Below are 56811 nucleotides of genomic sequence, written 5' to 3' on the forward strand. Positions count from 1 at the left end.
GTATCGGTCGGGTGGTTCGCCGACGCAGGTGCGGGTGTCGCCGGATCTGGTGGCGCCGGGGTCGTTGCCGCCGGTGGGGCCGGGCACGGACATGAGCGCGGTGCGCACCACCACCCCGACGACGGATCCGGCCGGACAGTATCGAGCGCCCCGGCCGCGACCGCAGCCGACGCAGGTGATGATCACGCTCCCCGGTCTGCCGCCGATCCCGTGCGGGATCTTCTGCCCGGCTCCAGCGCCGGTGAATCCCTGTGTCGGGCAATCGGTTCCCGCTCCGATGCCGTTCCCGGACCTACCCGGAACCGCCCGCGTACCGCTCGCACCGCAGCAGCCTTACGGCGCCGCAGCGGCCGAGCCGCGCAACCCGGGTTCCACCGATCCCGCCGGGGCGGGCGAAGCCGCAGAGGCCGCTACAGCGGGACAGCCCGCTCCCGCAGGACAACCCGGCACACAGGACCAGCTCGCCGCCGGATGCGGACAGCCGGACACCACGCTCGCCACCGCCGAACCTGCCCCCATCCCGGGTGACCTACCCGCCCGCGACAACGAGTCTCGCGGCGAATCCGAACCCGCCAACACCACACCACCCGCATCGGAACCCGAATCGGCGACCGCCGCCGAACCCACACCCACGCCGTCGCCCGGAATCACCCTGCCGTTCGGCATCGTCATCCCACTTCCCGCGCCGCCCGCGCCCCAGCAATGATTCAAACCTGACATCAGATCACGAAGCAGTAACAAACAGATCTCGGATGCGGTACCCTTCCTCTTGGTTCCATAACAAACGGCTCACAGCGAGCCATGGGAGGGTCACCACACCGTGGGGCGTCATCGAAAACAACCGCCTGCCACCGTTCGACGGAGTTCCGTCATCGCGTTGACCGGATTGGTTCCCGCAGGGCTCGTATCCGTCACGGCCGCCTCCGAGGTAGGCGAGGCAGCGCCGCTCGCGACCGCCGTCCATACGCCGGAGGGCCAGGACGTTCAGGGCGCCGCGCAATCGGTGGTCGAGCCCGTCGCCGGGACCGAATTCCTCGCTCACGCAATGGCCAAGGCCGCTCCCACAGCGACACCCGTGGTGAAAACCGTTGCGCTGCCCAGTGGTCGGCAGGCCGCCGCCATGCAGGCCGGGCCGCTCGGCGTCCCCGGCATCGCCGTCGCCGCCTATCAGAACGCGGAACGGGTCCTGGCCGCCGAGAACCCGGTGTGCGGCATGCCGTGGTCGTTGCTGGCCGGTATCGGCCGGGTCGAGTCCACCCACGCGTACGGCGGCAAAGCCGACGCCGACGGCAACCCGCTCAGCCCCGTCTACGGCCCCGTGCTGGACGGTTCGCTCAACGGCAACCACGTCGTCCGGGATTCCGACGACGGCGCGCTGGACGGCTTGGACAGCTACGACCGCGCGATCGGCCCGATGCAGTTCCTGCCCGACACCTGGAAGCGCTACGGGGCCGACGGCAACGGCGACGGCATCGCCGATCCGCAGAACCTCTTCGACGCCGCGCTGACGGCGGGGAGGTACCTCTGCGACGGCGGCCTGAACATGCGCGACCTGGCGCAACAGTCCAAGGCGATCCTGCGCTACAACCACTCCATGGCCTACGTCGCGAACGTCATGGCATGGGAGACCTCCTACAGCACAGGGGTCGCACCCCGGGCCGGAGACCTGCCCAAAATTTGACACGCCTAAAATTCCGGCCATGCCAGTGGTTACGGAATCGGATGTGCGGGGTGCCCTCGCGAAGGTCGACGACCCGGAGATCCGCAAGCCGATCACCGAGCTGGGCATGGTGAAAAGCGTCGTCATCGGCGCCGATAGCGATGTCCACGTGGAGATCTATCTGACGACGGCGGGCTGCCCCCTGCGCACCGAGATCACGCAGCGGGTGAGCAAGGCCATCGCCGACGTGCCTGGTGTTGGCGCCGTCAGCGTCGACCTCGACGTGATGGACGACGAGCAGCGCACCGCACTGCGCAAGCAGCTGCGCGGCGACTCCGCCGATCCGGTCATCCCCTTCGCCCAGCCCGGCTCGCTGACCCGCGTCTACGCCGTCGCCTCCGGAAAGGGCGGCGTCGGCAAGTCCAGCGTGACGGTCAACCTCGCCGCGGCCATGGCCGCGCGTGGCCTGTCGGTCGGCGTGCTGGACGCGGACATCTACGGTCATTCCATCCCGCGCATGCTCGGCACCGACGCCAGGCCGACGCAGGTGGAGCGGATGATCATGCCGCCGGTCGCGCACGACGTGAAGATGATCTCGATCGCGCAGTTCACCCAGGGAAACACCCCCGTGGTCTGGCGCGGCCCGATGCTGCACCGTGCGTTGCAGCAGTTCCTCGCCGACGTGTTCTGGGGCGACCTCGACATCCTTTTGCTGGATCTGCCGCCGGGCACCGGCGACGTCGCGATCTCCATCGCACAGCTGATCCCGAACGCCGAGATCCTGGTCGTCACCACCCCGCAGCCCGCCGCCGCGGAGGTGGCCGAGCGGGCGGGCGCGATCGCGTTGCAGACCCGGCAGCGCATCGCGGGCGTGGTGGAGAACATGTCCTGGCTGGACCTGCCGGACGGCACGCGGATGGACCTGTACGGCTCCGGCGGCGGGCAGGCCGTCGCCGACCGGCTCACCCGCGCCGTCGGCGCGACCGTGCCGCTGCTCGGACAGATCCCCATCGAACAGGCGCTGCGCGAAGCGGGCGACGAAGGCACTCCGATCGTGCTGCGCGATCCGGAGAACTCGGCCGCCAAGGCCCTGTTGGAGGTCGCCGACAAGCTCGCCGTCCGCCGCCGCGGCCTCGCGGGCATGTCGCTCGGCATCGACACCACCCGGCATTTGTAGGGCCACGCGCGAGCCCGACTGTCAGTGCTCGCGAATAAGCTCGGTCCCATGCTCACCATGCTGTTGTACGTGCTGATCGTCGGCTTGGTCGCCGCGGTGCTGTTCCTACTGGCCAGTGCGGTGTTCGGGCGGGCGGAGGAACTCGGGCCGCTGCCGGAGGGTACGACGGCCACCGTGCTGCCGGTGGAGGGGATCACCGGGGCGGACGTGCGCGCGTTGCGATTCCAGCAGGTGGTGCGCGGCTACAAAGCCGGAGAGGTGGATTGGGCGCTGGCCCGGCTGGCCGCGCGGATCGATGAGCTCCAGCACCAGCTGGCCGAGGCGCAGGCCGCGCGATGGCAGACGCCGATCGCGCCGGAGTCGAAATGAGCGCCCTCGCCGACGACGGACTGATCCGCTGCGCGTGGCCGTTGGATTCCCAGCTCTACCGGGACTATCACGACTACGAGTGGGGCAAGCCCCTGCACGGCGACGACGCGTTGTTCGAACGGCTCTGCTTGGAGGCGTTCCAATCCGGGTTGTCCTGGCTGACCATCCTGCGCAAACGCCCGGCCTTCCGCGCGGCGTTCGCCGATTTCTCGATCGCGCGAGTCGCGGAGTTCGGTGACGACGACGTCGCCCGGCTGATGGCCGACGCCGGCATCGTCCGCAACCGCCTCAAGATCGACGCGGCCATCGCCAACGCACGCGTCGCGCGTGACCTCGACGTCGGCTTGGACGCGTTGCTCTGGTCGTTCGCCCCGCTGCCGCGCCCGCGCCCGCGCTCCGGCGCCGACGTGCCCGCCACCACGCCCGAATCCACCGCCATGGCAAAAGAATTGAAACGGCGTGGATTCCGGTTCGTCGGACCGACCACGGCGTACGCCCTGATGCAGGCGACCGGAATGGTCGATGATCATGTGGCCGACTGCTGGGTGGGCAGCGCCCGGCCCGAGACGGGCCGACCGGTCACTTTTTGAACTCAGCTATCCGTCCCTATCGGCGATAGGGAAGAATGGGACGGGTGTAGCTCGCCAAACGCCGGCGAGCTCGCTGGTTGGTGACAACTGGAGTTCCAAAAAGTGCGCAAGGACCGCGCAGATCTGGAGGGAGCAGAGGATGGCGGCCATGAAGCCCCGTACCGGGGACGGTCCCCTCGAGGCAACCAAAGAAGGGCGTGGAATCGTCATGCGGGTTCCACTCGAGGGTGGCGGGCGTCTGGTCGTCGAGCTCACGCCGGACGAAGCAGCGGCGCTCGGTGACGAACTGAAGAGCGTCACGAGCTGAGTGGCCCCGGCTGAGCACTCGGCCCTCGCCGACGCGGCCGACGTCCTGGCCTGCCCGGAATGCCTGCGGGCGCACCGGGACGCCGCGTCGCTCGCGCTCGAACCGCGGGATCGAGCACTGCGCTGCGGTCGCGGCCACAGTTTCGACGTCGCCAGGCAGGGTTACGTCAGCCTGCTGACCGGTGCGTCGACCAAGATGACCGGGGACACCGCGGCCATGCTCGACGCCCGCGCCGCCTTCCAGAGCGAGGGCCACTTCAGGCCGATCGCGGACGCTGTGGCGCGCGCCGCCACGGCGCGCCGGACGGACGGTCCGGTGCTGGAGGTCGGCGCGGGCACCGGCTACTACCTCGCTCGGGCACTCGACGCCGCTCCCCCGGCTGTCGGCATCGGGCTGGACGTGGCCAAACCCGCCGTCCGGCGGTGCGCCCGCGCGCACCCCCGCGCCGCGGCGGTGCTGGCCGACGCATGGCGCGGGTTACCGATCCGCGACGGCGCGCTCGCCTGCGTACTCTCCGTCTTCGCCCCGCGCAATCCCGGCGAGATCGCCAGGGTGCTCACCGAGGACGGTCGCTTCGTTGTCGCCACACCCACCGAGCGCCACTTGGGCGAACTGATCGAGCCGCTGGACATGGTGCGGGTCGACCCCGACAAGAACAGCAGGCTCGACGCCGCGATGACGGGACATCTCGAACCCGTGGACCGGACATTGATCGAGTATCCGATGACGCTCGCCAGAACCGATGTCGGACATGTGGTCGGCATGGGTCCGTCCGCGCATCACGCGGCCGCCGGAGCGGAGCGTCTCGCGCGGCTGCCGGAGACCGTCGAGGTCACCGCGTCGGTCGTCGTCGGCACCTACCGCCGAGCGGCCTGATCGCCCGGCTCAGCCTTTTCTGACCTCGTCGTAGACCGCGACCGTGCGCGCCGCGATGCGTGACCAGTCGAATTCGGAGATCGCGCGCTCGCGCCCCGCGGCGCCCAGCCGAGCGGACAGCTCCGGATCACCGGCCACTTCGTTCACGGCGGCGGCGAGTCCGTGCTCGTAGTCCTCGGCTGCGCCCGCGTCGTAGTGCACCAGTCGGCCGTTGCGGTCGTCGACCACCTCGGGGATGCCGCCCACGTCGGAGGCGACCACCGCGGTCGCGCAGGCCATCGCCTCCAGATTGACGATGCCCAGCGGCTCGTACACCGACGGGCACACGAACAGGGCCGCCGCGGCGAGAATCTGCCGGATCCGCTCGGTCGGCAGCATCTCGCGCACCCAGAACACCCCACCGCGCCGCTGTCGCAGCTCCTGGACGGCCGTGGCGACCTCGTGCTCCAGCTCCGGCGTGTCCGGCGCGCCCGCGCACAGCACGAGCTGGATGTCGGGGTCGAAGTCGCGGGCGGCGGCCAGCAGGTGGCCGACGCCCTTCTGGCGCGTGATGCGGCCGACGAAGGCGACGAGGGGAAGGTCGGCCCGCACGCCGAGTTCGGCGAGGACCGACGGCTCGCCGCCCGCCGGGGGGCCGGGGTGCCAGACCGCCCCGTCGATGCCGTTGTGCACCACGTGCACACGGTCCGGGTCCACCGCGGGGTAGGCGTCGAGCACGTCGTGGCGCATGCCCTCGCTCACCGCGATGACGGCGTCGGCGTGCTCGACGGCGTTGCGCTCCGACCAGGACGACAGCCGGTAGCCGCCGCCGAGCTGCTCGGCCTTCCACGGCCTGCGCGGCTCCAGGGAATGGGCGGTCAGCACGTGCGGGACGCCGTAGAGGGCCGCGGCCAGATGACCGGCCAAGCCGCTGTACCAGGTATGTGAGTGCACCACGTCCACATCGCCCACCGCGTCGGCCATCCGCAACTGGGCGGACATCATCTGCAGCGCGGCGTTGGCGGCGTAGAGCGACGGATCCGGTTGGTGGACCACGGCATCGGCGCGGTCGACACCCATGCAATGCACGGTCACCTCGCACAGTTGACGCAAATGCGCCGTCAACTGCGTGACGTGCACCCCGGCCCCGCCGTACACCTCGGGCGGATACTCGCGGGTCAGCATCGCGACGCGAAGCCGGTCCCGTTCGCCGGAATCCACCGGCGAACGTCCGCCATCCGTGCCGAAACTCACCGATCCAAACTAAACGTTCGCGCCCGCGGCGGCCACTCACGGGCGCTTCACCCGGTAGTTTGGCAGGTGTGAGGAGCCAGCCGCACGTACTCGGAATCGTGCTCGCCGGTGGTGAGGGCAAGCGACTCTTTCCACTCACGGCCGACCGCGCCAAGCCCGCCGTCCCGTTCGGCGGCGCCTACCGTCTCATCGATTTCGTACTCAGCAATCTGGTCAACGCGGGTTTCCTGCGGCTGTGCGTGCTCACCCAGTACAAGTCGCATTCGCTCGACCGGCACATCTCGCAGACCTGGCGGTTGTCCGGTTTCGCGGGCGAGTACATCACCCCCGTGCCCGCCCAGCAGCGGCTGGGACCGCGCTGGTACACCGGCAGCGCGGACGCGATCCTGCAATCACTGAACCTGATCTACGACGAGGACCCGGAATACATCGCGGTTTTCGGCGCCGATCACGTCTACCGGATGGACCCGGAGCAGATGGTGCGCCATCACATCGATTCCGGCGCCGGCGTAACCGTGGCCGGCATCCGGGTGCCGCGCAGCCAGGCGAGCGCGTTCGGCTGCATCGACAGCGACGAGTCCGGCCGCATCACGCAGTTCCTGGAGAAGCCCGCGCATCCGCCCGGCACCCCGGACGACCCGAACGTCACGTTCGCGTCCATGGGCAACTACGTCTTCACCACCAAGGTGCTGGTGGACTCGATCCGGGCGGACGCGGACAACTCCGACTCAGACCACGACATGGGCGGCGACATCATCCCGGCCCTCGTCGCGGCGGGGCAGGCCGGTGTCTACGACTTCGCCGACAACGACGTGCCGGGCGCCACCGACCGCGACCGCGGCTACTGGCGCGATGTCGGGACCATCGACGCGTTCTACGACGCGCACATGGATTTGGTCTCGGTGCATCCGGTGTTCAATCTCTACAACCGTCACTGGCCGATCCGCGGGGCGACCGAGAACCTTCCTCCCGCCAAGTTCGCCCAGGGCGGGCTGGCGCAGGAATGCATCGTGGGCGCGGGCAGCATCCTGTCGGCCGCCACCGTCCGCAATTCGGTGCTCAGCGGCAACGTCATGGTCGACGACGGCGCCACTGTCGAGGGGTGCGTGCTCATGCCCGGCGTGCGGATCGGGCGCGGCGCGGTGGTACGGCACGCCATTCTGGACAAGAACGTCGTCGTCGGCGAGGGCGAGATCATCGGAGTGGACCTGGCGCGCGACCGTAGCCGCTTCGCCGTGAGCAACGGCGGTGTCGTCACGGTCGGCAAGGGCGTCTGGGTGTAGTACCGCCTGGATCGGGCTAGGGCGCGCCCGGCTCGGGCGCGGGCGAATTGATGCAGAACGGCGCGCAAGGGCCCGGGGTGCGCGGCACGGTGGATTTCGAGGCGCCACCGAAATCGGCGGTACTCACCAAATAGACCACCAGCACGGCGAACAACAGCACCGCGGCGAAAGCGATCATGGTCCGGCCCCAATGAATCGGCTTCGGACGACGCTCGTCTTCGTCCCAGAGAAACATCATCATCACCATGCCGCACCCGCCTCCGGATCCACTCGGAACATGACTTCCACCAGTATCGGGGATCTTCGGTCTTTCGCGGCATCATGCGCCGAACCGTGCTCGTTCGGTGGCTGTTTCGCGAACGCCGCCGGGTGGTGCGGCTGCGATGAGAAACGGCACGGCGGCCAGGAATTCCGAAAAAACTTCGGCGGCAGGCCTATTCGGCCGGAGTACGCGCGCGGTCGACGGCGGGATTACGGGGCGGGCGGGGCGACGTTCTGGGTGCAGAACGGCTCACAGGGACCGGGGGTAGGCGTGGTTTTCGCCGGGCCGGTGTCGAAATCGGTGTTGCTCACCACCACCATCACCAGCACCGCTCCCAGAATCACGAGCAGCAGGGCCATCATCGTCGGCCGCAACCAGCTCGTGCGCCGTTCGGTCACGACTTCCCCCATAGCCGCTACTTCGAGGGGTGTTAGTTCACGCATAACTGTTTTCCTCACTGAGTTCTTTCTCAGCGCATACCCCGGATCCCGGGGTGGAATCAGACTGCCGCGCGAATCGCTAACCGCGTGAGGCGCAGAGCAATCCGTCGCCGACCGGAATCAGCACACAGGTGAGTTCCGGATTCTCCGCGATGGCGCGGGTGGCGGCGCGCACCGCCTGCGTGGCCGGATCACGTTGCGCCGGATCGGGTACGCGCCCGCCCAGCAGCGCGTTGTGCAGCAGGATGGCGCCGCCGTCGCGCAGCAGCCGCACGGCCTGAGCGACGTACTCCGGGTGCTCCAGCGGGGCGGCGTCGATGAAGACCAGGTCGTAGGCGCCGTCGGCCAGCCGGGGCAGCACGTCCAGCGCCCGCCCGTTGATCAGGCGGGTGCGCGCGGGCGGGATGTCGGCGGCGCGGAACGCCTCCTTGGCCGCGCGCTGGTGTTCCGGCTCCGAATCGATGGTGGTGAGCGTGCCGTCCTCGCGCATGCCGTCGAGCAGCCACAGGCCGCTGATGCCCGCGCCGGTGCCGACCTCGACCACCGCGCGCGCACCGAGCAACTGCGCGTACATGCTCAGCAGCGCACCCACCGAGGGCGGCACGGGTATCGCGCCGAGTTCGGTGGCCCGTTCCCGCGCGCTGACGAGGATTTCGTCTTCCACGACGGATTCCTCCACATAGGCGAGATTCCGCTCCAGATTCGATGCCACGGGTATGAGGCTAACGCCGGGCGGGTGATCTCGGCGTTCCGGACAACACGCGCCGCCCGCCATTTCCGCCGCCGGTTTTCTCAGGTGACCCTCAGCATCTCCATAACCCGGCCATATCAGGACCAGAAAGAGTATGGGCATCGCAAGACCACCGACCGTGCCTTAACACGGGACGCGGGAACAACGACATACCGGTTGTCGGTTGTATCCGTACGTGACGGACCGTAGACCCGGCCCCGAGCGAGTTCCCGACGTTTGCGGTCCCTAGTAGGAGGTAGCCCCATCCACATGGTCGATGCGGCGCGCGAATACGCCACCCTGCCCGAGCAGATCCTGCCGGTCGAGGCCGAGTCCGCCGAGGACGCGGTCGAGCTGACCGGGACTGCTGCCTTCGATGCCACCGGCGACCGGTCGGCGATGCCAACGTGGGACGAACTCGTCCGCGAGCACGCGGACCGGGTCTATCGCCTGGCCTACCGACTCTCCGGCGACGCACAGGACGCGGAGGACCTCACCCAGGAGACGTTCATCCGGGTGTTCCGTTCGCTGTCGAATTACCAACCGGGCACCTTCGAGGGATGGCTGCACCGCATCACCACCAACCTGTTCCTGGACATGGTGCGCCGCCGCAACCGGATCAGGATGGAAGCGCTGCCCGAGGACTACGACCGGGTGCCCGCCGAGGGCCCGGGGCCGGAACAGGCCTACCACGACGCCCGGCTGGATCCCGACCTGCAATCGGCCCTGGATTCGCTCGCGCCGGAGTTCCGCGCGGCCGTGGTCCTGTGCGATATCGAGGGGCTGTCCTACGAGGAGATCGGCGCTACGCTCGGCGTGAAACTGGGCACTGTGCGCAGTCGGATCCACCGTGGACGCCAAGCCCTGCGCGACTACCTTGCGCATAATGGAAGTGAGCAGCGGTTCGCCGCTGACGCGAACATAGGGTGATTCGTCGGAAGCCGGCATCGCCCGAACATCGGTCGATGTCGGTTGGAAGGGTGAGCACCGAATGAGTGGCGACTTCAGCACGTCCGGTCGTCGTCCGCCCCGTTTTCGCCCCACCGAGCATTTGGCGAGCGAGGCGATCGCGGCGTACGTGGACGGTGAGTTGCGGATGAACGCCTACCTGCGTGCCGCTCAGCACCTCTCGCTGTGTCCCGAATGCGCGGCCGAGGTCGATGCCCAGCAACAGGCGCGCATCGCACTGCGGCACGCAGGCCAGGTCGCTATTCCGACCGGGCTGCACGACAGCCTGACCAGGATTCCCCTCGCGGAGTTGCCCGGCGGCGCGTCCAGTGGCCGGACGCCCTCCCCGACCTCCGGTCAGTCCGGGCGTAACGACGCGGTTTTCGGGTTTCTGACCGATTCGTTCACCGCGACCCGGTGGACCACGTGGTGGCGCAAGTAGAGTTTCCCGAGTGACCACCGAATCGACGAATTCCGGATCGGCCGACACCTCGGATTCGGCGGCCAACCGCGGGAATCTCCGTCCTCCGGACGCGCCCGTGCTCGGTCCGCGCCCGGTCTACCGGCCCCATGTCGACACGCACACGGCCCGGGCCTTCCGCAGACCGTCCGGCCTGTCCGGTTCGTTCGCCGAGCCGCTGCCGCTCCGTAAGGCGGGCGCGGCGCCGCAATCCGGTCCCGAACTGCAGAACCGTCCGCCCGAGGCGGTCCTGGCCGAGGCTTTCGGCCGTCCAGAAGGCTCCAGCGAACTCCTGCAGCGCGATCCCGACGCGGCCGGTGGCCAGGCTCCCGCTGCCGGGCCGGCCGATCCATGGCGCGACCCGGAGGCGGTCGCCCGCCTCGGAGCCCCCGCGGTGCCCACACCCAAACCGCACGCGCTCCCGCAGGCCGAGAAGCTCAGCGCCCGCGAAGTGCTGTTCGGCTCCCGAGTCGCGCCCAAGGCGCTGGCCCTGCTCGCGCTCGTCGCACTCGTCATCGGCCTGCTCGGCGGGCTGGTCGGCCGCCTGACCGCGGAAACCGCCTCGACGCTCACCTCCCGCAAGGTGGCCCTCGAACAGGGCGGCGACGGAGACCGCCCGCACGGCCTGATCGCAAAGGTCGCCAACGCCGTGTTGCCCTCGGTCGTCTCCATCCGCGTGACCGTCGGTGAGAACGGCGCCACCGGCTCCGGCGTGGTGATCGACGGCGGCGGCTACGTCGTCACCAACAACCACGTCGTCTCGATGGCCGCCCAGGACAAGACCAACCGATCCGCGATCCAGGTGCAGTTCTCCGACGGCACCAGGGTGCCCGCCCAGATCGTCGGCCGCGACCCGAAGACCGACCTGGCCGTCCTGAAGGTCGATGTGAAGAATCTCACCGTCGCCCAGCTCGGCAAATCCGGCAACGTACAGGTCGGCGACGACGTGCTGGCCATCGGATCGCCGCTCGGCCTCAGCAAGACCGTCACCTCCGGCATCGTCAGCGCCTTGCACCGCCCGGTGAAACTGGAGGGCGAGGGCAGCGACACGAAGGCCGTGATCGACGCCGTGCAGACCGACGCGTCGATCAACCCGGGTAACTCCGGTGGCGCGCTGGTGGACATGGACGGCCGGGTCATCGGCATCAACACCGCCATCCGCAGCGAGACCGGCGGCTCGGTCGGCCTCGGCTTCGCCATCCCGGTGGACAAGATGACCGAGGTCGCGCAGACCTTGATCCGTGACGGTGTGGTGCACCATCCGACGATGGGTCTGTCCCTCCGCACCAAGACGGTCGCCAATGACGTCATGAGCGGAGCCGCGGTGGCCGACGTGTCGCCGAACGGCCCGGCCGCGCGGGCGGGCATCGTCGAAGGCGATGTCATCGTGCGCGTCGGCGATCGGGAGGTCACCAGCTCCGATGAGTTCACGGTGGCCGAACAGTCCAGCAAGATCGGCCAGACCGTGGTCGTCCAGCTCATCCGCGACGGCCGCCGAGTCGACGTCCCGGTGACCCTGGAATCCGACTAGCAGTTCCCCGCGCCAACTAATAACGCAGAACCCCAGTTATTTTCGCTAGACGCCGCAAAACGCGGCGGATAGAGTCACGCTGTCGAAATCCAGCAGCACGGGGAGGGCTGTGATGCGTCATCTCGCCATTTTCATTCTCGGATCCACTATGGCGGCGGTCGCCACCGTGGGGCTGTCCGCAGCACCGGCCGGTGCTACCACGAACGACACTTACGTCGACTGGTTCGACTGCCGTCCCGGTGGAGGGCACACCGCGGTCGCGACGGACGGCGTGGAGTACTGCTACGGCGGAATACACAACGGCAAGATTGTGATCTACCCCACATAGATTCCTTTTCTTGTACGTGCGGTGGGTGCTGTACGGCCTGGAAGAGCCCCGACAACACCCACCGTTCATTTCCCGGTCGGCTATCAATGGACGACCCGCTGACCGGGCCAGGTAGCCTGGTTACGTGTTCAGCAACATCGGCTGGAGCGAGATGGTCATCCTGCTCGTCGCCGCCCTCGTGATTCTCGGCCCGGAGCGCTTGCCCGGTGCCGTGCGCTGGACCACGCGCAGCCTGCGGCAGGTGCGCGATTACGCGAGTGGCGCCACGTCTCAGCTGAAAGAGGAATTGGGGCCGGAGTTCGAGGATCTGCGTAAACCGCTGGCCGACCTGAACCAGCTGCGCGGTATGACGCCGCGGGCGATGGTGACCAAACATCTTCTCAACGGCGATGATTCGCTGTTCCGGGATTTCGACAGCGCGCTGCCCGATCCCAAGGACCTGTACAGCACGAACAGCGGGATGCCGGACTATCCGATGCCCAAGTTGGATAAGCCGTTGGAGCGCAACGAACGTCCTCCGATCGACACCGACGCCACCTGAACGTCAAGAAGACTAGACACATTGAGCTGTTCAGCTGTCTAGACTTCGCACATGTCGGCCGATGACGTGGCGCGCGTGTTCGCGATCGAGGACAAGGTCGAGCGACTGAAGGCGGCCACCGACGGGGTGGCGGCGGCCCAGCAGACCATCAACGAACTGACCAGGATTCGGCGTGCCGTGATCCGGGAGCTCCATGCCGAAGGCTGGACGTTCGCCAGAATCGGTGCGGCGGCCGGGCTTTCCCGGGCCCGTATCCACCAGGTGAGCACGCAGGGACCCGCGCCGGAAGGACTGTTCTTCGGGCACGGCTCGCTCACCGTGCTCGTCCCGGAGGTGCGCGCAGGGCGGGTGATCGGCGCACCGGATCCCGCGGCGCCGCAACGATTGGCCGAGCTGCTACGCGAACTCGGTTTCAGCGTGGCGGTCGAACATTTCCTACCGGGCCGTCCGGTCGATTTGCGGCGGGACGGCTTGATCGTGCTGGGCGGGCCGGAACTGTCCCCGAGCTTGCGTCAGTTGGTCGCCGCGGACCCACGATTGCGCCGCGCCGTAGCCAGAATGGGTGACGCGCGCCGGGGCATCGAGGACCGGGCGGCCCGACGGGTCTACCGGCCGGGCGGACCCGAACCGCACGACATCGCCTACCTGGGCAGGCTTCCCAGGCCCGACGGGCGGGGCAGCGTACTGATGATCGACGGCATGCATCCGCCGGGCTCGCTCGGCGCGATCCGGCTGCTCGCCACCCGGCTGGCCACCCTGCACGAACGAGCGAGCAATCACCTCTTCTCCGTGCTGATCGCCTGTCGCTTCGACCGTGCCACCGGCGAACCGCTGGAGGCCGAGCTCCTCACGCCGGTCTACCGCCACGATCCCGAGAACAGATCGCCCGCAACGGGTCTGCGCCGCTGAGCCGCGCCCCGGGTGAAGGCGCTGCGGATCCGCCCCGAGATGCCCGGCGCGTCGGACATACTGAGACAACGGATTTCAGCAAATATCTGGTCATCATTACCGAGCGCAGAACGCGCGCAATCAGCGCAGCAGCAGAATGACTCGAGCAACCTAACGGGCACCATTGCCTCCGCTGATCACCTGGTCACAGCGACTCTCTCGACTTAAAAAGCAGCCGCACATCATGTGCCCCAGATCACCACCCCTCCCCCGAGTGTGTTCATACGCGGATGATTGAATAGCTGGACGATAACCGCTCTCCGAGAAACGGCCGCGTGAGGCGTCCGGCAAGGAGGAAATCGTGAATCCGCTATTGCTGATCGGCGGGGCCGTACTGGCGGTGGGCCTGGTCGGCCTGATCATCAGTGTGCTGCTGCGGCCGACTGGGTCGAAGGCTCATGTGACCGTCGCCGATCTCCAGGCCCGGCTCGCGCGGGAGCAGTCGGCTCCGTCGCCCGAGGCGGACGGCCCAGTGGACGGTGAACCGGAATCCGGCTCGCCGAATACCGACGCCGAGTCGGTCGATCCCGGGCGCGAGGAACGCGAGCGATCCGGCACCGAGGCCGACGAGCCCCGTGACGCAGCCGCGGATTCGGCAACCGAGGACGATGCGAACCAGGTATTGCTGGCGGATCCTCGTCGCCGCAACCAATAGCCTTCGGTTAACCAACGACCGGCGCAGCGGCAATTCACCGATTTCTCGGGCTCAACGCGCCGCGGCCGGACCCGATGCGCGAAGCGCCGGCTCCAAGCGCGCGGCACTCGGGTAATTGCTCACCCTGCTGTCACACGAGTCGGTCACGTCGGCACACGTGGTGGAACGGTCAGCCCCGGACCCCGGGGGGTCGAAGCCGCGTTGACCGGTCCAGCGTCCACGGCCACCGGCCTTCGGATACGCCGAGGCAGTCGTCCTGACGTCGGGGCACAAGTGCCGGAACAGCGACGGGGACTCGACGCGCGGATGAGACGGCCATCTCCCTCGTCGCCCAGGTTCCGGCCGAGCGCGGCGGCACTCCACTTCCCCGATGCAGCGCATCGAGGGGACCCATTCACCGGCTGATCAGCTCGAAGTTCGTACGTGTGACGGATTGGACCGCCGGTCGGCGGGAATAACCGGCCACAGAGCCGCACATACCGGTCGGCGGCGCGCCCAATCCCACTTGCACGACGCGCTCACTCGGCCCACACTTGATTTGCTGAAAATTAACTACACGTTGGTGACGGTGCGTTGCGCTTCGGCCCCGCCACGTTCTGCCCGGCCCGCCCCACCGAGAGGAGAAATGCGCCGTGACCGCCACCCAGATCGCCGTCCTCTGCTCGCTCGTCGGCGCGGCGAGCCTGCTCGCCACCATCGGGTTGCTGCACGGACCGGCGAACCGGCGGCGCCGGGTCGGCGTCACCGAGCACGTGATCGCGGAACAACTGCCCGCTCCCGCGCTCCCGGTCTGTCCGATCGGCAGGCCGCAGCGACTACCCGTCGAGCCGTTGACGGTGGCGGAGGCGCACGAACTCATGCAGCGCCACCGGATCTGCGAACCCTCCGAGTGCGTCTACAAGTACGCGGCCTTCCGGACTCTGATCGAGGCGGGATACATGCGCGACCCGCATGCGGAAGGGGCCTGACCGCATCCGCATGCGGCGCGAGAACGGATCAGGCCGCGGCGCAGGCGGGCCGGAGAGTGTTCATCGGCGGACGGTCCAGCAGGGAGACCTCGGTGCGGTGCGCGGTGAACTCGTCGCCGATCAGCGGGAACTGGGTCAGCGCGGCGCCGGAGTCCTGGATACCGCTGCGACCGAGCACGGTGCCGAGGATCTGGCGGCTCATCACCCCCAGGTCGGCCAGCGGGCGGTTGCGATGCGTGCGCACACCCAGGTTGACCTGGCCGATCGCGGACATGCCGAGCCGGTCGTAGGTGTCGAGCAACAGCCCGATCTCCACCCCGTAGCCCGGGGCGAACGGCACCGAGGTGAGCAGTTCGCGGGTGCCCGCGTACTCACCGCCGAGCGGCTGCAACACCTGCGACAGCTCCGGTCGCAGCGCGGCCAGCAGGGGCCGGGCGACCAGTTCGGTGACGCGGCCGCCGCCATGTGCGTCCACCGCGCCGCCTTGCCGCAACGGCCTGCGGTAATACGCTTTGGCCAGGTGCATGTCGTCCACCGTGAGCAGCGGACCGAGCAGCTTCGGCACGAAGGCGGGATCCGGGTCGATGAGGTCGGAGTCGACGAAGGCGATCAGATCGCCGCTGGTCACCGCCAGCGAGCGCCACAGCACTTCGCCCTTGCCCGCAACCGGCTCCAGCTCCGGAACCGCCTGCTCGCGGCTGATCACCTCGGCGCCCGCGGCGCGGGCCCGCTCCGCGGTGGCGTCGGTCGAGCCGGAGTCCAGCACGATCAGCTCGTCCACCAGCGTGCCGAGCAGCGGCCGGATGCTGGCCACCACGTCGGCCACGGTCCGTTCTTCGTTCAGCGCGGGCAGCACCACCGACACGGTGCGCCCGGCTTTCGCGGAGACGAGTTCGTCCACGCGCCAGTTCGGGGTGTCCCAGGTATTGGTCGTCGCCCAGGCGGGCTCACGGTGTTGAAATGTCATGCCAGACCTCGCAAGGTTCGTGCGGGGGGCCGGATGCCCTGGATAGCGGCGATCATGTCCACGACCCGCCGGGTCGCTGCGACTTCGTGGACACGAAAGACTCTGGCGCCTGCCGCCGCCGACCACGCTGTCGCCGCCAATGTGCCCTCCAGCCGTTCGGAAAGACCGACACCTAGAGTCTCCCCGATGAAATCCTTGTTGCTCAGCGCCATCAAGACTGGCCATCCGGTTTTTACAAGAACGTCGACTCGGCGCAACAGTTCGAGACCGTGATAAGTGTTTTTGCCGAAATCATGCGTCGGATCGATCAGGATCGAATCCCGGCGCACTCCCGCGGCGAGCGCTTCCTCGGCGGCCCGCACCACCGTTTCGGTGACCTCCTCCACCACGTCGGTGTAGCGGACGCGGTGCGGCCTGGTGCGCGGCACCGCGCCACCGGTATGGCTGCACACCACACCCGCACCGTGCGCGGCCGCCACCGGAACGAGATCGGGGTCGGCGCCGGCCCAGGTGTCGTTGATCAGATCCGCCCCCTCGCCCACCGCCGCCAACGCAACATCGGCGCGCCAGGTGTCGACGCTGATCAGTAGCTCCGGGTACTTCGCGCGAATGGCCGCGACGAACGGCACCACCCGGCGCGTCTCCTCGGCCGCGTCCACCGAATCACCCGGCCCGGCTTTCACCCCGCCTATGTCGACGAGATCGGCGCCCTCGTCCACCGCGCGCGCCACGGCATCCATGGCCGCCGCATCGGTGAACGTGGCGCCGCGGTCGTAGAACGAGTCCGGGGTGCGGTTCACGATCGCCATCACGAGCGCCCGATCCGTCGCCACCGGCCGCCCGCACAGCGTGGGAAGCGGGGCCGCGGTCGAGCTGAACATGTCGCTCTCCCGCCTCTCCGCGAATCAGGCCGTACAAATCAGGAGACAGGGATCGCGGACAGGTCGTGTCGCCGGGGCTTGGGCGTACCCCACGAGTGACCCGTGTGCTCACGAAACCAGTGGTCTCCTAATTCTCAGACCGTACCAGTCGAGTGCCACAAGATCAGCCAGCAGTCCTCTGGCGGAGGTGGAGGAACCACCGCCACCAGGCTCTTTCCGCAGATGGCCGTCAGCTCTTCGGGGCGCGGCCCGCGGCTACATCGGCGGCGTAATCGGCGTAGGCGGGGATGTATCCCTCGGTGCGGCCCGCGAGCACGTACAGCGTGCTGTCGGGATCGTCGGCGTAGCCCTGCTTGCGCAGGTCCACCTTGCGGCTCTTGAACGTCGAAGTCTGTTCCAGCTCGTGCACGATGCGAATGAACAGCGGCACGGCGTAACCGGGCAATTGGTCGTAGGCCAGCTTCGCCACCGCCGCACCGTCGAATTCCGCGCCCGGATGCAGCGTCACCGCGGCCATGCCCGCCTTGCCGTCGGTTCCGGGGATGTCCACGCCGTACACCACCGCCTGCTCGATCGACTCCGCCTTGCTCAGCGCGCCCTCCACTTCGGTGGTCGCCACGTTCTCCCCCTTCCAGCGGAACGTGTCGCCGAGCCGGTCCACGAACGCGATGTGGTGCCAGCCCTGGTCGCGCACCAGGTCGCCGGTGTCGAACCAGACGTCCCCTGATTCGAAGCCGTCGCGCACCAGCTTGGCCTCGGAGGCGGCCTTGTCGGTGTAACCGTCGAACGGGGAGCGGTCGGTGACCTTGGCCAACAGCAGGCCGACGCCACCGGTGCGGACCCGGCGCAGGCGGCCGTTATTGTCGCGCTTCGCCTTTCCGGTCTCCTCGTCGTACGCCACGACGGCATACGGCAGCGGACCGAAACCCGCCGTCCGGTCCACGCCGAACGCGTTGACGAAGGCGATGTTCGCCTCGCTCGCACCGTAGAACTCCACGATGCGCTCGATGCCGAACCGGGACTTGAACTCGTCCCACAATTCCGGACGCAATCCGTTGCCGACGGCGAGCCGGATCAGGTGCTGCCGGTCGGTCGGCTCGGCCGGCTGGTTGATCAGGTAGCGGCACAGTTCGCCGATGTAGATGAACGCCGTGGCCTGTTCGCGAACGACCTCGTCCCAGAACCGGGACGCGGAGAAACTCCGGCCGAGGGCGAACGTGCCGCCCGCGGCCAGGACCGCGGACAACGCGACCGTGAGCGCGTTGTTGTGGTACAGCGGCAGGCAGCAGTACAGGGTGTCGTTGCCGCGCAAGCGGATTCCCAGGCCGCCGAGTCCACCCATGCTCTTGGTCCAGCGCAGGTGGGTCATGACGCTGGCCTTCGGCAGTCCGGTGGTGCCGGAGGTGAAGATGAGGAAGGCCCGCTCGCGCGCGGTGACCTCCGCACAGCTCGGCGGGTCGCCGTCGTCGGCGTCGCGGGCCGCGTCGCGGAGTTCGTCGGCCGCGAGCACGTTGGCGGGCGGTTCGGGCAGCGAGTCGATCGCCTCGGCGCACTCCGCGCCCACCACGTTCAGCACGCTGTCGAGCAGGCCGAGGCTGTGCGCCAGCACCTGGTCGCGCTGATGATGGTTGAGCAATCCGACGGTGGCCCCGAGCTTGACCGTCGCCAGCACGACGAACAGGGTTTCCGGCCGGTTGGTCATCAGCACGCCCACCACGTCGCCGCGCCGCACCCCGCGCGCGGCGAGCACGCTCGCGTACCGGTTCACCTCCGCGTTGGCCTCGCCGTAGGTGTAGCTCGCGCCCTCGAACCGCAGGAACAAGCGGTCCGGATGCCGGTGGGCGTTGCGCTGGAAATACAGCCCGACCGACGACTTGGAATCCGGCGTCACGAGCATGTTCAACGCGTTGCGGAGCATGCCGGGCGCGTCCAGGGCCATCGCGGGGAGATGCCGGGCGAGGTCGACCAAACTCACCGTCGAGCGGGCATCGGTGCTCACGTCTTCAGCTCTCCTCACGGGGTAGGCGCGCCTCCAACGCCGCGAAAGCGGACGGGAGATCGGTCACCACCGTAATCCGGGACAACGCTGTCTGGGGCACGAACTTCCGCTCGTACAACTCGTCCAGCCAGGAGAACAACCCGCGGAAGAATCCATTGGGATCCAGCACGACAACGGGTTTCTCGTGCTGCCCCAGATATCCGCCGGTCCAGGTCTCGAAGAACTCCTCGAGTGTGCCGATGCCGCCGGGTAGGGTGAGGAAGGCGTCGGCGCGGTCCTCCATCACCTGCTTGCGCTGGCGCATGGTGTCGGTGACGACCAGTTCGTCGGCGTCGACGTCGGCGACCTCCCGGTGCACCAGGTGCTTGGGGATCACACCGATGGTGTTCGCGCCGCCGGCGCGCGCCGCGGTGGCGATCGCGCCCATCATCGAGACGTGACCGCCGCCGGACACCAGTTGCCAACCGCGCCGGGCGATCTCGGTGCCCACCCGGGCGGCCAGCGAAAGATAGTCCTGGTCGGTCGTGCTCGCCGAACAGTAGACACAGACGGCGAAAGGCCGCTCGCTCACCACTGATCCTCCGTCCCGATCGCGTCCTCGGCGCCGCCCGCTATCGCGGCCGCCTGAATGATGTTCACGACCTCCTCGACGCTGTCGGTCACGTGCAGCAGTCCGAGGTCGCCCGGAGAGATCTTGCCGGACCCGCCCAGCGAATCGCGCAACCAATCGACCAAGCCGGACCAATACCTGGTGCCGAACAGGATGATCGGGAACCGGGTGATCTTGTGGGTCTGCACGAGCGTCAGCGCCTCGAACAACTCGTCGAGCGTGCCGAAGCCGCCGGGCAGGCAGATGAACGCCTGCGAGTACTTCACGAACATCGTCTTGCGGACGAAGAAGTACCGGAAATTGATGCCCAGGTCGACCCAGTCGTTGAGGCTCTGCTCGAACGGCAGCTCGATGCCGAGACCGATGGAGTAGCCGCCCGCCTCGCATGCTCCTCGGTTGGCCGCCTCCATCGCGCCGGGACCGCCGCCGGTGATCACCGCGAAACCCGCCCGCGCCAGCGCGGCGCCGATGGCAAGTCCGGCCTGGTACTCCGGGTGGTCGGCGGAGGTGCGCGCCGAACCGAAGACCGTCACCGCTCGGGGCACCTCGGCGAGAGCGCCGAAGCCCTCGACGAACTCGGCCTGGATACGCAGCACGCGCCATGGATCGGTGTGCACCCAGTCCGTGTCGCCGCGCTTGTCCAGCAAATTCCGGTCGGCGGTGCTGACGCCGTCGGCACGGTCGCGGCGGAACATGATCGGCCCGCGGAACTTCGGTCTCGACTTCGGTTCGGGGGCGACCTCACGGTCCGCGGCGTCGGTGGACATGCATTCCACGCTACCGCCCGGCAAGAGGGACTCACGGGCCGGACGAGAGAAGTCGTCCGACGTTCAGCCGGACGCAGGCAGGGCGAGACACCATCGCAATCTCGGCGCTCGAGGCGCACGTCACCGTGCGAATCAGGCGGGCGGCGAGTCGGAGTCGGGCACCCGCGATCGCGGCCATCAGCGGGAATCGGGCCGCGTGGCCGGGTCGGCAGCAACCGAACCTCCAGCCGCGCCGCTGCGCGCCCGAAGCCATCCAGGTGCACTCGGACGGGCTCGCCGGACCTCTTCGACCTCTGATCGACGCCGTCGCGGAGATCGCCACGAACGAGATCACGCGGACGGACGGGCGCGGGAAGTTCGTGCTCGGTCGATCACGCGCGCGGCGGCAGTACGGCGGTCGCGACGATCCCGGGCCGGATGCGGCGGCACCCGCGGCTTCGCACCCGCCGTTCAGTCCGGAGTGCCGCTCAGGTAGCCGCGCAGCATGGCGGTGACCGCGGTGATCTGGTCGACGGGAACGTGTTCGTCGCGCTTGTGCGCGAGGTTTGGATCGCCCGGACCGAAGTTGACGGCGGGGATGCCGCGAGCCGCGAAACGCGAGACGTCGGTCCAGCCGTACTTCGCGCGCACACCGCCGCCGCCGTGGCGCTGTACCGACGCGATCAGGTCCTTGGCCGCCGGAGCGGTCAGCCCCGGCAACGCGCCCGGCGCCGAGTCGGTCACTTCGAAGGACAACTCGAGCCCGGCGAAGACCTCGCGCACGTGCTCGACGGCTTGGTCGACGGTGCGGTCGGGCGCGAAACGGAAGTTGACGTCCAGCTCGGCGGCGTCCGGCACCACGTTGCCCGCCACGCCGCCGGTGACCCGGACCGCGGACAGACCCTCGCGATAGACGCAGCCGTCGATGTCCACTTCCCGGGCGCGGTAGTCGGCGAGCCGCTGCAAGACCGGGGCCAAGCGGTGAATCGCGTTGTCGCCCAGCCATGCTCGCGCCGAGTGCGCGCGCACGCCCGAGGCGCTCAGCCGCACGCGCAGCGTGCCCTGGCAACCGGCCTCGATCCAGCCGCCGGACGGTTCGCCGAGCACCGCGAGGTCGCCGCTGAGCCAGTCGGGCAGGTCACGTTCGATGTGCCCGAGGCCGTTGAACTCGGCGGCGATCTCCTCGCCGTCGTAGAAGATCAGGGTCAGGTCGTGCACCGGGTCGGCGACGGTGGCGGCCAGATGCAGGAAGACCGCGTCGCCGGATTTCATGTCCACCGAGCCGCAGCCGTAGAAGACCTGTTCGCCCGTCGGGCCCACCGCGAACCGGCCGGGCACGTTGTCGGCGATCGGCACGGTGTCCAAGTGCCCGGCCAGGATCACCCGGGTCGGCAACCCGCGGTGGGTGCGTGCCAGCACCACGTTCCCGTGCCGGAGGATCTCGAAGCCCGTCGTCTGCTCCAGCAGTGCCCGCTCCACCGCGTCGGTGATGGCGGCCTCGTCGCGCGAGACGCTCGGGATGTCGACGAGGGCGGCGGTCAGTGTGATCGGGTCCGCATGCAGGTCGATGGTCACGCGCTTCACCCTACGACCGCTCACCCGCGAGGCCCGCCGGTACCGGTCGGTGTGCCGCCGCATCGTCCGGGACCGTCATCGTGCGCAGGCATCTCGCCGGAGTCGTCCAGGCGATGGTGCGGTCATTCTCGGCCCAGACACTGTTCGGCGTGCGACAGTGCGGCCGTTGCGCGTATCTCCGGTCGGCGCAGTGGTCTCGTTGATCGGGCGATCGAGCGTCGGCGCGACTGCTGACCAGGGCACTCGGCCGACCGGTCCTGGAGCTGGAGGCGTATCGAGCCTGGTGATCGCGGTCTCCGGAGCAGCCGCACCATTGCCGGTGGCGGGTCGGTAACCTCTAGGCCGTGAGTATCCAGGGAGCAGCAGCAATCGGTATCGCCAACGTGACCGCGGACGGGACCGTGCTGGACACGTGGTACCCGAACCCGCAGCTGGGCGAGTTCGCCGAGACCGGCAGCAAGCGGCTGGACGAGGCGCCCGCAGAGTACGCGGCTCTGCTCGGCTTCGACGACGCCCGCGGGGTCGACGTGATCGCGGTGCACACCACGATCGCCGACCTGTCCGCCGCCCCGGTGGACGCGCACGACGTCTACCTGCGCCTGCACCTGCTCTCGCACCGCCTGGTCAAGCCGCACGAGGTGAGCCTGGACGGCCAGTTCGGCCTGCTCACCAACGTGGTGTGGACCAACCACGGCCCCGCCGCGGTGGAGGGCTTCGAGGCCACCCGCGCCAAGCTGCGCGCCCGCGGCCCCGTCACGGTGTACAGCGTGGACAAGTTCCCGCGCATGGTCGACTACGTGCTGCCCTCCGGCGTCCGCATCGGCGACGCCGACCGGGTCCGCCTCGGCGCGCACCTGGCCTCCGGCACCACCGTCATGCACGAGGGCTTCGTGAACTTCAACGCGGGCACCCTCGGCGCGTCCATGATCGAGGGCCGCGTCTCCGCGGGCGTCGTGGTCGGCGACGGCTCCGACATCGGCGGCGGCGCGTCCACCATGGGCACCCTCTCCGGCGGCGGCACCACGGTCATCTCCATCGGCGAACGGTCGCTGCTCGGCGCGAACTCCGGCCTCGGCATCCCCCTCGGCAACGACTGCGTCCTCGAGGCCGGCCTCTACCTCACCGCGGGCACGAAGGTCACCACACCCGACGGCACCTTGGTCAAGGCCGCCGAACTCGCAGGCCGCGACAACCTCCTCTTCCGCCGCAACTCCACCACCGGCGCCGTCGAAGTAGTCCCCCGCAAAGGCACCGGCATCGAACTCAACGCCGACCTCCACGCCAACGACTGAACGTTCCGCGAGTGGCACATGGTGGTGCCACTCGCGGAGTTCGGATCAGGCCGAAGGCGCTTCCGAGAGCCCGAAGGCGATGACTCGGTGGGGATGGATGCGGATCATTTCGCGGGAGACGCCGGGGATGTACGGGTCGACGTCGGTGAGTGCTTCGGCGGTGCCGCGGATCTCGAGGCAGCGGACGCGCCATGGTTGAACCGACGCGACGTCGTCGACGACGAAGGCGACGTGGTCGTTGGTGGCGAGGTTGCGGAATTTCCACGAGTCGCCCATGTTCCTACCCGCGATGTCGATGGTGCCCAGGTCGGCGTTGTAGCGGAAGCCGACGGGGTTGTTCTGCGGGGTGCCGTCGGGCCGGACGGTGGCCAGCCGGCCCAGCCGCTGGGTGTGCAGGTAGTCGATGTGTTCGGTGGTCAGAGTCGCAGTCATGCGCCGACCGTAGAACCTCTACCTAACTCGAGGTCAACCCCGCGGTCAGCCCAGCTTCTTCTTCTGCACCTTGCCCATGGCGTTGCGCGGCAGCGCGTCGACCACGCGGATCTCGCGCGGGCGTTTGTGCACCGAAAGTTCTTCGGCCACATGGTCGATCAACTCACGCTCGGTCGCGGCGCCGCGCAGCACGACGAAGGCGGTGATGCGCTGGCCGAGATCGTCGTCGGGCAGGCCGACCACCGCGGCTTCCGCGACCGCGGGGTGACCGAGCAGCACGGTCTCGACCTCGCCCGCGCCGACCCGGTAACCACCGGACTTGATCAGATCCACCGATTCCCGGCCGACGATGCGATGAAAGCCTTCCGGGTCGATGGCGGCGACGTCGCCGGTCCGGAACCACCCGTCCTCGGTCCAGGTCCGCGCGGTCGCCTCCGGGCGATTCAGGTAACCGTCGAAGAGCATCGGTCCGGACACTTCCAAGCCCCCGATGCTCTCGCCGTCGTGCGGCACCGGAGCACCGGACTCGTCCCGGATCCGGGTGCGCACACCACGCACCGGCAATCCGACCCAGCCCGGTCTGCGCTCACCATCGGCCCGGGTGGACAGCGTGATCATGGTTTCGCTCATGCCGTAGCGCTCGACCGGCGCGTGCCCGGTCAACTCGCGCAATCGCTCGAACACCGGAACCGGCAGCGGCGCGCTACCGGAAACCAGCAGCCGCGCGTCGGCCAATTGCTTCGCCGCGTCGGGGTCGTCGACCACCCGCGACCACACGGTGGGCACGCCGAAGTACAGCGAACCCTTGGCCGCCGCGTACGCCTGTGGCGTCGGCTTACCGGTGTGGATCAGCGGACTGCCCACCCGCAGCGGACCGAGCAGGCCGAGGATCAGCCCGTGCACATGGAACAACGGAAGCCCGTGCACCAGCGTGTCCCTCGCGGTCCAAGCCCATGCCTCGGCCAGGGCGTCCAGACCCGCGGCGATCGCGCCGCGACTGAGTAGCACGCCTTTGGGCAGGCCGGTGGTTCCCGAGGTGTACAGCACGAAAGCCGTGGTGGCCGGGTCGGGTTCGGGGTAGGTGTGCCATGACCTGGCGTGCCGCCGCACCGGCACCACGGGTAGGTCGGCGCCCTCCGGCGCTTTCCCCAGCCACGCCTGAGCGCTCGAATCGGCCAGGATGTGCGCCCGTTCCGCGGTTCCGGAGTCCGGGGGCACCGGAACCACCGTGACGCCCGCGATCAGGCAGCCGACCACCGCGAGCACGGTTTCCACGGTCGGCTCGGCGAACACCGCCACTCGTTCCGCGCGCGCGACGCGTTCGGCCACCGAAGTGGCGGCGCCCAGCAGATCGCTGCGGGAGAGGGTGGCGCCGTCGATGGTGACGGCGTCGGGGATGTCCGCTCCGCCTGCGACGGCGAGCGGGTTCAGGGAGCTGAGCAGCAGCGGCGGACCGAACGGCATTCGCTCACGCTACTTCGCCGGATCAGCGGCGGTGTCGCGGCATCCCGCGCCGGCCGGCGCAGAATGTGACGGTTGACACTCCCGCTGACGTGGTGAGAACGTTGGTGCATAGCTTTCTCAGCACTGCGAGGTCGACGATGACGAGGCCACTTTCCGCGACGCATCGTCCCGAATCGCCGGACTCCTTCGACATCGGGCGATACCTCGACGGCGTGGCCGGCCTGTTCGGCGGCGTCGCGAACGTCATCATGCAGCTGAGCGCTCCTCCGGTCGGTTACGGCGTGCTGGAGAGCACCGTCGACAGCGGAAACGTCATGTTGCATCCGGTCAAACGGCTGCGCACCACGTTGACCTACCTTTCCGTAGCGATGCTCGGCACCGACGAGGAACGCGCCGCCTACCGAGAAGCGATCAACGTCTCGCATCGCCCGGTCCACTCCACCGACTCGAGCCCGGTGCACTACAACGCCTTCGATCCCACCTTGCAACTCTGGGTCGCGGCCTGCCTGCATTGGGGAGCGCGGGATCTGTACGAGCGCATGCACGGCCCGATGGACGAAGCGACGGCCGACGCGTTCTACCGTCTCGGCGCCAGGCTCGGCACCACCCTCCAGATGCCCGCAGCGATGTGGCCTCCCGACCGCCGCGCCTTCGCCGAGTACTGGAGCGCGAACCTCGCGGCGACCAGCATCGATCCGACGGTCCGTGCCTACTTCGACGACCTCATCGACCTACGCATGCTGCCGCGACCCGCGCAGCTGGCTTTCGGGCGCCTGCACCGCTTCTTCGTGACCGGATTGCTGCCCCGGCACCTGCGCGACGAGATGGGGATGACCTGGACCGACCGCGACGAACGCGTACTCGGCCACCTTCTGCGCGCCGTCGGGGCCGCCGAGTCCCGGCTACCGCGAACGATCCGCGCGTTCCCGCTGAACGCCTATCTCCTGGATATGCGCATCCGGCGTCGACTCGGCCTTCGTCTCGTCTGAGCCAACCCTCGTTTCATTCCAGTTACTGGTGGGCAATCGCATCTCGTATTGCTGATCGTGCCTGCACAGCGCCGTCCGACGCGACGTGACGCCACCAGCCAGGAGGAAACGATGGGCTACCGAACGACGTTGACCGCGCTGATCGCCTGCGGGTTCCTGGCGCTGGCCGCGCCGGTCGCCCGTGCCGATGAATCCGCCGAAACCGAAGTGGCCGCGGTGCCGCCGCGCACGGCGATCTCCGTACGCACCTCGGTCGGCATCGGCTGGGGAACACCGAACGAACACGAGTCACGCTCGAGTCTGTCGCTGTCCAAGCTCTTCCTGGCCGACTACGCCCTGCGCCACGGCGACGGCTCGGCCGAGGACCGCATGCTGGGCGAGCAAATGATCCGCTACTCAGACGATGGAGCCGCGACCGTGATGGAGGCCAAGTATCCACAGGCCATCGCGGCCATCGCCGCCGAATACGGCCTCGCCCAGACGGTGCCAGGACCCAGTTGGGGCGCGGGGGCGACCAGCACGGCGAACGTGTCCGACTTCCTCGCCACCAAATTGCGCACCGATCCAGGATCACCGATCTTCGGATGGATGGCCGCAGCGGGATCGACGGCCCGAGACGGCACCGAGCAGAACTGGGGCACGGCACGATGGCCCTTCGTCCAGGGCAGCAAATGGGGCTGGTCGGATTTCGGCGAGCCGGAGGTCGCCTCGACGTCCTACGGCCCCGGTTTCGCGGTGACCGCGCACACCCACGGCACCGCGGCCGAGCAGACCGCGGATGTCATGGCCGCGCTCGGGGCGATGCTCTTCGGCCTTCCGCAGCACCGCTGACGTCAGCGCACCCGGAAGGACACCACGACGTGGTCGCGGGCGAACTGCCGGATCGATGCGTCGTCGCCGAGCGGGATCACGGTCTGCGGGGTCAGCGCCAGTGACAGCGCGGTGCGAGCGATCATCTCGGCCAGCGGCTCCGGATCGTATTCCGGCAACTTGCCTTCCCGCTGCAACCGCGTGACGAACTCGGCCAGGTAATCCCGGCCGAGTTCGATGACCGGCGCGCCCTGGGTGGTGAGGTACGGCAGCACGAGTTCGGGCTCGGTGGCCAGCAGCCGGTGGATCAGCTGGTTTCCTCGTAGGCCGTTGATGAACGCGGCGAACAGTTCGACGATCTGGTCCTCGGCGCTCGCGTCGCGATCGACCTGACGCTGGAGCGCGGCGTCGACCTCCTGGATGAAGTCGCGCGTCTGCCGCAGTCCGACGGCCCGGATCAGATCGGATTTGCTCGCGAAGCGGCGGTAGAGCGTGGCCAGCGACAATCCGCCGCGACGCGCCACTTCCACCATGCTGGTGCGCTTGATACCGAAGTCGAGGAACGCCAGCAGCGCCGCGTCCAGTACCCGCGCCTGGTTGCGATCCTCCGGGGCGGCGCTGCGCACCAGCGGCAGCAGCCTGGTCAGCCTGGCCATACCTCAACCCTATCCGCGACAGCGACACGATGACACTTTCAGCATTGCACACCATCACCGCCTATCCCCGGCGATTGACAGCCCACCGAGTCGATGAGAAAGTTAGGACATTATCTTCTCATCGACCGATTCTCTGGGATCGGGCGGACACGAAAGACGAGGTCGACGATGACCGCGCCGCTGCGCACCGCCGAGCACGAACCGGATCCGAGCCAGACCCTCACCCCCGAGACGGTCGCGCAGTACGTCGACGGCGTCGCCGCGTTCCTCGGCGGCGCGGCGAACGTCATCATGCAGTTGAGCCTGCGCCCGGTCGGCCGCGGCGTGCTGGAGAGCACCGTCGACAGCGGCAAGGTCACGCTGCATCCGATCAAGCGGCTGCGCACCACCCTCACCTACATCGCCGTGGCGCTGCTCGGGTCGGATGACGAACGCGACGCCTACCGGGAGGCCGTCAACGTGTCGCACCGGTCGGTGCGCTCCACCGCCGCGAGCCCGGTCAAGTACAACGCCTTCGACCCGAATCTCCAGCTATGGGTCGCCGCGTGCCTGTACTGGGGCATCGATGACCTCTACACCCGGATGCACGGCCCGATGGACGACGCGACCGCCGACGCCTTCTACACCTACGCCGCCCGCCTGGGCACCACCCTGCAGATGCGGCCGGAGATGTGGCCGGTGAATCGCACGGAGTTCCAGCGGTACTGGGACGAGAACCTGAAGCAGCGCGGCATCGAGCCGGAGCTGCGGGACTACTTCAACGGTCTGATCGACCTGAAGATGATGCCGCGACCGGTGCAGGTGGTCTTCGCCGGATTGCAGCGCTTCATCGTCACCGGCCTGCTTCCCCAGCACCTGCGCGACGAGATGGGCATGACCTGGACCGACCGCGACCAGCGGCGGTTGGACCGGCTGCTGCGGATCCTCGGAGCCGTGCACGGCCGGCTGCCCGCGGCGGCACGCATGTTCCCGCTCAACGCCTATCTGTTCGACCTGCGCAGGCGCCTGCGGCAGGGAAAGCCGCTGGTCTGATCACCTCTCCATGTGCGGGTAGCGGAAGTCGACGGGCGGCACGAAGGTCTCCTTGATCGTCCGCGGTGCGACCCAGCGCAGCAGGTTCAACGGCGAGCCCGCCTTGTCGTCGGTGCCGGAGGCGCGTGCGCCGCCGAACGGCTGCTGCCCCACCACCGCACCCGTGGGCTTGTCGTTGACGTAGAAGTTGCCCGCCGCGAAACGCAGTGCGGCGTCGGCCTCGTCGATCGCGTACCGGTCCTGCGCGAACACCGCTCCGGTCAGCGCGTAAGGCGCAGCCGACTCGACTTCGGCGAGTATCGCACTGTAGGAGCCGGGTTCGGCGTCGTCGTAGACGTACACCGAAAGGATCGGGCCGAAATACTCGGTGGCGAACGATTCGTCGTGCGGATTGTCGGTCAGGAATACGGTCGGCCGGACGAACCAGCCTTCGCTGTCGTCGTAGGTTCCGCCGACCGGGATGGTGACGCCCGCGTCCGCGGCGCGCCGGATGGCCGCCGCATTCTTGTCGTACGCGCGCCGATCGATCAGCGCTCCACCGAAATTCGACAGATCCGCGACGTCGCCGTAGCTCAGCCGGTCGGCGTCGTGCAGGAACTCGTCCCCCATCGCGCGCCAGACCGACCGCGCGATGTAAGCGCGCGAGGCCGCCGAGCACTTTTGACCCTGATACTCGTAGGCGCCGCGAATCAGGGCGGTGCGCAGCGCGCCGGGGTCGGCCGAGGAGTGCGCGACGATGAAGTCTTTGCCGCCGGTCTCCCCCACCAGGCGCGGATAGCCCTGATACCGACCGATATTCGCGCCCACTTGCTGCCAGAGGTACTGGAACGTCTTGGTGGAACCGGTGAAATGGATACCGGCCAGCCGCGGATCGGCCAAGGCCACCTCCGACAGTTGCACCCCGTCGCCGGTGACCATGTTGATCACGCCGGGCGGCAATCCCGCCGCCTCCAGCAGCCGCATCGTGTGGAACGCCGACAACGTCTGCGTCGGCGACGGCTTCCACACCACCGTGTTGCCCATCAGCGCGGGCGCGGTCGGCAGATTCCCGGCGATGGCGGTGAAGTTGAACGGTGTGATGGCGTAGACGAACCCTTCCAGCGGCCGATAGTCCATCCGGTTCCACACCCCGGCGCTGGAGCTGGGCTGTTGCTCCAAGATCTGCCGCGCGAACGCGACGTTGAACCGCCAGAAGTCGACCAGCTCGCACGGCGCATCGATCTCGGCTTGCTGGGCCGACTTCGACTGCCCGAGCATGGTGGCCGCGGCGATCGTCTCCCGCCACGGCCCGGCCAGCAGGTCCGCGGCGCGCAGCAGCACCGCGGCGCGCTCCTCGAACGGCAGCGCCCGCCACCCCGGGGCGGCGGCCATCGCGGCGTCGATGGCTCCGTGCGCTTCCGAATGGGTGGTGTCGGTGTAGGTCCCCAGCACGTGCCGATGCCGATGCGGTGTGACGATGTCGTGCCGTTCGCCGAGGCCGGGTCGATGCTTGCCGCCGATGACCAGCGGCACGTCGACGGGTTCCGCGGACAGCTCGGCCAGCTTGCCGAGGAGTAACTCCCGTTCGGGGCTTCCGGGCGCGTAGGAGTGCACCGGCTCGTTGCCGGGCGTGGGGACAACCGTGACAGCGTCCATACCTCAGGCTAGCTCGCCGGGCAGGGCGGGCGCGGACGCCGACACGCCTCGCGGTGCCCGTTGCGCGACCGCGGCCGCGAGCGATGGCCGCGCCCGCGCGCAGCGACGACGAAGGTGGTGTCAGCCCGCGGCGAGCCGTTCGGCCGCCGCCGCGATCCGCTCGTCGGTCGCGGTCAGCGCGATCCGCACGTGCTCGCTCGCGCCGGGGCCGTAGAAGTCGCCGGGCGCGGCGAGGATGCCGCGATCGGCCAGCCACTCCAACGTGGTCCGGCACGGCTCACCACGCGTCGACCACAGATACAGGCCGGCCTCGGAGTCATCGATCCGGAAACCCGCGGCCTCCAGAGCCTTTCGCAACACGTCGCGTCGGGCGCGGTACCGCTCGCGCTGGCGCGCCTCGTGCGCGTCGTCGCTGAGCGCGGCGGTCATCGCGGCCTGGATCGGCAACGGCACCATCATGCCCGCGTGCTTGCGCACTTCGAGCAGTTCCGCGACCAGCTCCGGGTCGCCCGTCACGAATCCGGCGCGATAGCTGGCCAGGTTGGAGGTCTTGGACAACGAATGCACGGCCAGCAGGTTGGTGTGGTCGCCGTCGCATACCTCGGGGTCGAGCAAGGAGACGCCGCGACCCTCCCAGGTCAGTCCCAGGTAGCACTCGTCGGAGGCGACGATCACGCCGCGCTCCCGCGCGAAGGCGACCACCTTGCGCAGATGTTCGACGCCGAGTATCCGGCCGGTCGGGTTGGACGGCGAGTTCACGTAGATCAGCGCGGGCGTCTGCGGACCGAGCCGGGTCAGCCCGTCCGCGCGCAGCACCTGCGCGCCCGCCAGCAGCGCGCCGACCTCGTAGGTGGGGTAGGCGACCTCGGGGATGACGACCAGGTCGCCCGAGCCGAGCCCGAGCAGCCGGGGCAGCCCCGCGATCAGCTCTTTGGTGCCGATCGCGGGCAGCACGGCCGCGGGCTCGAGTCCGGTGATCCCGTAGCGCCGCTTCAGCGCGTCGACCGCGGCCGCGCGGAGCTCGGGGGTGCCATGCGTGGTCGGGTAACCGGGGACCGCAGCGACGGAGTTCAGCGCCGTCCGGATCAGCGGGTCGACCGGGTCGACCGGAGTGCCGACGGACAGGTCGACGATCCCGCCGGAGTGGGCGGCCGCCTTCACCTTCACCGAAGCGATGGTGTCCCAGGGAAAATCGGGCAGCAGACTGCTGACCCGGCCACGCGGTGACACGTCAGGTCTCACTCACTCGCCATCGGGGGCAGTTCCTTGATGAACGGCGGGTCGTAGTCGACCTTGCCGACCTTGGTCGCGCCGCCGGGCGAGCCCAGCTCGTCGAAGAAATCGACGTTGGCGTTGACGTATCCGCTCCACTGGTCCGGGGTGTCGTCTTCGTAGAAGATCGCCTCCACCGGGCACACCGGCTCACATGCACCACAGTCCACGCATTCGTCGGGATGGATGTACAGCATGCGACCACCCTCGTAGATGCAGTCCACGGGGCATTCCTCGATGCATGCCTTGTCCTTCACGTCAACGCACGGTTCAGCGATGATGTACGGCACTGCCGCTCTCCTAGTCTGTCCTCGCCTGCGGGATAGTCCGCCCGGCGAAACCCTATCCCGGCAACCACACGTTACTACTGGTCAGCCTGCCCTAACTTCGGGGATCGCGCACGCCGACGCGAGGCCCGATTCGACTCCGCCACCCGACGTACGCGCTGGGGGCCGCGTTGTGGGAGGTAGCGCCGGAACGCGCAACGGCGGGGCCGGTATTGCGCCGGTCCCGGCTGCCCGCGGCCGACCGGAAATCCGATCGCACCGCGGGCCGGAACCCATCGCCGTCGCCGGGCCGCCCGGCGCGGCTCCCTCGTCAGTCGACCAGTACCGCCTGGAGCCCCGGAGCGGCGGACAACCGCTTGTGCTTCGGGACGCCGTAGGTCGTCGTCCGTTCCCGGGCCGGTCGTCCGATGCCGGAGGCGATCTCCACCAACTCGGCGACCGTCTTGGCCGAGCCGTGCTGCGAGCCCGCCATCCGGGAGATGGTCTCCTCCATCAACGTGCCGCCCAGATCGTTGGCGCCACTGTTGAGCATCACCCGCGTTCCGGTGGTGCCCAGCTTGACCCAGCTGGTCTGGATGTTGTGGATCCGGCCGTGCAGCATGATCCTGGCCAGCGCGTGCGCGGCGCGGTTGTCCCGGTTGGTCGGCCCGGGCCGCGCGGCGCCCGCCAGGTACAGCGGGGCGCTCTGGTGCACGAACGGCAGCAGCACGAATTCGGTGAAACCGCCGGTCTCGTCCTGGATTCCACGCAGCACCCGCAGATGACCGACCCAGTGCTTCGGGTTGTCCACGTGGCCGTACATCATGGTCGAACTGGACCGGATGCCCACCTGGTGCGCCGTGGTGATCACCTCGATCCACGCCGAGGTGGGCAGTTTGCCCTTGGTGAGCACCCAGCGCACCTCGTCGTCCAGGATCTCCGCGGCGGTGCCGGGGATGGTGTCCAGGCCCGCCTCCTTCAGGGCGACCAGCCACTCCCGGACGCTCTGGCCGCCGCGCGAGGCGCCGTTCACGATCTCCATCGGGCTGAAGGCGTGCACATGCATCGACGGCACCCGCTGCTTGACCGCCCGCACCAGATCCGCGTACCCGGTGACCGGCAGGTCGGGGTCGATGCCGCCCTGCATGCACACCTCGGTGGCGCCGTCGACATGCGCCTCCCATGCCCGGTCGGCCACCTCGTGCGTGCTCAGGGTGAACGCGTCCGCGTCGCCCTTGCGCTGGGCGAACGCGCAGAACCGGCACCCGGTGTAGCAGATGTTGGTGAAGTTGATGTTCCGGTTCACCACGTAGGTGACGTCGTCGCCGACGGTGTCGCGGCGCAGTTGATCGGCCAGCGCGGCGACCGCGTCCAACTCGGCGCCGTCCGCCGTGGCCAGCGCCAGATAATCGGCGTCGCTGAGCCCGGCCGGATCGCGTTCGGCGGCGCGCAGCGCGGCGAGCACGTCGGAGTCCAGCCGCTGCGGAACGGCGACGGCGAGATCGCGGGCCTGTTCACGAATGGTGTCCCAGTCGCCGAAGGCGCCGACGATGTCCTGTCCGAGGGCAGCGTCGCTGCGGGCCTCGGTGTTGCGGCCCTCGGTGTCGATGGCGGTGTTGAGGTCGACGCGTCCGGCCGACTCCCAGGACTCGTCCGGCTCCTGCCAGGGCAGGCCGACCGGGATCGCGTCCGGATTCGCCAGCCCCGTCACCGGGTCGGTGAGCGCGGCGACGTGCGCGCCGATCCGCGGATCGACCCACGGATTGCCCGCTCGCACGTACTTCGGGTGCGCGGAGGTCCGCTCGACCAGCTGATAGCCCGCCGCCTCGGTGATCTCCCGCAACGTGTCCAGGTTCGGCCACGGCCGCTCCGGGTTCACGTGGTCGGGCGTCACCGGCGAGACGCCGCCCCAGTCGTCGATGCCCGCGTCGATCAGCGCGCGGCACTCGGCGTGCGAGACCAGGTTCGGCGGCGCCTGCACCGGCACGTCCGGCCCGAGCAGCACGCGGGTGACCGCGATGGTGGCGAGGAATTCCTCCAGGCCCGCGTCCGGCACGTCCCGCATGGCGGTGTCGTCCTTGGCGCGGAAGTTCTGCACGATGACTTCCTGGATGTGTCCGAAAGCCTTGTGCTGCTTGCGAATCGCCATGATCGACTCGGCCCGCTCCGCCATCGTCTCGCCGATGCCGACCAGGATCCCGGTGGTATAGGGCACCGAGAGCCGTCCCGCGTCGGTGATCGCCCGCAGCCGCACGGCCGGGTCCTTATCGGGGCTGCCGTAATGGCAGTTGCCCTTCTCGGTGAACAACCGGGCCGAGGTGGTCTCCAGCATCATGCCCATGGACTGCGCCACCGGCTTGAGCCGCGCGATCTCCTCCCACGACATCACGCCCGGGTTCAGGTGCGGCAGCAGGCCGGTCTCCTCCAGCACCATGATCGACACGGCGCGCAGGTAGTCCAGCGTGGAGTCGTAGCCGCGCTCGTCGAGCCACTGCGCGGCCTCCGGCCAGCGATCCTCGGGCCGGTCACCCAGCGTGAACAGCGCCTCTTTGCAGCCGAGGGCAGCGCCCCTGCGTGCGATGTCGAGCACCTCGTCGGGTTCGAGGAACATGCCCTTGCCCTCGGCGCGCAACTTGCCGGGCACCGTGACGAAGGTGCAGTAGTGGCACTTGTCCCGGCACAGCCTGGTCAACGGGATGAAGACGTTGCGGGAATAGCTGATCGTCTTCGGACGCCCCGCGGACGCCAGCCCGGCGTCGCGCACCCGCGCGGCGCTACGACAGAGGTCGGCCAGGTCGTCACCGGTCGCGTGCAGCAGCACCGCGGCCTCGTCCACGTTCAACGTGACACCGTCGCGGGCCCTGCGCAGCGCCCGGCGCATGGCCGATGGACTGGGCGGCGCGGATGGGACGCTCGGGTTCGGTAGGTCGGTCACGCCCTCGATCATGCGCTACACATCCGGAACTGTCTCCCTCCAGTGCTGGTTGCGACGAAGCGGACGAGTCACGGCTCCGCTCGCCACGGAGCCCACACGGGGACGTGGAGCACCGTTGAGCGTTGACAACTGTGCGGTACCCGAGGCTATTCCGGGGCACCCGCGCCGCGCGGCCCGCGTTCGGTCATCGATCGTGGCGTCGGTGAGCGCCGCCGATTCGACCGTTCCGGCACACCAGACCCTCGCAGGTGAGGCCGGGGGCCAACTCCTCGGCGACCGCCAGATGCGCCCGAAACGGTTGTCACACAACGAGGCTCATTCCACGGCAGGAAGCCCTCCGCGGCCTTGCGCTCACCCTTCCGCCGGGTCCGCGCCGTCGCGGTAGGCCGCTCACCATCGACCGCGACGGCGACCGCGTGATCGTGCAACGATTGGCGGCATGTCGCAGCCGCGCACGATCATGGCCGATCCGGCCTGGCGCCCCAGCCCGAAGGCGAAGCTCCTGTGGACTGTGCAGGCCGTCCTGACGTGGGTGATCCCGTTCGCGGCCCTGCTGGTGTGGGCGGTGGTCGACTCCGCGCATCGCGGGTGGCAGCTGGGATTCTTCCTGGTCGCGCTCGTGCCCGCCGCGCTGAACATCGGTGTCGCCCCGTGGTGGCGGTACGCGGTGCACCGCTGGGAGGTCACCGACGACGCGGTCTACACCCGGGTCGGCTGGCTCACCCAGGAGAGCCGGGTAGCGCCGATCTCCCGCGTGCAGACCGTCGACACCGAACGCGGTCCGCTCGAACGCCTGCTCGGATTGGCGACCGTCACCGTGACCACCGCGTCCTCCGCGGGTGCGGTGCAGATCGGCGCGCTCGACCTTCCGGTCGCCGAGGAAACCGTGGCCCGGCTCACCCGGATCGCCGCCCAGCACCGCGGAGACGCGACATGAGCCCCGAGACGACCGGCGCCGAGCAGGACGGGCCGCCCTGGCAGCGGCTGGACAAGCGGATGCTGCTGGTCCATCCGATCACCGAAGTGGTGAAGTTCATCCCGGTGCTGATCGGTTCGGTGATCCTCGGGACCAGCAGCGGCAACCACGTGTGGAGCGTCATCCCGCTCGCGTTGATCGTCGGGTTCGCGCTGACCCGCTGGTTCACCACGACGTATCGGGTCGGGCCAACACACGTGGAATTGCGCACCGGGCTGCTGGAACGCAAGAAACTGTCGGTGCCGCGGTCGCGGATCCGCTCGGTGGACATCGAAGCGGACCTGCTGCACCGGGCTCTCGGCCTGGCGGTGCTGGCGATCGGGACCGGCCAGCATGCGGAATCGGGCGAGAAGTTCAAGCTCGACGCCCTGGATGCCCGCGTCGTCCCGCCGTTGCGCGCCGCGCTGCTCGCCCATACGGCGGCCAGGGTGGGTCCGGACGAAGAACGAAAAGAGCCGCAGCAGAACAGCTCCGGTGGTTTCACGGCCCCGCGTACCCGGGCGGGAGAGATCGGGCACTGGAGTCCGGCGTGGGTGCGCTACGCCCCGTTGTCGCTGACCGGGTTCGCGATCATCGCGCCGATCGTCGGCTTCGCGCTGCAATACGGGCTCGGTGAGATCGTTTTCCGGTCCGACGCCGTGCACGACGTGGAAGACGGCGGCGTGCTCGTCCTCGCGCTCGCCGCGGCCGCGCTGCTGGGCGTCATCGTCGTCGTGGTCAGCGCTGCCGCGTGCGCACACTATCTGACCACCTATTTCGGGTTGCGCGTCCGCGACGACGGCAAGACCTTGCAGCTGCGCCACGGCCTGTTCACCACCCGCCAGATCACCCTCGACCGAGCCCGGCTGCGCGGAGCGACGGTCTCCGAACCGCTGCTGCTGCGCCTTGCGGGCGGCGCCGAACTCGAGGCGATCATGACCGGGCAGAACCCGCGGCAGCGAATCCTTCCGCAGGCCCCGCGTAGCGCCGTGGAGCACACCCTCGGCCATCTGCTCGCCCCAGAGGAAGTGCGAGACAACGAGTTTCCCGTCCAGCCGGAGGCGAGGCCCACCGGTTCGGGCGCGGCGGACGCGCACACCGTCCCGGCGCCGGGCAGCGCCCCGCTGATCGCGCACGGCCCGGCCGCACGGCGACGCAGGCATACCCGCGCGCTCGCGCCGGTCGTGCTCATCGCCGCCACGCTGGTCGTCATCTCCCTTGCGGGACAGCACTATTCGCCGTGGTGGTGGCTGCTGCCCGGCCTCACGCTCGCCCTCGCGCTCGCCCTCGCCGAGGACCGCTATCGCGGCCTCGGACACGCCGTACTGCCCCGCACGACCACCAGCCCCACCTGGCTGATCACCCGGGCCGGATCACTCGACCGCGACCGCGACTGCCTCGAGGCCCCCGGCATCATCGGCTGGACAGTGCGTCGAACCTTCTTCCAACGGCGCGCCGGGGTCGCCACAGTTGTCGCGGCCACCGCGGCGGGCAAGAAGCGCTACTCCGTAGTCGACCTCCCCGCCGACCGAGCATGGGAACTCATCCAAGCCGTCACACCAGGACTGCCCGGCACCCGCTGAACCCACCCCCGCCCAGGTGTCGCTGATCGGTTGCCGAGCGGCGGCGGAGTTCAATGGACGCTGTGGTGACCAAGACCGAGCCGCACCATACGGAGCCGCGGATCGCCGACCGCCGGGTTCGGCAGATGCAGCGAGCGGACAAGTTCCGTTTGACCGCGGTGGGCGGGCTCGCCGCGCTCTCCCTGGACGCGTTGTCCAGCGTGGCCTACGGACCAGAGGCGATCGTGCTGGTGCTGGTCGCGGCGGGCGCGGCGGCCGTCTCCTGGACGCTGCCGGTTGCCTGCGCGATCGCCGCACTGTTGCTCGTACTGGTGCTCTCCTACCGGCAAGTGATCGCCGTGCATCCGGACGGCGGCGGCGCGTACGCGGTCACCAAGAAGCAGCTCGGCAGGCCCGCCGCGCTGCTCGCGGCCGCCAGCCTGGTCGTGGACTACGTGCTGACCGTCGCGGTGAGCCTCGCCGCCGGCGCGGCCAGCCTGGCCAGCGCCTTTCCCGCCCTGGCCCACGAACTGCTACCGATGACGCTGATCGGCCTCGCGGCGCTGACCGTGATCAACCTGATCGGAGTGGCGGAATCCGCGCGGGTGCTGATGGGGCCGACGATCCTGTTCGTCGTCCTGATCGGCGGTGTGATCGTTGTCGGGCTGCTTCGGCCGGAGCCGGTCGCGATGATCGGCGGCGACCCGGGTCCGATCGAGCCGGTCGAGGCGCTCGGAATCGTTCTGCTGCTCAAGGCCTTCGCGGCGGGATGCTCGTCGCTGACCGGTGTGGAAGCGATCGCCAACGCCGTGCCCGCTTTCCGCACCCCCGCGGTGCGCCGCGCGCAGCACACCGAGGTGGCGCTTGGCATCCTGCTCGGCGCGATGCTGCTCGGCCTGGCCGTGCTGATCCGCGAGCACCACGTCACGCCGCGCCCGGATGTGACCATCTTGGCCCAGCTGGCGGCGGCCGCGTTCGGCACCGGCTGGCTGTTCTACCTCACCAATCTCGCGGTCACCGCGGTGCTGCTGCTCGCGGCGAACACCAGTTTCGGCGGGCTCCCGGTGCTGCTGGCGCTGCTGGCCAAGGACCACAGGGCGCCGTCGCTGTTCGCGCTGCGGTCGGAGCGTCCGGTCTTCCGGTACGGGGTCACGGCACTCGCCTTGCTGGCCGGGCTGGTGCTGCTGGCGGTCGACGCCGAAACCCACCGGCTGCTGCCGGTTTTCGCGATCGGCGTCTTCATCGGGTTCACCATCAGCCAGACCGGTCTGGTGCTGCACTGGTGGCGAGTGCGCGACCGCGGGTGGTTGCCGCGCGCACTGCTGAACGGATTCGGCGCGACGCTCACCGCCGTCGCGGGCGTCGTCCTGCTCGCGGAGAAGTTCACCGAGGGCGCGTGGCTGCTGCTGCTCATCATTCCCGCGCTGGTGGGCCTCTTCTTCCGGATCGAGAACTACTACGCCGGCGTCGCGCGTCAGCTGCGACTGCGTGAAATCCCGCCGCCGCCGCGACCGGCGCCGGAGGCCAAGGAGTTGGTGGTCGTCCCGGTGGTCACCATGAGCGAAGTGACCTATCGCGCCTTGGAAGCCGCGCTGCGCATGCGGGGCGAGATCGTCGCGGTGGCCGCGGACATCGATCCGGCCACGACCAAACGGCTCAGCGCCCAGTGGAAGGAGTGGGATCCCGGTGTGCCGCTCGCGGTGCTCCCCTGCCCGCATCGCAGCCTGGTGTCGACGCTCGTCGGCTACGTCCGCAAGCAGACCGCCGCCGGGCTGGGTGTCACAGTGCTGCTGGCGCATGTCGAAGCCCGGCACTGGTGGCAACGCCCGCTGCACAATCCGCGCGGACCGGTGCTCACAGCCGCGCTGCGCGTTCGCACCGAGGCCGTGATCGCGACCCTGGCGGTCCGGCTCGCGTGAGTCAGCGGCGGCCGAAGACGTGCGCGTTCGCCTGGACGTAGAGGTAGGCCAGCGGCGGCAGCAGCCCGGCGAACAGCAACAGCGCCGTCCGCCAATCACTGCCGAGCAGAATGTCACCGCCGGGCCCGGCGCTCGCGCAAACCAGGAAGCCGAACGCCCACGCGACCAGCGGAAGGCCCAGCAGCGCGGGACGCCGGGTCACCGTTCGCGCACCCGCGACGAGCAGGACGTTCACCACTCCCGCCACGGCGGCGGAGACCGGGAAAACGACCGAGCCCAGATAGATCGGCAGGTAGAGCACCTCGAGCGCAAGGGTGAGCAGGGCGTCCACGATCAGGATCACGAGGATCACCGAGCCGAGTAGACCTACGGGGATACGGGTGGCGCCGGATGCCACGGGAGCGCGATCGCCTGCGTGGTCGTCGATCTTCGTCGTCACGGCACCGGCGGGTAGCCGAGGAGGGTCAACAAGTGGCTCTGCATGTCGGCGAACGCGTACAGCACCGTCATATACAGGTCGTGCTGCTCCTGCCAGTGCGGCCGCATGCTGTCGACGAACGCCGCGATCGCGTTCTGGACCTCCCAGTTGTACATACTGCCGAGTCTATTCCGGCGCGATCGGGCGCACGATCAGTTCTCCCGGTCGGCAGGCAGGGCGGCGACCACCGGAGGTTCGCCGGTCGGGTCGCCACGCTGCGCCGCTATGGCCAGCACTCGTTTACGCGCGGCGAACCAGCCGACGATCAGCGCGGGGACGATCAGGGCGATGGTCGCGACGGTCCAGGTCCCCACCGGATAGTCGAACCCCGTCAGCACGACGACGAAGAACAGGAACACCAGCGTGAGCAGACCGGTGTAGGGCGCGCCGAACATGCGGAAGGCGGGCCGCTGGATGCGTCCCCGGGTGGACCAGCGCCACAACTGCAGCTGGCACAACACGATGGTGGCCCAGGAGGCGACGATGCCGAGCGACGCCATGTTCAGCACGATCTCGAACGCCTGATCCGGGACGAGGCCGTTGAGCGCGATGCCGACCAGCGCGATCAGGCTGGTGAGCAGGATGCCGCCGTAGGGAACGCCGTTGCTGCCCATCACCCCGGTGAATTTCGGCGCGCTGCCGTTGATCGACATCGACCGCAGGATGCGGCCGGTCGAGTAGAGGCCGGCGTTCAGGCTGGAGAACGCCGCGGTCAGCACCACGAGATTCATCACGCTGCCGATGCCGGGGACGCCCAGCATGGTGAAGAAGGTGACGAACGGACTCTCGTCGGCCGTGTATCGCGTGTACGGCAGCAGCAATCCGAGCAGGACCAGCGAACCGACGTAGAAGACGGCGATCCGGAGGATCACCGAATTGATCGCCCGTGGCATGACCTGCTCCGGATGCTCCGTCTCCCCCGCCGCGGTGCCGACCAATTCGACAGCGGCATAAGCGAATACGACACCGGACACCACCACGACCAACGGCATGACGCCGGTCGGGAACAGGCCGCCGTGATCGGCGATCACGCTGGTCCCGGTCGCGGCGCCCCGCACCGTGAAGCGGCCGAGCAAGAAGATCGTGCCGACGATCAGGAACGCGCTGAGCGCGAATACCTTCACCAGCGCGGCCCAGAACTCCATCTCACCGAACCACTTCACCGAGATCAGGTTGACGCCCAGCACGAGGACCAGCGCGATCAGCGCGAGCAACCATTGCGGAACGGCGGAGAACCCGGACCAATAGTGGAAGTACTGCGCGATCGCGGTGGTGTCGGCGATGCCGGTCATCGACCAGTTCAGGAAGTACATCCAGCCCGCGACGAACGCCGCCTTCTCACCGAAGAACTCGCGCGCGTAGGAGACGAACGACCCGGACGACGGCCGGTGCAGGACCAATTCGCCGAGCGCGCGCAGGATGAGGAACGCGAAAAACCCGCACACGCCGTAGACCAGGAACAACCCGGGTCCGGCACTGGCCAGCCGCCCACCGGCGCCGAGAAACAGGCCGGTGCCGATGGCGCCGCCGATCGCGATCATCTGTAGCTGGCGCGGCTTCAGACTCTTGTGGTATCCGTGGTCCTCGATGCTGAGATGGGCGTTGTCGCCGCGCGCTGCCATGAACCGACGGATCCTCCGTTTCGATGTGCCGAGATCACGCCGAACCGTACCCGCCGCGCCGATACCGCCAACTGCCAGCCCTGGGGGTACAGGAGGTCGCCGCCCGGACAAGTTCCGAAAACGGCGGGCGAATTATGTGGAATGTCCGGAAATATCGGGTAGCGGCCGCACCGCCGTCGACGAGATCAGTCACTCCGGGGCGGCGAACAAATCGTGCTCCCGCCCGTCCGGACCGAGCGGACCGCGCCGACCCCGCACCAGGATGAAGTGCTCCTCGGGCAACACCGGCTGAGCGATACCGTTCGACAAGGCGAATTCCCGGCCGGACGGCGCGACCGTGACCTGTGTGGCGTGCGCCCGCAGCGCGGCGCGCTTGGCCGAAAGCACCTCGGAGACGTCGATCGTGGTGGTCACCGCGTCGCTGGGCACGCTCGCCAGTTCGCCCTCGGCGGGCAGTCGCCAACCGGGCGGCAGCGCGCCGGGCAGGCCCGCGGCCGTGCGCCGGGCCAGCGCCGCGGTGTGCAGACGCAGCATGTCGGCGTCGGTGACGGTCCAGTAGTACTTCGGGACATCCCAGCCTTCGCCGGCGGCGGCATGCACGGCGGCCGTGGTGATCTCGTGCGCCCGGATGTGGTCCGGATGGCCGTAGCCGCCGTTCGGGTCGTAGCCGACGACCACGCGCGGCCGCAGACGAAGGACGACGTCCGTGAGAGCCCGCACCGCCTCGTCTCCGGAGCGCACGAAGACGCGCGGCTTGTTCGCGGCGGGTGTGCCCGCCATTCCGGAGTCACGCCAGCGTCCCGCGCCCCCGAGCAAGTGCGGCGGACCCGCGTCCAGCGCGTCCAGCGCGCGGGTCAGCTCGAGAATGCGATAGCCGCCGAGCTGGTCGGCGTGATCCGCCGCGAGCAGCGCCCAGTCGTCGCCGATCACCTCGCCCTCCTCACCGAGGGTGCAGGTGATCACGGTGACCGGCACGCCGCGACGGCGGTAGTGCGCGATCGTGCCGCCGGTGGTGATGGACTCGTCGTCCGGGTGGGCGTGTACCAGAAGCAGCCCACCGGTCCCCGCGGTCACGGGATCCTGCGCCACATGGACGCGTCGCCGAAGATGCCGACCTGGATCGCGCCGCTGAGCGAGGCGCCGTCCAGCCGAGGACCGGACGCGGCGACGGCGTTGTCCTGCACGATCGGCAGCACGGTCGCCATGGCCCACAGTTTGGGTTCGGCTTCGGCGAGCACCCGTCCCACGTCGCCGCCCCGCAGGGCGTCGTCGATCGCGGGTTGCAGGGTCGGATCGCACACGCCGGACAGGTTGCTCGGCGCCCGCTGCGCCGCCTCGGCGATGGCCTGCGCCGGGCCGGTGACACCTGGCAGCGCGGGCGGCGGGCAGCCATACCTGGAAGCCAGCACGGTCGCCGGATCGGAACCGGCCACCTCCCAGCCGACGATCGCGTCGACCGTGCCCTCGAGCAGTTCCTTGCCGTACAACTCGTCGGCGGCGACACTGCGCACCGTGGCGTCGATGCCCGCGCTGCGCAGCTGGTCGGCGGCGGTATTGGCCACGGCCAAGGCGGTGGCGTCCCGGTCGACCGCGCCGATGCGCACGGCCAGCGGCTTGCCGTCCTTGCCGACGGTGCGCGGCTGCGGGGCGGGCGAGGTCGGGGAGGTCGCCGGCGGCGGCTCCGGCGCCCGGCCGTACCCCGCGGCGGCGAGCAGCGCGAACGCCTCCTCCGCCGATGGACGCGGCGGAGCGGTCGGGGCGTATCCGGGATCGGATGGTGCGAGCACCTGCGCGCGCGCCGGTTCCACCCAGTTGCCGGTCTGCGCGCCGACCGTGGCCAGCAGGGCAGGGTCCAGCAGGGCCAGCACACCCGAGCGGACCCGGGGATCGCTCAAGTCGCCTTTGCGTCCGTTGAGCGCCATCTGCAGCACTCGCGACTGCGGCATGATCGTGGTGCGCACGGAGGGAATCGCCCCCAGTTGCGCCTGGGTCGCCACGCCCCCGTGGACCAGCGCCATCTGTACGTCGCCGGTACGCAGCGAGCCCGCCAGCTGCGCGGTGGTGCCGCCGCGGCGGAGCAGGATCTGGCCCGGCATCGCCGGTGTGCCCCAGAAGCGGTCGTTGCGTTCCAGCAGCATCTCGTCACGGCCCGGGTCCGCCGAGCGGATCCCGAACGGCCCCCCGGACACCCGGACACCGTTGACCTGACCGTTCATCCCCCTGGCGAATCCGCCGGGCGCGTCCTTGAGCAGATGAGACGGCAGCAGATCGGTGAACAGCTCGCGCCAGCCGGGGTAGGGCTGCGTCATCACGACGGTGACCGTCTTGCCGCCCGCCGACGAATTGACGTCCGAGATCATCCGGTAGCCGGCCGGGTCGACGACGCCCGGCTCGGAGATCATCTCCTGCCACAGGTAGCGGAAGTCCTCGGCCGCGATCGGCGCGCCATCCGACCAGGACGCTTCGTTGCGCAATTTGTAGGTGATCGTGAACGGTTCCTGCGCGGTGACTTCGGCGGAGACAAGCAGCGACGAATCCGGCACCCAGGCCGTCGTCCCTGGCCGCGCCGGATCGAGCACCGGCCGGAACGGACTCGGCAGGACCAGGGAGGCGATCGCCGAGGTGGCGGCGGATTGGTCCGAGCGCAGATGTGGGTTGAACGCGGTGCCGATGGTGTCCAAAGCGACGACGACGGTCGTCTCCGCGGGCTTGACCGGTGTGGTCTTCGGACTGTCGGTGCTCTCGATGGGCGGCGGCGGATTCGCCGCACAGCTGCTGATCAAGGTCAGCACTGCCACGGCCGGCAACAACGTGCGCCACGCTGCGCGTTTTCCTGCGCCCACTTTCACGCTCGGGAACTCTACCGTACGGTCGAGTCCGTTCCCAGATTCCTGCTGACCGGCGCGGAAACAACGCGGTCGAACGGATATGCGGAGCGCGGAAACACAGCAGCGTCGCAGGGGCGTGACATCACCCATACAAACCGTGTCGAACCTCGGCAAATATTCGGCGTACCGTCGCGGCACAATAGCCCGCCGCGCCCGACGCACCGCAATCCGTATGCGCATCGGTGTCGTTTACGCAACCACACGCGCTGCCGACTCGGACATGAAGTGAACGTTTGCACCGACACGCCGAACGGGAGACGAATTCTTTTCGTCGACCATTCGGCCGACACGGCGACAACCCACACAGGGGCTGGCCCAACCAGCGTCGAGGCCACTCGATAGCATGAGAAATCTCATTGCGCTCACAGCTCTGGATGACCACGGGTGCCGACAATATAAAACAGGCGCACGGCACAGACAATTATTTTCACCCGCCACCACTGCCCTCATGACGGGTAGTGGTCGACAATTACCAAATTTCCCACCAGCCGTCGCCTCAGAAACTTATTCCACGCGAACGAATTGATTTCGGACCTGCATACCAAAGGCTGAGACGATTACAAATCGAAATTACCGACAACGAAACCGATCAGCCCTCGAATATGGGGCACCCGACTTCACCACGGCACGCATCACGGGGCCGTCTCGAATTTCTTCCGATTGCCACCATGCCTGGTGATGCGAGGAATTGCGATCACACCCGCGGGGCCCGAGTCGAACGCGAGGCTCGCGGTACACCCGCACGATGCGAGCGCCCGCGACTGCCCGACCAGCGGTTCTGCCCGGTATTCGGTGCCACCCGCGGTGACACCGAATACCGTGGCACACAAGTTATTACAGCGCCGCGCGGTCGCGCGCCTTGCGCCGGGACAGTTCCCGTGCGCGCTCGTTCTGCCCGAGGACCACCTTGCGCACCCGGACCACCTCCGGGGTGACCTCCACGCACTCGTCGGCGGCGCAGAACTCCATGGCGCCTTCGAGATCCAGCTGCAACGGCTTGGCCAAGGTCTCGATCACGTCGGCGGTGGAGCTGCGCATGTTGGTCAGCTTCTTCTCGCGCGTGACGTTGATGTCCAGATCCTCCGCGCGCGGATTGACGCCGACGACATGCCCCTCGTAGGTGTCCGCGCCCGGCTCCACGAAGAACTGCCCGCGGTCGGCCAGCTGGATCATCGCGAACGGCGTCACCGAGCCCGACCGGTCGGAGACCAGCGAGCCGGTGTGCCTGGCCCGGATCTCGCCCGCCCACGGCGCGTAGCCGTGCGACACGGCGTTGGCGATGCCGGTGCCGCGGGTCTCGGTGAGGAAGTCGGTGCGGAAACCGATCAGGCCACGGGAGGGAACGATGAACTCCATCCGCACCCAGCCCGCGGCGTGGTTGCTCATCTGCACCATCTTGCCCTTGCGGGCGGCCAGCAACTGGGTGATCGCGCCGAGGTACTCCTCGGGGCAGTCGATGGTCAGCTCCTCGTACGGCTCGTGCACCTTGCCGTCGACCTGCTTGGTGACCACCTGCGGCTTGCCGACGGTCAGCTCGAAGCCCTCCCGGCGCATGGTCTCGACCAGGATGGCCAGCGCCAGCTCACCGCGGCCCTGCACCTCCCAGGCGTCCGGGCGCCCGATGTCGAGCACGCGCAGCGACACGTTGCCGACCAGCTCCTGGTCCAAGCGCGCCTTCACCATGCGGGCGGTCAACTTGTGCCCTTGCACCCGGCCGACCAGCGGCGAGGTGTTGGTGCCGATGGTGACCGAGATGGCGGGCTCGTCGACGGTGATGCGCGGCAGCGCGACCGGATCATCGATGTCGGCGAGGGTGTCGCCGATCATGATGTCCGGAATGCCCGCGATGGCGACGATGTCGCCCGCCACCGCCAGCTCGCCCGGCTTGCGCTCCACGCCGACGGTCTGCAGCAGTTCGGTGATCTTCACCTGCTTGACGCCGTCGGCGTGCATCCACGCGACGTTCTGTCCCTTGCGCAGTTCGCCGTTGTGGATGCGGACCAGCGCGAGACGACCGAGGAACGCCGAGGCGTCCAGGTTGGTGACGTGCGCCTGCAGCGGCGCGGACGCATCGCCCTTCGGCGCGGGGATGTATTCCAGCAGCACGTCGAACAGCGCGTCCAGATTCTCCGCGGCCGGGGCGTTGCCGTTCTCCGGACGCTCCTTGGACGCCTTGCCCTCACGACCGGAGGCATACAGCACCGGAAGGTCGAGCGCGAGCTCGGCGGCCTCGGCGGCGGCGTCGTCGAGATCGGAGGCCAGGTCCAGCAGTAGGTCGTGGCTCTCCTCGACGACCTCTTCGATGCGGGCGTCGGGGCGGTCGGTCTTGTTCACGACCAGGATCACCGGCAGCGACGCGGCCAGCGCCTTGCGCAGCACGAACCGGGTCTGCGGCAGCGGCCCCTCGGACGCGTCCACCAGCAGCACCACGCCGTCCACCATGGACAGGCCGCGCTCGACCTCGCCACCGAAGTCGGCGTGGCCGGGGGTGTCGATGACGTTGATCACGGTGACCGAGCCGTCCGGGTGATGCCGGTGCACCGCCGTGTTCTTGGCGAGAATGGTGATGCCCTTCTCGCGTTCCAGGTCGCCGGAGTCCATCACCCGATCGACGGGCTCGGCCCGCTCGGCGAAGGCGCCCGACTGGCGCAGCATGGCGTCGACCAGGGTCGTCTTGCCGTGGTCGACGTGAGCCACGATGGCGACGTTGCGAAAATCGCGTGCAGACGACACGCCTGAATCCTCCTGCTGTTCGGTGTTGGAGCCGACGGTGCTCGGTGTCCGGCGTGCACGGACTCTCCGTGATTACGCAGGCTGCCGCCTCCGGGGCCTGACGCACACGCCGGTCTCCCTGCGAACAGGTGGAGAATCGAAACTCACCAGGCATCGCGGCGAGCTATACCCTACCGGCAGTCGGTTCGAGGCACCGTTTCAGCCTTTGTACTAAGGGTATGCTAACCGCCGTGGGCAAGGTCAAAGCCAAGAAGGTTTCGAGCCTGAAACCGAAGAAGAAGTGCTGTCGGAAGAAGACGCGCTGCGTGAAGTGCCCCGTGGTCATCATGCGGATGAAGAAGTGCGAAGCGGCCGGTGTCACCGGCAAGGATCTGAAGAAGGCACTCAAGCAGGCGCGCGCTGCCTGACCCCCGCCGCCACCCTTTCCGGGGCGGCCCGAGGCGAGTAGTAAGGAGTGTTATGGCGCAGCAGGCACTGCTCTCCGAACCCGAAATCGTCGACGCTCTCACCGAATTGCCGGAGTGGTCCAGGTCAGGGGACAACCTGACGCGCACCGTCGAGGCGGCCACCTTCCCCGCGGGCATCGAACTGGTGCGCCGCGTCGCCGAAGTAGCGGAGGAGGCGAACCATCACCCCGACATCGATATCCGCTGGCGCAAGGTCACATTCAGCTTGTCGACACACTCGGCGGGCGGGCTCACCGCGCTGGATGTAGCACTGGCACATGAAATAGACCGGCTGTGTTGATTTGCAGCGTCTTCGGCGCTGCGTGTTCGCGGCCCTCTTATGGCTCGCGTCCGAGCGACCGCCGCTGGCGACTGCGTCGCGAACGCGGCGGCCACTCGGACGCGAGCCGGGCCGCGAACGGAACATGCTCGGTCTCGCTTCGCTCGAAACCGCGGGTTGGGCCGCCGTGTCGCGTTCCAGCCGGAAGTTCGAGTCTCCGCTGATCGCCGCTCGACGCTGATCGAAGCAGAGTCGGCGAGTACCTTATGCGGTGCGCGCGGGGCCCTCGGTGGTTGCGCGCGCTTCTTCGTCCTCGGCCGATCGCGTGTACCTGGCTCCGAAGCGGATCACCCAGAGGTAGAACGCCAGGACGCCGAGCACGTCGACGGCGCCGAGCCAGGCCAGTACGCCCGGGCGCGAGATGGTCCAGATCGAATCCTGGAAGAACGACAGCACCCACGGCACGCCGACGAGCATGGTCACCAGCCAGTACCCGGCGATCACCCGCGCGCCGGGCGCCCGGCGCAGCGGCCCGTACACCACCCAGAGCACCGTAGGCAGCAGCCACACCCAGTGATGCGACCACGAGATGGGCGAGACCATCAGTCCGAACAGTTGCACCACGATCAGCGTGCCGAGCCGGTCGTCCGCGCCGAGCGCGCGCCAAGCCAGGAACGCCAGCACCGCCACGACGAGCACGGCCGCGATCCACCACGGGCCGGACTCGACGTCGTAGCCGAGGATGCGACTCAGTGTGCCCCGCAGCGACTGGTTCCACACCGAGCCCACCGGACCGATCCGGTCGGCGTCACCGAGCAGTGTGCCGAAATACCGACGCGCCTCGACCGGCGCGATCAGGAAACTCAGCCCTACCGTCGCGCCGAAGACCACGGCCGACCACGCCACCGTCGCCCAGCGCTTGCGCGCGACGAAGTACAACCCGGTGATCGCCGGCGTCAGTTTGATGCCCGCGACTATTCCGACCAGTCCACCGGACAGCCACCACCGCGAACTGCGAACCGCGAGCATCCCACCGAGCACCAGGAAGACATTGACCTGGCCGTAGTCCATCGTGGTTCGGACCGGCTCCAGCCACAGCCCGAGCGCGGTCCACCCGACGGTGGCGGCCCGCCACTGCGGTGTGCGCAGCCGCTGCGCCCCGAACAGCAGCTCGAGACTGACATGCACCACCGCGTACAGCGCCGCGGCGATGGCCAGCAACCAAGCCACCGCGACCAGGGTGAACGGCAGATAGTGCAGCGGGAAGAACACCAACGCCGCGAAAGGCGGATAAGTGAACGGCAACGGGAAGTCCGGAGTCTTCTCCGCATAGGTGAAGTCGTAGAGCTGATCGGTCAACAACGCGGCCGACCCGCCGACGTAGACATGCAGGTCGACGAGGTTCATCCCATTCGGGGACAGCAGCATCCAGAGCAGCCGGGCCAGCACGGACAGGCCAAGCACCGACACGGCCCATCGGAGGTGACGATTCAAATCGCTGGCTTTCGGCTCGGGTGCGGTGCGTCGGTTGGCGCGCCCGGAGTTCGATGTCGAGGCGACAGCGCGGACGGCACCGATTAGATTAGCCGCAGCGCGAATCCGGTCGGTTCCACCCTCGAACCACCGATAACATTTGCATCAACTTTCACATCAGTAACATCTGGGCGCGGTATCTTCTGCTAACACTGATCGTCCACGGCGCTTTCCGGACGCCGCAGCTGTACACATAGCCGCAATGTCCCTAGAGTGACCCCCGAAACGATGGCTTTTAGCAATCGAACCCAGATGTACCCCGAGGTAAGGACGGCCAGACCAGTGCTTCGCACCCGAGGATCGCGGATCGCATTGTCCGCACTCGCCGTCGCGGCGAGTGCCACGCTCGCCGCGCCGACGACAGCAATCGCGGCTCCCGCGACCGCCCCCGTGGCGACTACGAACAGCGTTCCCATGGTGCCCGAAGGCGTTCCCGTGGACGCGCTGGCCGCGCTCGCCCCAGCCATCGTCGGCGCTGTCGCGGGCCCCGCGGATATCGCGAGCCCGGCCGGCGTCGCGGGTCCGCAGTCGGCCATCCTCGATCAGGCCCGCAGGCTGCTGGCCACCTTGAACCTTCCGCCGCAGATCAAGTCGACGCTGGAACGGATCATCACCTTCCTGGACGGCAGCGGCGGCGGAGGCCCCGAGGTGCCGCAGGACGGACCGGTGATCGCCCAGTTCCTCTACCCGAGCATCGGCAAGGGCTGCATCGGCCCGTCCGCCGACTCGGTGGGCACCGCCCTCGCCGTGCCCGGGCCCGCCACGCTGCCGCCACCCGGCCCGCAGGCGGGACAGACCGGGTTCGTCTTCACCGCGCTCGGCACCAAGGGGCCGACGCCGGTGCAGAACCCGCCGATGACGGTGCAGTGGCTGAACCTCGACACCCGCCAGTCGGGCGTCCTGCCGCTGACCGACGAGGCCAAGATCAACCCGGACGGCCCCGCCACGCTGTCCGCGATCGCCGACACGGGCAACGGCCGCGTCGTCGCGGTCGTCTCCGGCTCGCTGACCACCCAGTCCGGTGACGCGGAGGCGCGGACCTGCTCCTTCCTGCCGACGCTCGGATTCTTCACCGTAGGCTGAGCTTCCGGTCGAGGGCGGCGACTCCATCGGGGTCGTCGCCCTTTCGGCGTTGCGGTGACTCGGCGAATACCTCGTATCGATCTGCCGCGCAGCCACACGAGGTGGCCGGACTGTGGTAGACCGCTATCTATGGCGACCACCGATTTCTCGAAATCCGCGGACTGTTCGAGACAGCCGGGTCATTCGATCCGGAGCAGGCGCTCGCACCGTTCCATCCTGTCGATCCGCTCGGAGGGTTCCATCCTCTCGATCGGCTCGGCTTACTCGGTCCTGTCCATCGGCAGCGTGGGCTCGGTGCTGTCGATCGGATCCGTGGGATCGTTCGGGTCGGCGATCTCGTCGTTCTCGTTCGCCAGCCTCGGCTCCGCGTTCTCCGGCTTGTCCCGGTGGTCGCTGCTGTCCTGGCTCGGCGATCACGAGGCTCCGGACAGCCGCCCCTCCCTGCGGGTCGTTCCGGACGACGAGCCCGACCTGCGCGTCACCCCGATAAGCCACTGCCAGACGTAATATTCGGCAGCCGCTCGGTCTCGCTTCGCTCGAAAGACGGGGTGGAGACGAGCAGGCACGTACTGCGGCAGCTGCTCACCACTGCCCGTATTCGGGTGTGAGCACATTGTTCACATCGATCCCCACACCGTCGATGGATTGCTTGTCGATCTCGACCTGGTGCAGGTTGGCGGCGGGGTGCACGAAGCCCTTGGGTGTGCCCCAGTTGTGCTGCCAGTACCAGGAACCCAGGCTCGCGGCGCGGGCCAGCTCGATGGTCGGGGTGTTCGCGTAGACGCCGGTGTTCTCCGTGCCGAGCACGGCCTGCCAGCCCAGTAGGTACGGCGCGATCATGGTGGCGAAGTCGACCGGGGAGGGGTTGTCGTCGATGGACGCGTAGATGGGCACGTTGTCCGGGCCACCGGCGGCGCGGTGCAACGCGAGCCCGCGCTCGGCGTGCCGCTTGCCCGCCTCCAGCCCGCCACGCCAGTCCGCGGTCGGTCCCTTGCCGAATTGGTAGCACGAGACGATCTGCAGTCCGGCCGCTTTGAGGTCGTCGACCTCCGGGGATCGCAGCGGTTTGCCCGCCATCCACTCGGCGCCGGGCCTGCGATCGGACACGTAGCGGATCACGCCGATATGTCCGGCGTCGCGGATCGCCGCAGCGGAGGGAACGCCTCCGGCGTAATCGATGAGGGTGCCCAGCACGGGTCGCGCGGAGGCGGGAGCTGCCGCGGCGGTCATGCCGACCACGGCCGCGGCGGCCGTGTAGGCGAACAGATCACGCCGGGATACCGAATTGGAACGCATCGTCGACTCCTTCGCGCAACCCGACATGGATGGCAGCGTGCCCGGCGCACCTTCCCCAAATCACCGCGCGCCGGGAGCCTCGAACGTGAACTCATTTCACCATATTCACACTGGAACCGCTAGACCCAGGAGAATCACGTTTCACATTCGCCACATACGCTCGACGACGCGACCGGTCACACAATGCCGTCGATGCGCGCGGCGACATCGATGGTGCGCATCGCCGGGTCGGCCAGTTCTTTGCGGATCACCGCCGCCACCTGCGCCACGACCTGCTTCTTTATCCCGGCGAGCGCACCGAGCGCGGCCGCGCGGGCGCCCTGCGCGGTGAATTCCATCCGAATGTCGGCCGGGTCGGGCGGCGGCACGTCGATCACCACCCGCAAGGGATCGGCAGCGCGGGCGGTGAGTACCAAAGGCACCTCGACGTCAGCGCGATAGCGATTGGCTTTCAGCACGTCGACCGTGATGTCCAGGCTCACCGGCAGGGTCAGATCGAACGCGACCGGCTCCGTCGACCGGTCCGTCAGCCGCGGCATCCGTACCGTTCCCCGAACGGTCACGACGGCGCTCGCGCGCGGTCCGGTCCGCAGCGGACCGACCTCGATCAGCCTGCCCGCCAGCCGTTCCACCACGTCACACACTCGCTCGCGCGTCACGATGCGGGAGAAGAACCGATGCCCGAACTCGTCGTAGCCGATCCAATCGAACGCGAGCTCGTCGCGATACGGCGAACGCTTGCCCGCGACCATGGCCTCGAGGTCGAACACCAGCCCCCTGCGGGTCTGCGGGTCGGCAAGCATGGCGTTCACCCGGGAGGCGACCTCTCGCTGCACCACGCCCGCGATCGGGTCGAGCAACCATTCCCACGCCGAATCCACCGCCTGGGCGCGCAAGACGAAACTGATGTCCCGCTGGGTGATCGGTGGGATATCGATGACGACGAGCACGGGTTCGGCGGTGCGGGCGTGCAGGGTCAGATCGATCTCCACCCTGGCCTCCAGCCGCAGTTTCCGGCCGCCGAGCAGCACCTTCAAGGTGAGCGACACCGGAACGGTGACGTCGAAGGTGACCTTCGGGCCGCTGCGCAGGACGCGCGGGGCGCCGACCTTCCCCTCGGCGACGAATCCGGCGAGCCCGGCCGGGCCGATCGAGACAGGGCCGATGGTCATGCCGCGGCCCGCCATGCCGGAGACCGCGGACTCGATACGAGCGGCGTTCACGGCGTGCGTGACGAAACGCTCGCCGAACTCGGCGTAGTCGATCCAGCCGGGCGCACTACTCGGTTCGTCGGTCGGATGCATCGCTAGTTCCGCAACCCTCACCTCTCGATGGACACCCGACACGGTACGCGACCGATCTCGTCCCACCCCGGAACGCACTGCGGCCCGAGATCCCCGTCCTGCCGATGAGGGGGAAGCAGGGCGGGGACCGGCGGCGGCGCTGCCGGGCGCCGCCGCCTCCCATCGTAGGACTATCCGGCACCCCGTTTCACCCGCATATCGGTCGAATCCCGTTCGATGGAAGTGATCTTCACAATCGGCCGAAACCGACCACCCCGGTTATGTCGCCCAGCACGAACCGGTGGATGCGCACCGCGCCGTACTCGTTGCCGCCGATCGTGGTCACCTGGCCGCCCTCGACTCGCAGGACGATGTTCGTGTGTTGTCCGAACGGACTGGGCTCTCCGTACAGCAGCACGTCACCGGTCCGCGGTCGATAGTTCGAGCCGCTCGGGACGAACCGGCCGACGCTCTCGTAATACTCCCGCAAGGTATAGACGCCGGGAATCCGCCACGAACCCGAATTCGGGTTGGCCAGCGGCACACCGGCCTCGCGCAGCACCCAGCTGACGAAATCGGCGCACCACGCCTCCTCGGCTCCTTCCGCGTATTTCGTCCCCGCGCCGGGATCGGCGAACTCGCGCTCGGCGACCGCGACGATTCCGGCCTGGGCCGCGTCGAGCGCCGAACGGTCCAGCGCGGGGAACTCGGTGAGGCGCTCGCCCGCGATCGCCCGGTGGTCCGTACGGTCCTGCCACCAGAGACCACCGGCGATCCCGGCGGCGGCCACGCCGAGCGCCACCAATGCGAGCGCGACCCACCGCCCCGATCGTGTTCCCCGTTGTTGTGTCATCGCTCCCCCGATTCGTTCGTGTGACTTTGTTGTCGAGCTTATGGAATTCGACGCACGAGCACGCCGAACGGTTCCCCGCGCCGTCCGCCTGGTTTCGGCGACCGAGCGGAGGGGCAACCCGGTGGAGCCGAAATCATGGACGGCACCGGGAAAACCGCGCTAGTCTCCGGAGAGACCAGCCGATGGGGAGGTACGGCCCTGGACACGCTGTGGACATTTATCGTGCACCGGCGGCACCAGTTGCTGGTCGACTCCTACCTGCACGTCTCGGCCGTGGTGCAATCGGTGCTGCTGGCGACGGTGGTCTCGGTTCTGATCGGAATCCTGGTCTACCGCAGCCCGTTCGGCTCGTCGATCGCCTCCGCGCTGGCAGGCGCGGTGCTCACCGTCCCGTCGTTCGCGCTGCTCGGCCTGCTGATCCCGGTGCTCGGCCTCGGTGTCGCACCGACGATCACCGCGCTCGTGGTGTACGCGCTGCTGCCGATCATGCGCAACACCATCATCGGACTCGCCTCGGTGGATCCGGCCGTGACCGACGCCGCCCGCGGCGTCGGGATGAACCGGCTGCGGGTGCTCGCCCGGATCGAACTGCCGCTGGCGTGGCCCGCGATTCTGGCCGGTATGCGGGTGAGCACCCAGCTGATCATGGGGATTCTCGCCCTCGCGGCATATGCCAAGGGCCCCGGACTCGGGAACCTGATCTTCTCCGGACTCGCGCGCCTCGGCAGCCCGAACGCGGTGCCACAGGCGCTGGTCGGCACGATCCTCGTCGTCGTCCTCGCACTCGTCCTCGACGGGATCTACGTCCTGGTCGGGCGGCTCACCACTTCCAGGGGAATTCGTGACTGAAACCGAAACCAGCGACGGCCGCGCGGCATCCGTCGTCTCCGGCGTCGAGATCGTGCTGCACGCGGTGACCAAACACTATCCGGGACAGCGTGATCCGGCCGTGGACAGCGTCTCGCTGACCATCCCGGCCGGCGAGATCGTGGTCCTGGTCGGGCCGTCCGGCTGTGGCAAGACCACCACCATGCGAATGATCAACCGGCTGATCGAGCCCACCTCCGGAACCATCACGATCGACGGCCGCGACGCGGCCACGATCCAGCCCGACCGGTTGCGCCGCGGCATCGGCTATTCGATCCAGCAGGCGGGACTGTTCCCGCACCTGACCGTCGCGAAGAACGTCGCGACCGTACCGGGCCTGATCGGCTGGGACCGGCGGCGCGTCGCGGCACGGGTCGACGAGATGCTCGAGCTGGTCGGTCTCGATCCAGGCACCTTCCGCGACCGCTATCCCCGCCAGCTGTCCGGCGGACAGCAGCAGCGCGTCGGCGTGGCCAGGGCATTGGCGGCAGACCCGCCCGTGCTGCTGATGGACGAGCCGTTCGGCGCGGTCGATCCGATCACCCGGGGATTGCTGCAGGACGAGTTGCTGCGGCTGCAAGGCGAACTCGGCAAGACGATCGTGTTCGTCACCCACGATTTCACCGAGGCGGTCAAGCTCGGCGACCGCATCGCCGTGCTCGGCGACCGGTCCAGGATCCTGCAGTACGACACACCCGCGGCGATCCTGGCCGACCCGGCCGACGAGACGGTCGCCGGTTTCGTCGGCGCGGACGCCTCGCTCAAACAGCTCACCCTGACCCGGGTCGGGGATGTCGAACTCGGCGACTGCCCCACCGCCACCGAACAGGACACCGTCGACGAGTTGCGCGCCGCGCTCGCGGACCGCGACTGGCCGTGGGCGCTGGTTCTGGACGGTCAGGGCAGGCCACGCCGCTGGGTCTCGGCCGAACAACTGGCCCACGCCGATTCGCTGCGCGATCTGGGAACGCCGGTGCCGGAGACGCTGGCGCTGAAATCGACGCTGCAGGACGCGCTCGAAGCCCTGCTCACCCATCAGAGCGCGACCGCGGTGGTGACCGGCGCGCGCGGCGAGTACGCCGGGCTGATCACCATCGACACCCTGGTCGGCCACCTGTCGGCCCTGCGCGCCGAGCACGGAGCCGGGCGCTCCGCGACGGACGGCGCACCATGACCAACGCCGCCGCGTCACCCGCCACCCAGCGCAGGGCCGAGCGCATCCGGTTGGTCGTGCAGCCGGTGGTCGTGCTCGTGCTCACCGCGGGCGTGCTGGTGTGGGCGTTCGCCCGCGACCTGACCGTCACCCAGCAAGCGAGCCTGAACGCGGGCAACGTCGCGACCGTCACCTGGCAGCACGTGCGGATCACCGCGACCGTGGTGCTGATCGTCGTCGCGGTGGCCGTCCCGCTCGCAACCCTGCTCACGCGACCGGGATTCCGGAGGCTCACACCCGTTTTCGTCGGTATCGCGAATATCGGCGCGGCCGCACCGGCGATCGGCCTGATCGTGCTGTTCTACCTGGCCACCCGCACCACCGGCTTCTGGATCGGCGTGGCGCCGATCGCGTTCTATTCGCTGCTTCCGGTGCTGCGCAACACCATTCTGGGCTATGAGCAAGTGGACCGGACGCTCATCGATGCGGGACGCGGCCAGGGCATGTCGGCCGTGACGGTGTTGCGGCGCATCGAATTCCCGCTCGCGGTGCCCTACATACTGGCCGGGCTGCGCACTTCGCTGGTGCTCGCGGTCGGCACCGCGACGCTGTCGTTCCTGGTGAGCGCGGGCGGGCTCGGCATTCTGATCGACACCGGCTACAAGCTGCGCGACAACGTCACCCTGGTGGTCGGCGCGGTGCTCGCGGTGGCGCTGGCCCTGCTGGTGGACTGGCTCGGCGCGCTCGCCGAAGCGTTTCTCGGGCCGAAGGGGCTGAAATGATCCGGGCGTGGCGCACGCTGGCCCTCGGCCTGGGCTTGACGTTGCTGGCCGCCTGCGGGCTGCAATCCGGCGGCGCGGTGCCGCTGCGTGTCGGCCCCGGCAGCATCCGACCCGTGCCCGAACTGGAGGGTGTGCAGGTCACGGTAGGTTCCAAAGACTTCACGGAGCAGAACATCCTCGGCTATCTGATCGAGTTCGCTCTCTCGGCGGC

At 68.7% G+C, this 56811-nt stretch carries 57 protein-coding genes and 1 pseudogene (1 of these 58 only partly in view); 31 read left to right on the top strand and 27 right to left on the bottom strand.

Annotation, left to right across the window (positions count from 1 at the left end):
- The 7 genes and pseudogenes from ACFV2O_RS34865 to ACFV2O_RS34895 all read left to right on the top strand — a co-directional run.
- A pseudogene (locus ACFV2O_RS34865) lies at positions 1–706 on the top strand (lytic transglycosylase); the annotation flags it as partial.
- Positions 707–820: 114 nt separating this feature from the next.
- Complete coding sequence (locus ACFV2O_RS34870) at positions 821–1681, top strand: lytic murein transglycosylase (RefSeq protein ID WP_356966607.1); 861 nt, start codon at positions 821–823, stop codon at positions 1679–1681.
- A 19-nt stretch (positions 1682–1700) separates the two neighbouring features.
- Positions 1701–2837 carry an Mrp/NBP35 family ATP-binding protein gene (locus ACFV2O_RS34875; protein WP_355080423.1) on the top strand — a complete coding sequence of 379 codons (1137 nt, stop codon included), beginning with the start codon at positions 1701–1703 and terminating at the stop codon, positions 2835–2837.
- 48 nt (positions 2838–2885) lie between these two features.
- Positions 2886–3206 (top strand): DivIVA domain-containing protein, encoded by a 321-nt coding sequence (locus ACFV2O_RS34880; protein ID WP_039800550.1) that lies wholly within the window; start codon positions 2886–2888, stop codon positions 3204–3206.
- Entirely contained in the window at positions 3203–3796 is a 594-nt protein-coding gene (locus ACFV2O_RS34885) for a DNA-3-methyladenine glycosylase I (protein WP_355080421.1), read from the top strand. Before ACFV2O_RS34880 ends, ACFV2O_RS34885 begins: the two co-directional genes overlap by 4 nt.
- Before the next feature lie 139 nt (positions 3797–3935).
- Entirely contained in the window at positions 3936–4103 is a 168-nt protein-coding gene (locus tag ACFV2O_RS34890) for a DUF3117 domain-containing protein (protein WP_011211259.1), read from the top strand.
- Positions 4104–4979 carry a putative RNA methyltransferase gene (locus tag ACFV2O_RS34895; protein WP_379255957.1) on the top strand — a complete coding sequence of 292 codons (876 nt, stop codon included), beginning with the start codon at positions 4104–4106 and terminating at the stop codon, positions 4977–4979.
- A gap of 9 nt (positions 4980–4988) precedes the next feature.
- Here the strand turns inward: ACFV2O_RS34895 and glgA are convergent, their stop codons facing one another.
- On the bottom strand, positions 4989–6143 hold the full coding sequence (gene glgA / locus ACFV2O_RS34900) for a glycogen synthase (protein WP_379256034.1): 1155 nt from the start codon (positions 6141–6143) through the stop codon (positions 4989–4991).
- A 137-nt stretch (positions 6144–6280) separates the two neighbouring features.
- Here glgA and glgC point away from each other — a divergent pair, with 137 nt between their 5' ends.
- Positions 6281–7495 (top strand): glucose-1-phosphate adenylyltransferase, encoded by a 1215-nt coding sequence (gene glgC / locus ACFV2O_RS34905; protein ID WP_355080419.1) that lies wholly within the window; start codon positions 6281–6283, stop codon positions 7493–7495.
- Positions 7496–7511: 16 nt separating this feature from the next.
- Here glgC and ACFV2O_RS34910 read toward each other — a convergent pair whose 3' ends face one another.
- The 3 genes from ACFV2O_RS34910 to ACFV2O_RS34920 all read right to left on the bottom strand — a co-directional run bounded on the left by ACFV2O_RS34910 (position 7512) and on the right by ACFV2O_RS34920 (position 8909).
- Positions 7512–7742, bottom strand: a complete 231-nt coding sequence (locus tag ACFV2O_RS34910) for a hypothetical protein (protein WP_356966614.1) — start codon at positions 7740–7742, stop codon at positions 7512–7514.
- Positions 7743–7966: 224 nt separating this feature from the next.
- Positions 7967–8200: a hypothetical protein gene (locus tag ACFV2O_RS34915; RefSeq protein WP_356966616.1), complete on the bottom strand. Its 234-nt coding sequence runs from the start codon at positions 8198–8200 to the stop codon at positions 7967–7969.
- 76 nt (positions 8201–8276) lie between these two features.
- Positions 8277–8909 (bottom strand): O-methyltransferase, encoded by a 633-nt coding sequence (locus ACFV2O_RS34920; protein ID WP_379255959.1) that lies wholly within the window; start codon positions 8907–8909, stop codon positions 8277–8279.
- 288 nt (positions 8910–9197) lie between these two features.
- Here ACFV2O_RS34920 and sigE point away from each other — a divergent pair, with 288 nt between their 5' ends.
- The 8 genes from sigE (at position 9198) to ACFV2O_RS34960 (ending at position 15306) form a co-directional block, all read left to right on the top strand.
- Positions 9198–9857, top strand: coding sequence for an RNA polymerase sigma factor SigE (sigE, locus tag ACFV2O_RS34925; RefSeq protein WP_355080414.1), 660 nt, complete (start codon positions 9198–9200; stop codon positions 9855–9857).
- Positions 9858–9918: 61 nt separating this feature from the next.
- Positions 9919–10317 (top strand): hypothetical protein, encoded by a 399-nt coding sequence (locus ACFV2O_RS34930; protein WP_379255960.1) that lies wholly within the window; start codon positions 9919–9921, stop codon positions 10315–10317.
- Positions 10318–10327: 10 nt separating this feature from the next.
- On the top strand, positions 10328–11866 hold the full coding sequence (locus ACFV2O_RS34935; RefSeq protein WP_379255961.1) for a S1C family serine protease: 1539 nt from the start codon (positions 10328–10330) through the stop codon (positions 11864–11866).
- 112 nt (positions 11867–11978) lie between these two features.
- A complete protein-coding gene (locus ACFV2O_RS34940) occupies positions 11979–12194 on the top strand; it encodes a hypothetical protein (RefSeq protein WP_355080409.1) in 216 nt (71 codons plus the stop codon).
- Positions 12195–12318: 124 nt separating this feature from the next.
- Positions 12319–12735: a Sec-independent protein translocase protein TatB gene (tatB, locus tag ACFV2O_RS34945; protein ID WP_067804157.1), complete on the top strand. Its 417-nt coding sequence runs from the start codon at positions 12319–12321 to the stop codon at positions 12733–12735.
- 51 nt (positions 12736–12786) lie between these two features.
- Positions 12787–13644, top strand: a complete 858-nt coding sequence (locus ACFV2O_RS34950; protein ID WP_355080407.1) for a hypothetical protein — start codon at positions 12787–12789, stop codon at positions 13642–13644.
- Positions 13645–13984: 340 nt separating this feature from the next.
- Entirely contained in the window at positions 13985–14338 is a 354-nt protein-coding gene (locus ACFV2O_RS34955; protein WP_379255962.1) for a hypothetical protein, read from the top strand.
- Between the two features lie 632 nt (positions 14339–14970).
- Positions 14971–15306 (top strand): hypothetical protein, encoded by a 336-nt coding sequence (locus tag ACFV2O_RS34960; protein ID WP_355080404.1) that lies wholly within the window; start codon positions 14971–14973, stop codon positions 15304–15306.
- Between the two features lie 28 nt (positions 15307–15334).
- Here ACFV2O_RS34960 and ACFV2O_RS34965 read toward each other — a convergent pair whose 3' ends face one another.
- The 6 genes from ACFV2O_RS34965 to dapE all read right to left on the bottom strand — a co-directional run bounded on the left by ACFV2O_RS34965 (position 15335) and on the right by dapE (position 22084).
- Entirely contained in the window at positions 15335–16273 is a 939-nt protein-coding gene (locus ACFV2O_RS34965; protein ID WP_355080402.1) for a glucosyl-3-phosphoglycerate synthase, read from the bottom strand.
- Positions 16270–17154 carry a dihydropteroate synthase gene (folP, locus tag ACFV2O_RS34970; protein ID WP_379255963.1) on the bottom strand — a complete coding sequence of 295 codons (885 nt, stop codon included), beginning with the start codon at positions 17152–17154 and terminating at the stop codon, positions 16270–16272. The genes ACFV2O_RS34965 and folP overlap by 4 nt, the downstream gene beginning before the upstream one ends.
- A gap of 229 nt (positions 17155–17383) precedes the next feature.
- A complete protein-coding gene (locus ACFV2O_RS34975) occupies positions 17384–19153 on the bottom strand; it encodes a long-chain-acyl-CoA synthetase (protein ID WP_379255964.1) in 1770 nt (589 codons plus the stop codon).
- A 4-nt stretch (positions 19154–19157) separates the two neighbouring features.
- Positions 19158–19727, bottom strand: a complete 570-nt coding sequence (locus ACFV2O_RS34980) for a TIGR00730 family Rossman fold protein (protein WP_379255965.1) — start codon at positions 19725–19727, stop codon at positions 19158–19160.
- Positions 19721–20530, bottom strand: a complete 810-nt coding sequence (locus ACFV2O_RS34985; protein ID WP_355080394.1) for a TIGR00730 family Rossman fold protein — start codon at positions 20528–20530, stop codon at positions 19721–19723. The genes ACFV2O_RS34980 and ACFV2O_RS34985 overlap by 7 nt, the downstream gene beginning before the upstream one ends.
- A 450-nt stretch (positions 20531–20980) precedes the next feature.
- On the bottom strand, positions 20981–22084 hold the full coding sequence (gene dapE, locus ACFV2O_RS34990; RefSeq protein ID WP_379255966.1) for a succinyl-diaminopimelate desuccinylase: 1104 nt from the start codon (positions 22082–22084) through the stop codon (positions 20981–20983).
- Positions 22085–22428: 344 nt separating this feature from the next.
- Here dapE and dapD point away from each other — a divergent pair, with 344 nt between their 5' ends.
- Positions 22429–23376, top strand: a complete 948-nt coding sequence (dapD, locus tag ACFV2O_RS34995; RefSeq protein WP_379255967.1) for a 2,3,4,5-tetrahydropyridine-2,6-dicarboxylate N-succinyltransferase — start codon at positions 22429–22431, stop codon at positions 23374–23376.
- A 45-nt stretch (positions 23377–23421) separates the two neighbouring features.
- Here the strand turns inward: dapD and ACFV2O_RS35000 are convergent, their stop codons facing one another.
- Both ACFV2O_RS35000 and ACFV2O_RS35005 read right to left on the bottom strand, forming a co-directional pair.
- A complete protein-coding gene (locus ACFV2O_RS35000) occupies positions 23422–23808 on the bottom strand; it encodes a PPOX class F420-dependent oxidoreductase (protein WP_379255968.1) in 387 nt (128 codons plus the stop codon).
- 45 nt (positions 23809–23853) lie between these two features.
- Positions 23854–25272, bottom strand: a complete 1419-nt coding sequence (locus tag ACFV2O_RS35005) for an acyl-CoA synthetase (RefSeq protein ID WP_379255969.1) — start codon at positions 25270–25272, stop codon at positions 23854–23856.
- 137 nt (positions 25273–25409) lie between these two features.
- Between ACFV2O_RS35005 and ACFV2O_RS35010 the strand changes: the two genes are divergently transcribed.
- A complete protein-coding gene (locus tag ACFV2O_RS35010) occupies positions 25410–26261 on the top strand; it encodes an oxygenase MpaB family protein (protein ID WP_379255970.1) in 852 nt (283 codons plus the stop codon).
- Between the two features lie 111 nt (positions 26262–26372).
- The gene (locus ACFV2O_RS35015; RefSeq protein ID WP_379255971.1) at positions 26373–27092 is read left to right on the top strand and encodes a hypothetical protein; all 720 of its coding nucleotides are present in this window, start codon (positions 26373–26375) and stop codon (positions 27090–27092) included.
- A 2-nt stretch (positions 27093–27094) separates the two neighbouring features.
- On the opposite strand, the gene ACFV2O_RS35020 is transcribed toward ACFV2O_RS35015, so the two are convergent.
- A complete protein-coding gene (locus ACFV2O_RS35020) occupies positions 27095–27727 on the bottom strand; it encodes a TetR/AcrR family transcriptional regulator (RefSeq protein WP_379255972.1) in 633 nt (210 codons plus the stop codon).
- Between the two features lie 168 nt (positions 27728–27895).
- Here ACFV2O_RS35020 and ACFV2O_RS35025 point away from each other — a divergent pair, with 168 nt between their 5' ends.
- Positions 27896–28759, top strand: a complete 864-nt coding sequence (locus ACFV2O_RS35025; protein WP_379255974.1) for an oxygenase MpaB family protein — start codon at positions 27896–27898, stop codon at positions 28757–28759.
- On the opposite strand, the gene pruA is transcribed toward ACFV2O_RS35025, so the two are convergent.
- From pruA to ACFV2O_RS35045, 4 genes are all read right to left on the bottom strand, one after another.
- Positions 28760–30394 (bottom strand): L-glutamate gamma-semialdehyde dehydrogenase, encoded by a 1635-nt coding sequence (pruA, locus tag ACFV2O_RS35030; RefSeq protein ID WP_379255976.1) that lies wholly within the window; start codon positions 30392–30394, stop codon positions 28760–28762.
- Positions 30395–30514: 120 nt separating this feature from the next.
- Positions 30515–31636 (bottom strand): succinyldiaminopimelate transaminase, encoded by a 1122-nt coding sequence (gene dapC / locus ACFV2O_RS35035; protein ID WP_379255977.1) that lies wholly within the window; start codon positions 31634–31636, stop codon positions 30515–30517.
- Entirely contained in the window at positions 31633–31956 is a 324-nt protein-coding gene (fdxA, locus tag ACFV2O_RS35040; RefSeq protein ID WP_014987978.1) for a ferredoxin, read from the bottom strand. The genes dapC and fdxA overlap by 4 nt, the downstream gene beginning before the upstream one ends.
- Before the next feature lie 307 nt (positions 31957–32263).
- Entirely contained in the window at positions 32264–34879 is a 2616-nt protein-coding gene (locus ACFV2O_RS35045; protein WP_379255978.1) for a bifunctional FO biosynthesis protein CofGH, read from the bottom strand.
- Between the two features lie 427 nt (positions 34880–35306).
- Between ACFV2O_RS35045 and ACFV2O_RS35050 the strand changes: the two genes are divergently transcribed.
- From ACFV2O_RS35050 to ACFV2O_RS35060, 3 genes are all read left to right on the top strand, one after another.
- The gene (locus ACFV2O_RS35050; RefSeq protein WP_355080371.1) at positions 35307–35804 is read left to right on the top strand and encodes a PH domain-containing protein; all 498 of its coding nucleotides are present in this window, start codon (positions 35307–35309) and stop codon (positions 35802–35804) included.
- On the top strand, positions 35801–37405 hold the full coding sequence (locus ACFV2O_RS35055; RefSeq protein ID WP_379255980.1) for a PH domain-containing protein: 1605 nt from the start codon (positions 35801–35803) through the stop codon (positions 37403–37405). Before ACFV2O_RS35050 ends, ACFV2O_RS35055 begins: the two co-directional genes overlap by 4 nt.
- Positions 37406–37470: 65 nt before the next feature.
- Entirely contained in the window at positions 37471–39303 is a 1833-nt protein-coding gene (locus ACFV2O_RS35060; RefSeq protein ID WP_379255981.1) for an APC family permease, read from the top strand.
- A gap of 1 nt (position 39304) precedes the next feature.
- Here ACFV2O_RS35060 and ACFV2O_RS35065 read toward each other — a convergent pair whose 3' ends face one another.
- The 6 genes from ACFV2O_RS35065 to typA form a co-directional block, all read right to left on the bottom strand.
- The gene (locus tag ACFV2O_RS35065) at positions 39305–39742 is read right to left on the bottom strand and encodes a hypothetical protein (protein WP_379255982.1); all 438 of its coding nucleotides are present in this window, start codon (positions 39740–39742) and stop codon (positions 39305–39307) included.
- Positions 39739–39897: a hypothetical protein gene (locus ACFV2O_RS35070; protein WP_169332723.1), complete on the bottom strand. Its 159-nt coding sequence runs from the start codon at positions 39895–39897 to the stop codon at positions 39739–39741. Before ACFV2O_RS35070 ends, ACFV2O_RS35065 begins: the two co-directional genes overlap by 4 nt.
- A 36-nt stretch (positions 39898–39933) precedes the next feature.
- The gene (locus ACFV2O_RS35075; RefSeq protein ID WP_379255984.1) at positions 39934–41403 is read right to left on the bottom strand and encodes an amino acid permease; all 1470 of its coding nucleotides are present in this window, start codon (positions 41401–41403) and stop codon (positions 39934–39936) included.
- A gap of 189 nt (positions 41404–41592) precedes the next feature.
- Positions 41593–42477: an N-acetyl-1-D-myo-inositol-2-amino-2-deoxy-alpha-D-glucopyranoside deacetylase gene (mshB, locus tag ACFV2O_RS35080; RefSeq protein WP_379255986.1), complete on the bottom strand. Its 885-nt coding sequence runs from the start codon at positions 42475–42477 to the stop codon at positions 41593–41595.
- Positions 42474–44201 carry an ABC transporter family substrate-binding protein gene (locus ACFV2O_RS35085; RefSeq protein WP_379255987.1) on the bottom strand — a complete coding sequence of 576 codons (1728 nt, stop codon included), beginning with the start codon at positions 44199–44201 and terminating at the stop codon, positions 42474–42476. Before ACFV2O_RS35085 ends, mshB begins: the two co-directional genes overlap by 4 nt.
- 924 nt (positions 44202–45125) lie before the next feature.
- Positions 45126–47024 (bottom strand): translational GTPase TypA, encoded by a 1899-nt coding sequence (typA, locus tag ACFV2O_RS35090; protein WP_355080358.1) that lies wholly within the window; start codon positions 47022–47024, stop codon positions 45126–45128.
- A 230-nt stretch (positions 47025–47254) separates the two neighbouring features.
- Between typA and ACFV2O_RS35095 the strand changes: the two genes are divergently transcribed.
- The gene (locus tag ACFV2O_RS35095; protein WP_356966658.1) at positions 47255–47431 is read left to right on the top strand and encodes a hypothetical protein; all 177 of its coding nucleotides are present in this window, start codon (positions 47255–47257) and stop codon (positions 47429–47431) included.
- Between the two features lie 52 nt (positions 47432–47483).
- Positions 47484–47771: a 4a-hydroxytetrahydrobiopterin dehydratase gene (locus tag ACFV2O_RS35100; RefSeq protein ID WP_355080355.1), complete on the top strand. Its 288-nt coding sequence runs from the start codon at positions 47484–47486 to the stop codon at positions 47769–47771.
- A 243-nt stretch (positions 47772–48014) separates the two neighbouring features.
- Here ACFV2O_RS35100 and ACFV2O_RS35105 read toward each other — a convergent pair whose 3' ends face one another.
- Positions 48015–49244, bottom strand: a complete 1230-nt coding sequence (locus tag ACFV2O_RS35105) for a mannosyltransferase (RefSeq protein WP_379255990.1) — start codon at positions 49242–49244, stop codon at positions 48015–48017.
- A gap of 321 nt (positions 49245–49565) precedes the next feature.
- On the opposite strand from ACFV2O_RS35105, the gene ACFV2O_RS35110 reads away from it, so the two are divergent.
- Positions 49566–50366, top strand: coding sequence for a hypothetical protein (locus tag ACFV2O_RS35110; RefSeq protein WP_355078659.1), 801 nt, complete (start codon positions 49566–49568; stop codon positions 50364–50366).
- 129 nt (positions 50367–50495) lie between these two features.
- Positions 50496–50873: a hypothetical protein gene (locus ACFV2O_RS35115; RefSeq protein WP_379255991.1), complete on the top strand. Its 378-nt coding sequence runs from the start codon at positions 50496–50498 to the stop codon at positions 50871–50873.
- A 75-nt stretch (positions 50874–50948) separates the two neighbouring features.
- Here the strand turns inward: ACFV2O_RS35115 and ACFV2O_RS35120 are convergent, their stop codons facing one another.
- From ACFV2O_RS35120 to ACFV2O_RS35130, 3 genes are all read right to left on the bottom strand, one after another.
- Positions 50949–51662: a DUF1906 domain-containing protein gene (locus ACFV2O_RS35120; RefSeq protein ID WP_379255993.1), complete on the bottom strand. Its 714-nt coding sequence runs from the start codon at positions 51660–51662 to the stop codon at positions 50949–50951.
- A gap of 176 nt (positions 51663–51838) precedes the next feature.
- Positions 51839–52966 carry a hypothetical protein gene (locus ACFV2O_RS35125; RefSeq protein ID WP_379255995.1) on the bottom strand — a complete coding sequence of 376 codons (1128 nt, stop codon included), beginning with the start codon at positions 52964–52966 and terminating at the stop codon, positions 51839–51841.
- A 229-nt stretch (positions 52967–53195) separates the two neighbouring features.
- On the bottom strand, positions 53196–53798 hold the full coding sequence (locus ACFV2O_RS35130) for a CHAP domain-containing protein (protein ID WP_379255996.1): 603 nt from the start codon (positions 53796–53798) through the stop codon (positions 53196–53198).
- A 198-nt stretch (positions 53799–53996) separates the two neighbouring features.
- Between ACFV2O_RS35130 and ACFV2O_RS35135 the strand changes: the two genes are divergently transcribed.
- The 4 genes in view from ACFV2O_RS35135 to ACFV2O_RS35150 are tightly spaced (each overlapping or abutting the next) and all read left to right on the top strand, a layout consistent with a single transcriptional unit that may run on beyond the window.
- Positions 53997–54647: an ABC transporter permease gene (locus ACFV2O_RS35135; protein ID WP_355078669.1), complete on the top strand. Its 651-nt coding sequence runs from the start codon at positions 53997–53999 to the stop codon at positions 54645–54647.
- The gene (locus tag ACFV2O_RS35140; RefSeq protein ID WP_356966665.1) at positions 54640–55839 is read left to right on the top strand and encodes an ATP-binding cassette domain-containing protein; all 1200 of its coding nucleotides are present in this window, start codon (positions 54640–54642) and stop codon (positions 55837–55839) included. The genes ACFV2O_RS35135 and ACFV2O_RS35140 overlap by 8 nt, the downstream gene beginning before the upstream one ends.
- Positions 55836–56600, top strand: a complete 765-nt coding sequence (locus ACFV2O_RS35145) for an ABC transporter permease (RefSeq protein ID WP_379255997.1) — start codon at positions 55836–55838, stop codon at positions 56598–56600. Before ACFV2O_RS35140 ends, ACFV2O_RS35145 begins: the two co-directional genes overlap by 4 nt.
- Positions 56597–56811: the 5' portion of a glycine betaine ABC transporter substrate-binding protein gene (locus tag ACFV2O_RS35150; RefSeq protein WP_379255999.1), read on the top strand. 760 nt of this gene lie beyond the right edge of the window; only the first 215 of its 975 coding nucleotides appear in the window; the start codon lies at positions 56597–56599; its stop codon lies off the right edge, out of view. The genes ACFV2O_RS35145 and ACFV2O_RS35150 overlap by 4 nt, the downstream gene beginning before the upstream one ends.

The sequence above is a fragment of the Nocardia sp. NPDC059691 genome (genome assembly GCF_042733915.1).
In the GTDB taxonomy this organism is placed as follows: domain Bacteria; phylum Actinomycetota; class Actinomycetes; order Mycobacteriales; family Mycobacteriaceae; genus Nocardia; species Nocardia sichangensis.

What these genes read in the sequence shown, in the direction of transcription:
- ACFV2O_RS34875 (WP_355080423.1), top strand. Translation starts at nt 1,701, where the DNA reads ATGCCAGTGGTTACGGAATCGGATGTGCGGGGTGCCCTCGCGAAGGTC.
- ACFV2O_RS34880 (WP_039800550.1), top strand. Translation starts at nt 2,886, where the DNA reads ATGCTCACCATGCTGTTGTACGTGCTGATCGTCGGCTTGGTCGCCGCG.
- ACFV2O_RS34885 (WP_355080421.1), top strand. Translation starts at nt 3,203, where the DNA reads ATGAGCGCCCTCGCCGACGACGGACTGATCCGCTGCGCGTGGCCGTTG.
- ACFV2O_RS34890 (WP_011211259.1), top strand. Translation starts at nt 3,936, where the DNA reads ATGGCGGCCATGAAGCCCCGTACCGGGGACGGTCCCCTCGAGGCAACC.
- glgA (WP_379256034.1), bottom strand. Translation starts at nt 6,143, where the DNA reads ATGCTGACCCGCGAGTATCCGCCCGAGGTGTACGGCGGGGCCGGGGTG.
- ACFV2O_RS34910 (WP_356966614.1), bottom strand. Translation starts at nt 7,742, where the DNA reads ATGGTGATGATGATGTTTCTCTGGGACGAAGACGAGCGTCGTCCGAAG.
- ACFV2O_RS34915 (WP_356966616.1), bottom strand. Translation starts at nt 8,200, where the DNA reads ATGCGTGAACTAACACCCCTCGAAGTAGCGGCTATGGGGGAAGTCGTG.
- sigE (WP_355080414.1), top strand. Translation starts at nt 9,198, where the DNA reads ATGGTCGATGCGGCGCGCGAATACGCCACCCTGCCCGAGCAGATCCTG.
- ACFV2O_RS34930 (WP_379255960.1), top strand. Translation starts at nt 9,919, where the DNA reads ATGAGTGGCGACTTCAGCACGTCCGGTCGTCGTCCGCCCCGTTTTCGC.
- ACFV2O_RS34940 (WP_355080409.1), top strand. Translation starts at nt 11,979, where the DNA reads ATGCGTCATCTCGCCATTTTCATTCTCGGATCCACTATGGCGGCGGTC.
- ACFV2O_RS34950 (WP_355080407.1), top strand. Translation starts at nt 12,787, where the DNA reads ATGTCGGCCGATGACGTGGCGCGCGTGTTCGCGATCGAGGACAAGGTC.
- ACFV2O_RS34965 (WP_355080402.1), bottom strand. Translation starts at nt 16,273, where the DNA reads ATGACATTTCAACACCGTGAGCCCGCCTGGGCGACGACCAATACCTGG.
- folP (WP_379255963.1), bottom strand. Translation starts at nt 17,154, where the DNA reads ATGTTCAGCTCGACCGCGGCCCCGCTTCCCACGCTGTGCGGGCGGCCG.
- ACFV2O_RS34985 (WP_355080394.1), bottom strand. Translation starts at nt 20,530, where the DNA reads ATGTCCACCGACGCCGCGGACCGTGAGGTCGCCCCCGAACCGAAGTCG.
- ACFV2O_RS35000 (WP_379255968.1), bottom strand. Translation starts at nt 23,808, where the DNA reads ATGACTGCGACTCTGACCACCGAACACATCGACTACCTGCACACCCAG.
- ACFV2O_RS35005 (WP_379255969.1), bottom strand. Translation starts at nt 25,272, where the DNA reads ATGCCGTTCGGTCCGCCGCTGCTGCTCAGCTCCCTGAACCCGCTCGCC.
- ACFV2O_RS35010 (WP_379255970.1), top strand. Translation starts at nt 25,410, where the DNA reads ATGACGAGGCCACTTTCCGCGACGCATCGTCCCGAATCGCCGGACTCC.
- ACFV2O_RS35015 (WP_379255971.1), top strand. Translation starts at nt 26,373, where the DNA reads ATGGGCTACCGAACGACGTTGACCGCGCTGATCGCCTGCGGGTTCCTG.
- ACFV2O_RS35020 (WP_379255972.1), bottom strand. Translation starts at nt 27,727, where the DNA reads ATGGCCAGGCTGACCAGGCTGCTGCCGCTGGTGCGCAGCGCCGCCCCG.
- ACFV2O_RS35025 (WP_379255974.1), top strand. Translation starts at nt 27,896, where the DNA reads ATGACCGCGCCGCTGCGCACCGCCGAGCACGAACCGGATCCGAGCCAG.
- pruA (WP_379255976.1), bottom strand. Translation starts at nt 30,394, where the DNA reads ATGGACGCTGTCACGGTTGTCCCCACGCCCGGCAACGAGCCGGTGCAC.
- ACFV2O_RS35045 (WP_379255978.1), bottom strand. Translation starts at nt 34,879, where the DNA reads ATGATCGAGGGCGTGACCGACCTACCGAACCCGAGCGTCCCATCCGCG.
- ACFV2O_RS35050 (WP_355080371.1), top strand. Translation starts at nt 35,307, where the DNA reads ATGTCGCAGCCGCGCACGATCATGGCCGATCCGGCCTGGCGCCCCAGC.
- ACFV2O_RS35055 (WP_379255980.1), top strand. Translation starts at nt 35,801, where the DNA reads ATGAGCCCCGAGACGACCGGCGCCGAGCAGGACGGGCCGCCCTGGCAG.
- ACFV2O_RS35070 (WP_169332723.1), bottom strand. Translation starts at nt 39,897, where the DNA reads ATGTACAACTGGGAGGTCCAGAACGCGATCGCGGCGTTCGTCGACAGC.
- ACFV2O_RS35075 (WP_379255984.1), bottom strand. Translation starts at nt 41,403, where the DNA reads ATGGCAGCGCGCGGCGACAACGCCCATCTCAGCATCGAGGACCACGGA.
- ACFV2O_RS35100 (WP_355080355.1), top strand. Translation starts at nt 47,484, where the DNA reads ATGGCGCAGCAGGCACTGCTCTCCGAACCCGAAATCGTCGACGCTCTC.
- ACFV2O_RS35115 (WP_379255991.1), top strand. Translation starts at nt 50,496, where the DNA reads ATGGCGACCACCGATTTCTCGAAATCCGCGGACTGTTCGAGACAGCCG.
- ACFV2O_RS35120 (WP_379255993.1), bottom strand. Translation starts at nt 51,662, where the DNA reads ATGCGTTCCAATTCGGTATCCCGGCGTGATCTGTTCGCCTACACGGCC.
- ACFV2O_RS35125 (WP_379255995.1), bottom strand. Translation starts at nt 52,966, where the DNA reads ATGCATCCGACCGACGAACCGAGTAGTGCGCCCGGCTGGATCGACTAC.
- ACFV2O_RS35130 (WP_379255996.1), bottom strand. Translation starts at nt 53,798, where the DNA reads ATGACACAACAACGGGGAACACGATCGGGGCGGTGGGTCGCGCTCGCA.
- ACFV2O_RS35145 (WP_379255997.1), top strand. Translation starts at nt 55,836, where the DNA reads ATGACCAACGCCGCCGCGTCACCCGCCACCCAGCGCAGGGCCGAGCGC.